The 56252-nt window shown below is 67.4% G+C and carries 51 protein-coding genes and 2 pseudogenes (1 of these 53 running past the window's edge); 31 read left to right on the top strand and 22 right to left on the bottom strand.

Annotated elements, in window-relative coordinates; translation table 11 throughout:
• Positions 1–498 carry the 3' portion of a purine-nucleoside phosphorylase gene (locus U4Z31_RS28980; RefSeq protein WP_124486156.1) on the top strand. The gene continues 582 nt to the left of window position 1, outside the view, so only the last 498 of its 1080 coding nucleotides appear in the window; its start codon lies off the left edge, out of view; it ends in the stop codon at positions 496–498.
• A gap of 111 nt (positions 499–609) precedes the next feature.
• Here U4Z31_RS28980 and U4Z31_RS28975 read toward each other — a convergent pair whose 3' ends face one another.
• Together U4Z31_RS28975 and U4Z31_RS28970 are read right to left on the bottom strand one after the other, a co-directional pair.
• On the bottom strand, positions 610–1368 hold the full coding sequence (locus tag U4Z31_RS28975) for a hypothetical protein (protein ID WP_321812120.1): 759 nt from the start codon (positions 1366–1368) through the stop codon (positions 610–612).
• A gap of 13 nt (positions 1369–1381) precedes the next feature.
• Entirely contained in the window at positions 1382–1993 is a 612-nt protein-coding gene (locus U4Z31_RS28970) for a M35 family metallo-endopeptidase (protein ID WP_321797718.1), read from the bottom strand.
• A 336-nt stretch (positions 1994–2329) separates the two neighbouring features.
• Here U4Z31_RS28970 and U4Z31_RS37220 point away from each other — a divergent pair, with 336 nt between their 5' ends.
• Positions 2330–2488 (top strand): hypothetical protein, encoded by a 159-nt coding sequence (locus tag U4Z31_RS37220; protein ID WP_415750309.1) that lies wholly within the window; start codon positions 2330–2332, stop codon positions 2486–2488.
• Between the two features lie 227 nt (positions 2489–2715).
• Here the strand turns inward: U4Z31_RS37220 and U4Z31_RS28965 are convergent, their stop codons facing one another.
• On the bottom strand, positions 2716–3012 hold the full coding sequence (locus U4Z31_RS28965; RefSeq protein ID WP_321812119.1) for a DUF4148 domain-containing protein: 297 nt from the start codon (positions 3010–3012) through the stop codon (positions 2716–2718).
• A gap of 418 nt (positions 3013–3430) precedes the next feature.
• Positions 3431–4435, bottom strand: a complete 1005-nt coding sequence (gene ceoR, locus U4Z31_RS28960; protein ID WP_044845764.1) for a putative multidrug efflux transcriptional regulator CeoR — start codon at positions 4433–4435, stop codon at positions 3431–3433.
• Positions 4436–4608: 173 nt separating this feature from the next.
• Here ceoR and U4Z31_RS28955 point away from each other — a divergent pair, with 173 nt between their 5' ends.
• Genes U4Z31_RS28955 through opcM form a run of 4 tightly spaced genes read left to right on the top strand, consistent with a single transcriptional unit; the run spans position 4609 to position 11512 of the window.
• Entirely contained in the window at positions 4609–5469 is an 861-nt protein-coding gene (locus tag U4Z31_RS28955) for an alpha/beta hydrolase (RefSeq protein WP_044845763.1), read from the top strand.
• A gap of 32 nt (positions 5470–5501) precedes the next feature.
• Entirely contained in the window at positions 5502–6719 is a 1218-nt protein-coding gene (gene ceoA / locus U4Z31_RS28950; RefSeq protein WP_044845762.1) for a multidrug efflux RND transporter periplasmic adaptor subunit CeoA, read from the top strand.
• Between the two features lie 46 nt (positions 6720–6765).
• Complete coding sequence (gene ceoB, locus U4Z31_RS28945; RefSeq protein ID WP_321812118.1) at positions 6766–9966, top strand: multidrug efflux RND transporter permease subunit CeoB; 3201 nt, start codon at positions 6766–6768, stop codon at positions 9964–9966.
• A gap of 10 nt (positions 9967–9976) precedes the next feature.
• Positions 9977–11512, top strand: a complete 1536-nt coding sequence (opcM, locus tag U4Z31_RS28940) for a multidrug efflux transporter outer membrane subunit OpcM (RefSeq protein ID WP_321797715.1) — start codon at positions 9977–9979, stop codon at positions 11510–11512.
• Positions 11513–11609: 97 nt separating this feature from the next.
• On the opposite strand, the gene U4Z31_RS28935 is transcribed toward opcM, so the two are convergent.
• The gene (locus U4Z31_RS28935) at positions 11610–12206 is read right to left on the bottom strand and encodes a TetR/AcrR family transcriptional regulator (RefSeq protein ID WP_321812117.1); all 597 of its coding nucleotides are present in this window, start codon (positions 12204–12206) and stop codon (positions 11610–11612) included.
• Between the two features lie 127 nt (positions 12207–12333).
• Here U4Z31_RS28935 and U4Z31_RS28930 point away from each other — a divergent pair, with 127 nt between their 5' ends.
• Positions 12334–12765, top strand: a complete 432-nt coding sequence (locus tag U4Z31_RS28930) for a hypothetical protein (RefSeq protein WP_044845758.1) — start codon at positions 12334–12336, stop codon at positions 12763–12765.
• Positions 12766–12828: 63 nt separating this feature from the next.
• On the opposite strand, the pseudogene U4Z31_RS28925 reads toward U4Z31_RS28930, so the two are convergent.
• The 6 genes and pseudogenes from U4Z31_RS28925 to U4Z31_RS28900 form a co-directional block, all read right to left on the bottom strand.
• A pseudogene (locus tag U4Z31_RS28925) lies at positions 12829–12975 on the bottom strand (LysR family transcriptional regulator); the annotation flags it as partial.
• Between the two features lie 204 nt (positions 12976–13179).
• Complete coding sequence (locus tag U4Z31_RS28920; RefSeq protein WP_321812116.1) at positions 13180–14031, bottom strand: alpha/beta hydrolase; 852 nt, start codon at positions 14029–14031, stop codon at positions 13180–13182.
• Between the two features lie 259 nt (positions 14032–14290).
• The gene (locus U4Z31_RS28915) at positions 14291–14620 is read right to left on the bottom strand and encodes a DUF3579 domain-containing protein (RefSeq protein ID WP_321812115.1); all 330 of its coding nucleotides are present in this window, start codon (positions 14618–14620) and stop codon (positions 14291–14293) included.
• A 25-nt stretch (positions 14621–14645) separates the two neighbouring features.
• The gene (locus U4Z31_RS28910) at positions 14646–16007 is read right to left on the bottom strand and encodes a sigma-54-dependent transcriptional regulator (protein ID WP_257772660.1); all 1362 of its coding nucleotides are present in this window, start codon (positions 16005–16007) and stop codon (positions 14646–14648) included.
• The gene (locus tag U4Z31_RS28905; protein WP_321812114.1) at positions 15997–17883 is read right to left on the bottom strand and encodes a sensor histidine kinase; all 1887 of its coding nucleotides are present in this window, start codon (positions 17881–17883) and stop codon (positions 15997–15999) included. Before U4Z31_RS28905 ends, U4Z31_RS28910 begins: the two co-directional genes overlap by 11 nt.
• Before the next feature lie 188 nt (positions 17884–18071).
• Complete coding sequence (locus tag U4Z31_RS28900; protein ID WP_124523783.1) at positions 18072–19436, bottom strand: 2-hydroxycarboxylate transporter family protein; 1365 nt, start codon at positions 19434–19436, stop codon at positions 18072–18074.
• Positions 19437–19870: 434 nt separating this feature from the next.
• Here U4Z31_RS28900 and U4Z31_RS28895 point away from each other — a divergent pair, with 434 nt between their 5' ends.
• The 6 genes from U4Z31_RS28895 to U4Z31_RS28870 are packed head-to-tail and all read left to right on the top strand — an operon-like array spanning position 19871 to position 26102.
• Complete coding sequence (locus U4Z31_RS28895) at positions 19871–20701, top strand: MetQ/NlpA family ABC transporter substrate-binding protein (protein ID WP_124489343.1); 831 nt, start codon at positions 19871–19873, stop codon at positions 20699–20701.
• A gap of 10 nt (positions 20702–20711) precedes the next feature.
• A complete protein-coding gene (locus U4Z31_RS28890; RefSeq protein ID WP_124530212.1) occupies positions 20712–22130 on the top strand; it encodes an LLM class flavin-dependent oxidoreductase in 1419 nt (472 codons plus the stop codon).
• Positions 22131–22148: 18 nt separating this feature from the next.
• Complete coding sequence (locus tag U4Z31_RS28885) at positions 22149–23348, top strand: methionine ABC transporter ATP-binding protein (RefSeq protein ID WP_321797696.1); 1200 nt, start codon at positions 22149–22151, stop codon at positions 23346–23348.
• On the top strand, positions 23341–23997 hold the full coding sequence (locus tag U4Z31_RS28880) for a methionine ABC transporter permease (RefSeq protein ID WP_044845749.1): 657 nt from the start codon (positions 23341–23343) through the stop codon (positions 23995–23997). Before U4Z31_RS28885 ends, U4Z31_RS28880 begins: the two co-directional genes overlap by 8 nt.
• A gap of 54 nt (positions 23998–24051) precedes the next feature.
• Entirely contained in the window at positions 24052–24894 is an 843-nt protein-coding gene (locus U4Z31_RS28875; protein ID WP_321812113.1) for a hypothetical protein, read from the top strand.
• A complete protein-coding gene (locus U4Z31_RS28870) occupies positions 24891–26102 on the top strand; it encodes an acyl-CoA dehydrogenase family protein (protein ID WP_321812112.1) in 1212 nt (403 codons plus the stop codon). The genes U4Z31_RS28875 and U4Z31_RS28870 overlap by 4 nt, the downstream gene beginning before the upstream one ends.
• A gap of 166 nt (positions 26103–26268) precedes the next feature.
• Here the strand turns inward: U4Z31_RS28870 and U4Z31_RS28865 are convergent, their stop codons facing one another.
• Complete coding sequence (locus U4Z31_RS28865) at positions 26269–27297, bottom strand: hypothetical protein (RefSeq protein WP_321812111.1); 1029 nt, start codon at positions 27295–27297, stop codon at positions 26269–26271.
• Between the two features lie 206 nt (positions 27298–27503).
• Complete coding sequence (locus U4Z31_RS28860; RefSeq protein WP_044845745.1) at positions 27504–27968, bottom strand: Lrp/AsnC family transcriptional regulator; 465 nt, start codon at positions 27966–27968, stop codon at positions 27504–27506.
• Between the two features lie 174 nt (positions 27969–28142).
• On the opposite strand from U4Z31_RS28860, the gene U4Z31_RS28855 reads away from it, so the two are divergent.
• Positions 28143–28769 (top strand): LysE family translocator, encoded by a 627-nt coding sequence (locus tag U4Z31_RS28855; protein ID WP_059528415.1) that lies wholly within the window; start codon positions 28143–28145, stop codon positions 28767–28769.
• 6 nt (positions 28770–28775) lie between these two features.
• On the opposite strand, the gene U4Z31_RS28850 is transcribed toward U4Z31_RS28855, so the two are convergent.
• Both U4Z31_RS28850 and U4Z31_RS28845 read right to left on the bottom strand, forming a co-directional pair.
• Complete coding sequence (locus tag U4Z31_RS28850; RefSeq protein WP_321812110.1) at positions 28776–29624, bottom strand: helix-turn-helix transcriptional regulator; 849 nt, start codon at positions 29622–29624, stop codon at positions 28776–28778.
• A 132-nt stretch (positions 29625–29756) separates the two neighbouring features.
• Positions 29757–29969: pseudogene (locus U4Z31_RS28845) on the bottom strand (MFS transporter); the annotation flags it as partial.
• Positions 29970–30247: 278 nt separating this feature from the next.
• On the opposite strand from U4Z31_RS28845, the gene U4Z31_RS28840 reads away from it, so the two are divergent.
• Positions 30248–31825 (top strand): aldehyde dehydrogenase (NADP(+)), encoded by a 1578-nt coding sequence (locus U4Z31_RS28840; protein ID WP_321812109.1) that lies wholly within the window; start codon positions 30248–30250, stop codon positions 31823–31825.
• Positions 31826–32114: 289 nt separating this feature from the next.
• The gene (locus U4Z31_RS28835; RefSeq protein WP_044845741.1) at positions 32115–32669 is read left to right on the top strand and encodes a hypothetical protein; all 555 of its coding nucleotides are present in this window, start codon (positions 32115–32117) and stop codon (positions 32667–32669) included.
• Positions 32670–32788: 119 nt separating this feature from the next.
• Here the strand turns inward: U4Z31_RS28835 and kdgD are convergent, their stop codons facing one another.
• Positions 32789–33703: a 5-dehydro-4-deoxyglucarate dehydratase gene (gene kdgD / locus U4Z31_RS28830; protein WP_321812108.1), complete on the bottom strand. Its 915-nt coding sequence runs from the start codon at positions 33701–33703 to the stop codon at positions 32789–32791.
• 233 nt (positions 33704–33936) lie between these two features.
• Between kdgD and garD the strand changes: the two genes are divergently transcribed.
• The 4 genes from garD to U4Z31_RS28810 all read left to right on the top strand — a co-directional run bounded on the left by garD (position 33937) and on the right by U4Z31_RS28810 (position 37299).
• Positions 33937–35490 (top strand): galactarate dehydratase, encoded by a 1554-nt coding sequence (garD, locus tag U4Z31_RS28825; RefSeq protein WP_044845739.1) that lies wholly within the window; start codon positions 33937–33939, stop codon positions 35488–35490.
• 219 nt (positions 35491–35709) lie between these two features.
• Positions 35710–36102 (top strand): nuclear transport factor 2 family protein, encoded by a 393-nt coding sequence (locus U4Z31_RS28820; RefSeq protein WP_321812107.1) that lies wholly within the window; start codon positions 35710–35712, stop codon positions 36100–36102.
• A 79-nt stretch (positions 36103–36181) separates the two neighbouring features.
• Positions 36182–36637: an RbsD/FucU family protein gene (locus tag U4Z31_RS28815; protein ID WP_321812106.1), complete on the top strand. Its 456-nt coding sequence runs from the start codon at positions 36182–36184 to the stop codon at positions 36635–36637.
• A 224-nt stretch (positions 36638–36861) separates the two neighbouring features.
• Positions 36862–37299 (top strand): DoxX family protein, encoded by a 438-nt coding sequence (locus U4Z31_RS28810; protein WP_124497162.1) that lies wholly within the window; start codon positions 36862–36864, stop codon positions 37297–37299.
• Between the two features lie 125 nt (positions 37300–37424).
• Here U4Z31_RS28810 and U4Z31_RS28805 read toward each other — a convergent pair whose 3' ends face one another.
• Together U4Z31_RS28805 and U4Z31_RS28800 are read right to left on the bottom strand one after the other, a co-directional pair.
• A complete protein-coding gene (locus U4Z31_RS28805; protein ID WP_321812105.1) occupies positions 37425–38735 on the bottom strand; it encodes an MFS transporter in 1311 nt (436 codons plus the stop codon).
• Between the two features lie 321 nt (positions 38736–39056).
• On the bottom strand, positions 39057–40193 hold the full coding sequence (locus U4Z31_RS28800) for a branched-chain amino acid ABC transporter substrate-binding protein (protein WP_044845855.1): 1137 nt from the start codon (positions 40191–40193) through the stop codon (positions 39057–39059).
• Positions 40194–40855: 662 nt separating this feature from the next.
• Here U4Z31_RS28800 and U4Z31_RS28795 point away from each other — a divergent pair.
• On the top strand, positions 40856–41650 hold the full coding sequence (locus U4Z31_RS28795) for an AraC family transcriptional regulator (RefSeq protein WP_044845733.1): 795 nt from the start codon (positions 40856–40858) through the stop codon (positions 41648–41650).
• 62 nt (positions 41651–41712) lie between these two features.
• On the opposite strand, the gene U4Z31_RS28790 is transcribed toward U4Z31_RS28795, so the two are convergent.
• Entirely contained in the window at positions 41713–41976 is a 264-nt protein-coding gene (locus tag U4Z31_RS28790; RefSeq protein WP_059528378.1) for a hypothetical protein, read from the bottom strand.
• 286 nt (positions 41977–42262) lie between these two features.
• Complete coding sequence (locus U4Z31_RS28785; protein ID WP_321812104.1) at positions 42263–44155, bottom strand: bifunctional sugar phosphate isomerase/epimerase/4-hydroxyphenylpyruvate dioxygenase family protein; 1893 nt, start codon at positions 44153–44155, stop codon at positions 42263–42265.
• A gap of 257 nt (positions 44156–44412) precedes the next feature.
• On the opposite strand from U4Z31_RS28785, the gene aroQ reads away from it, so the two are divergent.
• The 3 genes from aroQ to U4Z31_RS28770 are packed head-to-tail and all read left to right on the top strand — an operon-like array spanning position 44413 to position 47101.
• Positions 44413–44868 carry a type II 3-dehydroquinate dehydratase gene (gene aroQ, locus U4Z31_RS28780; protein WP_044845730.1) on the top strand — a complete coding sequence of 152 codons (456 nt, stop codon included), beginning with the start codon at positions 44413–44415 and terminating at the stop codon, positions 44866–44868.
• The gene (locus U4Z31_RS28775; protein WP_124530200.1) at positions 44865–45719 is read left to right on the top strand and encodes a shikimate dehydrogenase; all 855 of its coding nucleotides are present in this window, start codon (positions 44865–44867) and stop codon (positions 45717–45719) included. The genes aroQ and U4Z31_RS28775 overlap by 4 nt, the downstream gene beginning before the upstream one ends.
• A 41-nt stretch (positions 45720–45760) precedes the next feature.
• Positions 45761–47101 carry an MFS transporter gene (locus tag U4Z31_RS28770; protein ID WP_321812103.1) on the top strand — a complete coding sequence of 447 codons (1341 nt, stop codon included), beginning with the start codon at positions 45761–45763 and terminating at the stop codon, positions 47099–47101.
• Between the two features lie 104 nt (positions 47102–47205).
• Here the strand turns inward: U4Z31_RS28770 and U4Z31_RS28765 are convergent, their stop codons facing one another.
• Positions 47206–48315 carry a 2-aminoethylphosphonate--pyruvate transaminase gene (locus tag U4Z31_RS28765; protein WP_321812102.1) on the bottom strand — a complete coding sequence of 370 codons (1110 nt, stop codon included), beginning with the start codon at positions 48313–48315 and terminating at the stop codon, positions 47206–47208.
• Between the two features lie 255 nt (positions 48316–48570).
• Here U4Z31_RS28765 and phnS point away from each other — a divergent pair, with 255 nt between their 5' ends.
• The 7 genes from phnS to U4Z31_RS28730 are packed head-to-tail and all read left to right on the top strand — an operon-like array spanning position 48571 to position 55862.
• Positions 48571–49662 (top strand): 2-aminoethylphosphonate ABC transporter substrate-binding protein, encoded by a 1092-nt coding sequence (gene phnS, locus U4Z31_RS28760; protein WP_321812101.1) that lies wholly within the window; start codon positions 48571–48573, stop codon positions 49660–49662.
• 34 nt (positions 49663–49696) lie between these two features.
• On the top strand, positions 49697–50800 hold the full coding sequence (gene phnT, locus U4Z31_RS28755; RefSeq protein ID WP_044845725.1) for a 2-aminoethylphosphonate ABC transport system ATP-binding subunit PhnT: 1104 nt from the start codon (positions 49697–49699) through the stop codon (positions 50798–50800).
• On the top strand, positions 50778–51698 hold the full coding sequence (locus U4Z31_RS28750) for a 2-aminoethylphosphonate ABC transporter permease subunit (protein WP_124489363.1): 921 nt from the start codon (positions 50778–50780) through the stop codon (positions 51696–51698). Before phnT ends, U4Z31_RS28750 begins: the two co-directional genes overlap by 23 nt.
• Complete coding sequence (phnV, locus tag U4Z31_RS28745) at positions 51688–52548, top strand: 2-aminoethylphosphonate ABC transport system, membrane component PhnV (RefSeq protein ID WP_321812100.1); 861 nt, start codon at positions 51688–51690, stop codon at positions 52546–52548. Before U4Z31_RS28750 ends, phnV begins: the two co-directional genes overlap by 11 nt.
• Positions 52545–53855, top strand: a complete 1311-nt coding sequence (gene phnA, locus U4Z31_RS28740) for a phosphonoacetate hydrolase (protein ID WP_044845722.1) — start codon at positions 52545–52547, stop codon at positions 53853–53855. The genes phnV and phnA overlap by 4 nt, the downstream gene beginning before the upstream one ends.
• Positions 53852–55306, top strand: coding sequence for a phosphonoacetaldehyde dehydrogenase (gene phnY, locus U4Z31_RS28735; RefSeq protein WP_321812099.1), 1455 nt, complete (start codon positions 53852–53854; stop codon positions 55304–55306). The genes phnA and phnY overlap by 4 nt, the downstream gene beginning before the upstream one ends.
• Before the next feature lie 4 nt (positions 55307–55310).
• Positions 55311–55862, top strand: coding sequence for a phosphonate degradation HD-domain oxygenase (locus tag U4Z31_RS28730; protein WP_044845720.1), 552 nt, complete (start codon positions 55311–55313; stop codon positions 55860–55862).
• Between the two features lie 99 nt (positions 55863–55961).
• On the opposite strand, the gene U4Z31_RS28725 is transcribed toward U4Z31_RS28730, so the two are convergent.
• Entirely contained in the window at positions 55962–56120 is a 159-nt protein-coding gene (locus U4Z31_RS28725) for a hypothetical protein (protein ID WP_321812098.1), read from the bottom strand.
• Positions 56121–56252: the final 132 nt, after the last annotated feature.

Raw genomic sequence — 56252 nt, 5'->3', positions numbered from 1 at the left:
CAGCTGACCGATGCCGCGTATGCGCTGTCGCGCAACGTCGTGCTCGCCGACAGCGCGCAGGCCCAGGCCGCGCGCGCGAAGTTCACGTATGCGCCGGCGAATCGGCCGCCGACGGTGATCCAGTGCGACACGTCATCGGGCAATACGTGGTTCTCGGGCACGCTGATCGGCGAGCGCGCGCGCCAGTGGACCAAGATCCTCACCGACGGCAAGGGCACCTATTGCATGACCGCACAGGAAGACAACGCGACCTATGAAGCGCTCAAGCGCGCGGCGAGCGTGAAGCGGGTCGACCTGTCGCGCGTCGCGGTGCTGCGCACGGGTTCCGATTTCGACCGGCCGTATGCAGGGCAGACGAGCGCGGACAATCTGCTGAACTATGCGGACCAGGGTGGTTTCGCCCCGGCGACCGAAAACCTGTACCGCGCGGGCAATCCGCTCGTTCAGGACATCGTCACGCACTGGGGCGAATGGCGCGACGGCGTGCCGCGCCGGTAAGGGGGTAGCGCCGCGCTGGAGTCACTCGATCATTCACGCGTGGCCGGGCTCCGGGCGAGTCGATATCGCCTGGAGCGACCGGATTGGGGCAGCGGGACCGGCTGCGGAGGATCACGGGCCGGGGCGCGCGAGTTTGAGTTCGATGCGCGTATATTCCGGCCCCAATAGCTGCATGGGCGCAGTCTCACCGTGCTCGTCCGTCATGCCGATGTATTGCGTGGCACTGGTGCTGATCCGGTAGCAGGTATGCGTTAGCGGCCGGTGGTCTTGATTTCGCAAAAGCAAGGTCTGGTTGCGCGTGCGTGCGGTCCAGCGCTCCATTGTCACGAAACGTGCTGACGGGGGTTCCCGACTGTCGCCGCATGAAAAGCGGCTCGAGTCGGGCTCGGGCCCCGGCATTTCGGGTGTCGGTGCATGACTAGCGACACCGGGCGTACCTGCCGAGTTGCAAAGACTCTGACAGCCCGCAGGCGGGCATTTCGGGACGAACTGGACCCAAAGCTGCTTCCTGTCATCGGGATCGAGCTTGCCGTTCCTGCGCGACACGATTCGCTCGTCGATGTAAATGTCGTCGGGCGACATTCCGAGTTGCACGAGAAACGATTTCATCTGCGCACCGCGTTGCCGCGCGAGTTGATCAGGGCGGCTTTCCCAATCGTAGGCCGTCGCGTCGATCGAGACCGCCGCCCCTTCGCGCGTCCATTCCCTGGCGGTCAGGTAGTGTCTGACGACGGAGAGTCTGTCGCTGTTGGCGATCTCGGTCGAATTCAGCGGCAGTTCCATGCTGTCGGTCAACAGGACCTTGCACGCATTGGCCTGTATCGGGAGTGACAGGAGGGCGCCGAATATGACAGAGAGGGCACGTCGCATGAGTTGCTCCGATTCAACGTGCCAGAATGAACCACGCGATGTTGTCTGCATTACCGATCGCCATGCCCGGGTAGCGTTTCGCGAACTGGGCGCTGGCCCGTCGACCGTATGCCGCTGGATGGTCGCCCGCATCGAAAGTGTCTGCAAAATGCGCGCATTCGTGAACGATGGTCAATTGCTGCGAGGAGAGGTTCCCGGCTGATCGCTCGGGTAGCGAGCAGAACGGGAGATTGATGGCGATTGTATGAGTTGCGGTGTCGGGGCGACAGACATGCGCGACCTCGGCGTCGAGATGTTTCATGTTTGGAAGACATCCTGTTGCGCGGTCGGCATCGGAACCGATGCGGACGAAATTTTCTGGCCCGAGACTGGCCATCACCCTGGCGAGGGCGTCGAGCCCCGAAGTAAGTCTGCGTCTTGTATCGCTATTTGCCGAACCGAACCACTCGATCACTCGTGCTTCCGTGGCCGGATTCCAGAGCATCAGTTCCCTGCGCCGTCGCAGTGTGATCTCGACTGCTTCGTCCCGCAATTCGAGCATCCGTTTCCTGAACGCCGCGTCCGTCATGTTCGGACAGATTGGTGGTCCATCGAGAGATACACCAGGCAGTGGCGATGTCGTCATAGGCACTCTCCATATGGATATCATTTGGAGTGCTGATGCTAAGTGCCTGAAGTAGGACCGAAGGTGTACCAGATTTCGGTCGATGCAACGAATGAGTATTGGGAAGTGTGAATGGAAGGTGGGAAAGACGGCGGGTTCTTGCGGCGAACAAGCGACCTTTCGCTGGCTCAACCGGCGTGATGATCTGGATTGAGCCCGCTGGACATGCAATATGCAGCCGATCGACCATCGACTACGACGGCAAGCGCGACCGGCAGACTAATCAGCTCGTGTCAATCGCTGTATCGGGCATGGATGCGACTTGGTCGCTGGATTGACCTTGGATAACGTCACCAATTGTGTCGCTACACTGGTGCAGTGACTACGGCAAAAATATGCCGCAGTGGCCGACGCTTCGCCCCGGCGACCGAAAACCTGTACCGCGCGGGCAATCCGCTCGTTCAGGACATCGTCACGCACTGGGGCGAATGGCGCGACGGCGTGCCGCGCCGTTGAAGGCCAGCGTCTTCAGCGAGAGATCGACGCGAAGTTCAATGCGCGTGCGGCGCGGAACGGAACGGCGTCCAGACGGGCGTCGTGTCGTCCCAATGATCGAGCGGCGAAGGAAGTTGATCGTTCATCACAGGCTCCTGCAACTAACTGGCTAATCGGGTGTTCGATGGCGGTGTCTCGACGCCGCGCCGCGGATCATCCGCTGCGCGGCGTTGCGCGTTGACCGATGCTCAACGGCCTGCGCCGGCGAGCTGGTTGCCTTCCGGTGTCGGGCGATACGGGCCTTGCGCGAGTTCGAGCCCTTGCGGATACGAATTCGCCTTGCGCAGCCACGCCAGCGTGCCGTCGCGGCGGGCCTGCTCGACTTCCGCGCTGACTTCGGCACGCGTGCGCGGGCCGTTGCTGTGCTGCGTGTACCACGACGTGTTCGCGTAGTCGCCGGCGTGCGGGGTGGTCGTATCGGCGAAGGCCGGTGCGGACACGGCGAGTGCGAGCGCGACGGCGGAGAGAAGATGGCGGCGGTTCATGACGTAACTCCTGTGTTGGTCGGAGTTGGCGCGTCGGCGCTTGCTCCGGTCCCGTCAAGCGGGATCTGTTCGATGCGCAACGAGGTGCGCGACAGGGTTTACTCTAGGGGGACGTTCAGGCGCGATAAATGCGGCTGACGCGAATTGAATTGTCGTGATGGTGGAACAATCGCGATCCGTACTGTCGGCAGGGTTACTCGAAAATCGCGCACAGCCGCCTGCAGCGGGGCTCCCGGCGATGTCGCGCGGCGCGCGCCGTCACGCACGCGGCCGATTGCCGTGCACGGCGCAAAGGTGTGATGCGGATTCAGGAAAGGCGCTGTGCGGGGCGGGGAAGGCGGCACGAACGTGACGCCGCGGCGGCGCGAAGGCAGGACGGCGCGCGGGCCGCACAGCCCGCGCACCGCGGTTCAGACGATTACGCGACCCACTCGTTGATGACCGGCGTGTCGAGCGCCGGTGCGCGCTCGGCTTCCTCGAACGTGCGCTTGCTGCACGTCGCGTCGAGGCTGCCCTTGCCGCTCAGCAGCGGGCAGCGGTCGAACACTTCGGCGATCCAGTCGACGAACACGCGTACCTTCGGCGACAGGTGCCGGCTGTGCGGATACACGACCGAGATCGGCATCGGCAGCGGCTTGAGGCCGGGCAGCACTTCCTTGAGCCGGCCGTCGCGCAGGTGCGGCAGCACCATGAACAGCGGCGGCTGGATCAGGCCGAAGCCTTCGAGCCCGCACGTCACGTACGCATCGGCATCGTTGACCGATACGATCGCGTTCATCTTGACCTCGACTTCCTTGCCGTCGGTCAGGAACGTCCAGTCGATCGTACGGCCCGTGCGGCTCGAGAAGTAGTTGACGGCCTTGTGGTCGTTCAGATCCTCGATCGTTCGCGGCTCGCCGAACTTCTCGAGATACGCGGGCGCAGCGACCGACACGCACTCGAACAATCCGACCCGGCGCGCAACCAGCGACGAATCCTGCAGCGCACCGACGCGGATCACGCAGTCGACGCCTTCCTGCAGCAGGTCGACCGGCCGGTCGGACAGCCCGAGCTGAAGGTCGATGTCCGGATAGCGCGTGTGGAATTCGCACAGCGACGGAATCACGAGCAGCCGCCCGATCGAGCCCGGCATGTCGATACGCAACTTTCCGTGCGGTTTCCGGTTGTTGTTCTGGAAGCTTGCTTCGGTTTCCTCGACATCGGCGAGGATCCGCACGCAGCGTTCGTAGTACGCGGCGCCGTCCGGCGTGAGCGACAGCCGGCGCGTGGTCCGGTGCATCAGCCGCACGCCGAGGAAGGCTTCGAGATTCTGGATGATCGTCGTGACGGACGCCCGCGGCAGGCTGAGCGACTCTGCTGCCTTGGTGAAGCTGCTTGTATCGACGACGCGAGTAAACACCTGCATGGCCTGAAGCCGGTCCATCACAACCTCCGCAATCTAATTTGCCGCCCGAACGACAAGGCTGCGCTACCTCATGGGTAAGCGCAGCCTGGATTGTTCGGGGGCGTTGAATTGTGTTGCCGGATTATAGGCATTTATCCGGATGTCTGCCGGACCCAGAATTCGTTCCATCTCGAAATGGATGCTGCATCGTCATGGACGCTTCTGAATTCAGCAAATTCCTGAAAGCCGCGTTGCCCGCCGAAGCCAGAGCCGGCGCGGCACTGACGGTCGCGGAGGTGGAAATCCCCGGCTACGCGCAGGACATCGTGCTGCGCCTCTATCGGCGCGCGGACAAGACCGGATTGCCGGTAGTGCTTTACTTCCACGGCGGCGGTTTCGTGCGCGGCACGCTGGATGACGCCGATTTCGCCGCGCGCTTTTTAGCAGAACGCTTACCGGCTCTCGTAGTGTCGGTCGATTATTCGCTCGCGCCGGCCTTTCCTTTTCCGGCCGCGCCGGAGGATGCGTATCGCGCGGCCGTGTGGGCCGCGACGCGCGCCCGCGCGTTCGGCGGCAATCCGAAGAAGATCGGCGTCGCGGGGCACGATGCGGGCGGCCAGCTCGCGAACTGTCTCGCGTTCATCGCGCGCGATCGCGGCGAAGTGTCGATCGCCGCGCAGGCCCTGTTCGGGCCGATGCTCGACCCGAGCATGACGCGCATCGGCGACGCCGAACGCCTTGCGTCGGACATCACCGCGCGCGAATGCGCGGCCTGTTATCGCGCCTATCTGCCGCAGGCGGCGCAGCGCATGCACCCGTATGCGGCGCCGCTCGAATCGGTGCGCCTCGCGGGCCTGCCGCCGACGCTCGTCGTCACCGCGCAGAACGACGTGCTGCACGTCGAAGCGGAGAAATATGCGGGCTGCCTGATTTCATCGGGCGTGCTCACGCAGGTGATCCGCTACCCGGACGTCACGCACGCGGCGCTCGCGACGCACGAAGCCGCGCTCGAGGAGGCCGTGCGCTTCTTCCAGTGCCGCTTCCAGGCGCGCCAGCCGAACCGTTCCGAATAACCAGAACCAATCCACGCTTATTGGAGATCCACATGGCCATCCTACGCACCTCCCGCTCCCGAATCGCGACCGCGGCGATCGCGACGCTCGCCGTCGTCGGCCTCGGCACGTTCGGCGCGATGCGCGTGAACGCGAACGCGCCCGAAAAGGCGGCAGCGCCGCTGCCCGAAGTCGACGTCGCGACCGTCGTGCCGCAGACCGTCACCGACTGGCAAGGCTATTCGGGCCGCCTCGAAGCGGTCGAGAAAGTCGACGTGCGCCCGCAGGTGTCGGGCACGATCGTCGCGGTGAACTTCAAGGACGGCGCGCTCGTGAAGAAGGGCGACGTGCTGTTCGTGATCGATCCGCGCCCGTACCAGGCGGAAACCGACCGCGCGGCCGCGCAGCTCGCCGCCGCGCAGGCCCGCAACGGCTATGCGCAGAGCGACTGGCAGCGCGCGCAGCGCCTGATCGGCGACAACGCGATCGCGAAGCGCGACTACGACGAGAAGCAGAACGCGGCGCGCGAAGCGACGGCGAACCTGAAGGCCGCCGAAGCCGCGCTGGAAACGGCGCGCATCAACCTCGGCTATACGCGCATCACCGCACCCGTGTCGGGCCGCGTGTCGCGCGCGGAAATCACACTCGGCAACGTCGTGTCGGCCGGCGCGTCGGCCGCGCCGCTGACGACGCTGGTGTCGGTGTCGCCGATCTACGCATCGTTCGACGCGGACGAGCAGACCTACCTGCAGTACATCAACGGCGCGCGCAACGGCCGCAAGGTGCCGGTCGAGCTCGGCCTCGCGAACGAAACCGGCTACTCGCGCAGCGGCGAGATCGACTCGGTCGACAACCGGCTCGACACGTCGTCCGGCACGATCCGCGTGCGCGCGCGCTTCGACAACGCGGACGGTACGCTCGTCCCCGGGCTCTACGCGCGCGTGAAGGTGGGCGGCAGCGCACCGCACGAGGCGCTGCTCGTCGACGATGCGGCGATCAACACCGACCAGGACAAGAAGTTCGTGTTCGTCGTCGACCAGCAGGGCCGCGTGTCGTATCGCGAAGTGCAGCAGGGCATGCAGCACGGCAACCGGCGCGTGATCGTGAGTGGCCTCGCCGCCGGCGATCGCGTGATCGTGAACGGCACGCAGCGCGTGCGGCCGGGCGAGCAGGTGAAGCCGCACATGGTCCCGATGACGGGCGGCGATGCGCCGTCCGCGCCGCTCGCGGACAACGCGAAGCCGGCCGCACCGGCGAAGGCGGAATCGTAAGCGGCCCGCCGCTTCGATTTCCGCGTTCAACCAGACAGAGCAACCCATGAACATTTCCAAATTCTTTATCGACCGGCCGATCTTTGCAGGAGTCCTATCGGTGATCGTCCTGCTCGGCGGGGTGATCGCGATGTTCCTGCTGCCGATTTCGGAGTATCCGGAAGTCGTGCCGCCGTCCGTGATCGTGAAGGCGCAGTATCCGGGCGCGAACCCGAAAGTGATCGCCGAGACGGTCGCGTCGCCGCTGGAAGAGCAGATCAACGGCGTCGAGGACATGCTCTACATGCAGTCGCAGGCGAACAGCGACGGCAACATGACGATCACCGTCACGTTCAAGCTCGGCACCGATCCGGACAAGGCCACGCAGCTCGTGCAGAACCGCGTGAACCAGGCCTTGCCGCGCCTGCCGGAAGACGTGCAGCGGCTCGGCATCACCACGGTGAAGAGCTCGCCGACGCTGACGATGGTGGTCCACCTGATCTCGCCGGACAACCGCTACGACATGACCTACCTGCGCAACTACGCGCTGATCAACGTGAAGGATCGCCTGTCGCGGATCCAGGGCGTCGGCCAGGTGCAGCTGTGGGGTTCGGGCGACTACGCGATGCGCGTGTGGCTCGATCCGCAGAAGGTCGCGCAGCGCGGGCTGTCGGCCGAGGACGTCGTGCAGGCGATCCGCGAGCAGAACGTGCAGGTCGCGGCCGGCGTGATCGGCGCGTCGCCGTCGCTGCCCGGCACGCCGCTGCAGCTGTCGGTGAACGCGCGCGGCCGTCTGCAGACGGAAGACGAGTTCGGCGACATCGTCGTGAAGACGACGCCGGACGGCGGCGTCACGCATCTGCGCGACATCGCGCGCATCGAGCTGGACGCGTCCGAGTACGGGCTGCGCTCGCTGCTCGACAACAAGCCGGCCGTCGCGATGGCGATCAACCAGTCGCCGGGCGCGAACTCGCTGCAGATCTCCGACGAAGTGCGCAAGACGATGGCCGAGCTGAAGCAGGACATGCCGGCCGGCGTCGACTACAAGATCGTCTATGACCCGACGCAGTTCGTGCGCTCGTCGATCAAGGCCGTGGTGCACACGCTGCTCGAAGCGATCGCGCTGGTCGTGATCGTCGTGATCGTGTTCCTGCAGACCTGGCGCGCGTCGCTGATTCCGCTGATCGCGGTGCCGGTGTCGATCATCGGCACGTTCTCGCTGCTGCTGGCGTTCGGGTATTCGATCAACGCGCTGTCGCTGTTCGGGATGGTGCTCGCGATCGGGATCGTGGTCGACGATGCGATCGTGGTGGTCGAGAACGTCGAGCGGAACATCGAGAGCGGGATGAACGCGCGGGCGGCGACCTACAAGGCGATGCAGGAAGTGAGCGGGCCGATCATCGCGATCGCGCTGACGCTCGTCGCCGTGTTCGTGCCGCTCGCGTTCATGTCGGGCCTGACCGGCCAGTTCTACAAGCAGTTCGCGATGACGATCGCGATCTCGACGGTGATCTCGGCGTTCAACTCGCTGACGCTGTCGCCGGCGCTGTCCGCGATCCTGCTGAAGGGCCACGGCGACAAGGAAGACTGGCTCACGCGCGTGATGAACCGCGTGCTCGGCGGCTTCTTCCGCGGCTTCAACAAGGTGTTCCATCGCGGCGCGGAGAACTACGGCCGCGGCGTGCGCGGCGTGCTGTCGCGCAAGACGCTGATGCTCGGCGTGTACCTCGTGCTGGTGGGTGCGACCGTGCTCGTGTCGAAGGTCGTGCCGGGCGGCTTCGTGCCCGCGCAGGACAAGGAATACCTGATCGCGTTCGCGCAGCTGCCGAACGGCGCGTCGCTCGACCGCACCGAGAAGGTGATCCGCGACATGGGTTCGATCGCGCTGAAGCAGCCGGGCGTCGAGAGCGCGGTCGCGTTCCCGGGGCTGTCGGTGAACGGCTTCACCAACAGCTCGAGCGCGGGCATCGTGTTCGTCACGCTGAAGCCGTTCTCGGAGCGGCACGGCAAGGCGCTGTCGGCCGGTGCGATCGCCGGTGCGCTGAACCAGCAGTACGGTGCGATCAAGGATTCGTTCGTCGCGGTGTTCCCGCCGCCGCCGGTGCTCGGCCTCGGCACGCTCGGCGGGTTCAAGATGCAGATCGAGGATCGCGGCGCGGTCGGCTACGCGAAGCTGTCGGATGCGACCAACGACTTCATCAAGCGCGCGCAGCAGGCGCCTGAGCTGGGCCCGTTGTTTACGAGCTACCAGATCAACGTGCCGCAGCTCAACGTCGATCTCGACCGCGTGAAGGCGAAGCAGCTCGGCGTGCCGGTCACCGACGTGTTCAACACGATGCAGGTGTATCTCGGCTCGCTGTACGTGAACGACTTCAACCGCTTCGGACGCGTGTACCAGGTGCGCGTGCAGGCCGACGCGCCGTTCCGTCAGCGCGCGGACGACATCCTGCAGCTGAAGACGCGCAACGACCGTGGCGAAATGGTGCCGCTGTCGTCGCTCGTCACGGTGACGCCGACGTTCGGCCCGGAAATGGTCGTGCGCTACAACGGCTACACCGCAGCCGACATCAACGGCGGCCCGGCGCCGGGCTTCTCGTCGGGTCAGGCACAGGCGGCGATCGAGCGTATCGCGCATGAAACGCTGCCGCGCGGCGTGCGGTTCGAATGGACCGACCTCACGTACCAGCAGATCCTGGCAGGCGATTCGGCGATGTACGTGTTCCCGATCAGCGTGCTGCTCGTGTTCCTCGTGCTCGCCGCGCTGTATGAAAGCCTGACGCTGCCGCTCGCGGTGATCCTGATCGTGCCGATGAGCATTCTGTCGGCGCTGACGGGTGTGTGGCTCACGCAGGGCGACAACAACATCTTCACGCAGATCGGCTTGATGGTGCTGGTGGGGCTGTCCGCGAAGAACGCGATCCTGATCGTCGAATTCGCACGTGAACTGGAGCACGACGGCAGGACGCCGCTCGAGGCCGCGATCGAGGCGAGCCGGCTGCGGCTGCGCCCGATCCTGATGACGTCGATCGCATTCATCATGGGCGTCGTGCCGCTCGTCACGTCGACCGGTGCGGGTTCGGAAATGCGCCATGCGATGGGTGTCGCGGTGTTCTTCGGGATGCTCGGCGTGACGCTGTTCGGGCTGATGCTGACGCCGGTGTTCTACGTCGTGCTGCGCACGCTGGCGGGCGGCAAGATCCACGTCGCGGGCAAGGACTCGGCCGGCTATGGCGTGTCGCCGTCCGGTGCGTCGGCTTCGGATGCTTGAGGACAACAAGATGGACAACATGCACAACACGAATGGCCTGATGCGCTTCGCGAAGGTGGCGGCCGCGAGCACCCTGCTCGCGACGCTGCTCGCCGCGTGCGCGGTGGGGCCCGACTACAAGCGCCCGGACGTGTCGACGCCCGCGGCGTTCAAGGAAGCGCCGACGCTCGCGGCCGGCGAACAGGCCGGCACGTGGAAGACCGCCGAACCGGCGGACGGCGAGCATCGCGGCGAATGGTGGAAGGTGTTCGGCGATCCGGTGCTCGACTCGCTCGAGTCGCAGGCGCTCGCCGCGAACCAGAACCTGAAGGCCGCGGCGGCGCGCGTCGAGGAAGCGCGTGCGGCGACCCGCACCGCGCGCTCGCAGTGGTTCCCGCAAGTCGGCGCCGGGTTCGGGCCGACGCGCGAAGGGCTGTCGTCGGCGTCGCAGTTCCAGCCGCAGGGCACGGGCCCGACCACCGCGACGCTGTGGCGCGCGCAGGGCACGGTGTCGTACGAGGCCGACCTGTTCGGCCGCGTGAGCCGCAACGTCGAGGCGTCGCGTGCCGACCAGGCGCAGAGCGAGGCGCTGTTCCGCTCGGTGCAGCTCGCGCTGCAGGCGGACGTCGCGCAGAACTACTTCGAACTGCGCCAGCTCGACTCGGACCAGGACCTGTACCGCCGCACGGTCGAACTGCGTGACCAGGCGCTGAAGCTCGTGCAGCGCCGCTTCAACGAAGGCGACATCAGCGAGCTCGACGTGTCGCGCGCGAAGAACGAGCTGGCAACCGCGCAGGCCGATGCGGTCGGCGTCGCGCGCCGGCGCGCGGCGTCCGAGCATGCGCTCGCGATCCTGCTCGGCAAGGCGCCCGCGGACTTCGCGTTCAAGGAAACGCCGATCGTGCCGGTCGCGGTGAAGGTCCCGCCGGGTCTGCCGTCGGCATTGCTCGAACGCCGCCCGGACGTGTCGGCGGCCGAGCGCGCGATGGCGGCCGCGAACGCGCGGATCGGTCTCGCGAAGTCGGCGTACTTCCCGAAGCTCGATATCACGGGCGCGTTCGGCTATGAGGCGTCGACGCTCGGCAACCTGTTCATGTGGTCGAGCCGCACGTTCCTGCTCGGGCCGTTCGCCGGCACCGCGCTGACGCTGCCGCTGTTCGACGGCGGGCGGCGGGCGGCCGGCGTGCAGCAGGCGCGCGCGCAGTACGACGAGCAGGTCGCGAACTACCGGCAGCAGGTGCTCGTCGCGTTCCGCGAGGTCGAGGACAATCTCGCCGATCTGCGTCTGCTCGACGACCAGATTCGCGCGCAGGATGCGGCCGTCAACGCGTCGCGCCGTGCGGCGACGCTGTCGCGGACGCAGTATCAGGAAGGCGAAGTGGCCTATCTCGACGTGATCGACAGCGAACGGTCGGTGCTGCAGTCGCAGTTGCAGGCGAACCAGCTGACCGGGGCGCAGGCCGTGTCGACCGTGAACCTGATCCGTGCGCTGGGCGGCGGGTGGGGTGCGGTGCCGACGGCAGTCGGCGATGCGGCGTCCGCCAAGGCGGAAGTCGCCGCGCGTTGAAGCAGCGGCCCGCCAGGGGCCGTTCGAGCAGGTGGCTGATCGAAGAAGAACCCCGATTCCGTGGCAACGCGGATCGGGGTTTTTTATTGGCCGTGCGTTATGCCTGCTGTTCGGGCTTCACATCCGTGCGTTCGGCGATCACCACCGCGTAGCGGCCGACCGCATCGGCGATGCGCTGCGCCAGTTCGGGATCGCGCACTGCACGCGCGAGCGTGACGCCACCCGACAGCAGCGCGAGGAACGCGATCGCGCGATCGTCGTCGGGGGCGTCGCCGAGCCCGGACGACACTTCGTCGACGATCTGCCGCAACGCCTGTTCATAGGCGTCGCGCGTGTCGTCGTCGGCGCGCATCACTTCGGGCGACAGGCTCGGCAGCGCACAGCTTTCGCCGAGCGCGCAGGTGCGCCGCGGCCCGAGATAGAACGACACGAACGGACGCCGCCAGCGCGCGCCATGCTCGGCCTTGAAGATCGCGACGCCTTGCCGGAGTTGGTCGAGACCGGCGAGGACCACGCTGCGGAACGCTTCGCCTTTCGATTTGAAATGCCCGTAGAACGCGCCGTTGGTGACGCCCGCCGCCTTCGTCAGCGGACCGATGCCGGAGCCGCCATAGCCCTCCTGGCGGAACAGGCGGCTCGCCGCCTCGAGAATGCGCGCGCGGGTTTCGTGCTTGTGCTCGACGGAATAACGCATGACAGGCTCGCTTCAGAGCGATCGCTCTTTATCGCTTGCATAGAGAGCGATCAGTGTCTAATGTATAGAGAGTGACTGATATTTATATCACGTCACGATTCCGATGACCTGACCTGGAGAACGTGCGATGCCGATTACGCTGACAGTATCTGAAGGGGTTTTCTCGCAGGAAGACGAAGGGCCGGTATTTGCCGAACTGACCGATGCGCTGCTGGAGGTCGAAGGGCTGACCGGGAATGCGTTCCTGGCGCCGAACGTGATCGGCTCGCTCAACGTGCTGCCGCGTCACCGGACCTTCGTGCATGGTCGCGCGGAGCCCGCGGCATTCGTCGAGCTGAAGCTGCCGGCCGTGGCGCTCGCGGCGCCCGACAAGCAGCGGCAATTCGTCGAACGGGCGACCGCGATCGTGCTGCATCGCGCAGGCGGGCGGCTGACGCCGGCGCAGATCTGGGTGAATGTCGTGCATGCGGTCGACGGCGGATGGGGCATTGCCGGGCGACGGTACGACAACGCTGCGCTCGTCGATTCGATCCAGGGTGCGGCGGCTGGTTCGCATTAACCGCAACTAACGGTCAAACCATCCAGCATTGACCGACGGTGCGGCGATGATTCGCCGCACCGATCAGCCGTGACTGCCTTCAGCCCGCAGTGCCCGCATCAGTTCGCTGGCTGCCTTGCCGAGCCCCGTATGTTTCGGCCGCCGCAGATACACGGGCGGCGGCAGCCCGTTCCGGATGTTCGCGAACACGAGCGGCGCGAGTTCGCCGTCCGTGCTGATAGTGTTCTTCCCGATCTTCACGTTCGTATACAACTGGTCGTTCGACAGTGTGTTCGGGTTGCCGGATGCGGTGACGCGCAAGCCCGAACCGGTCATCTGACGCGGAGGCGGGCGAAGCGATGCGGGGAAGCCCGTATCGCTTCGTTCAGGAAAGGGGCGGGAAGTGACGGGCGGACCGAATGCCGCCCGCGAGCGTTACGCGGCGACGAACTCGTGCACGTAACGGTTGAACACCGCGGGGCTCGCGGCGTTCATCCCATGCGACGCACCGGCGACGGTCTGCCGTTGCGCATCGCCGATCCACTGCGACAGCGCGTCGACGTTGTTGCGGAACATCTTCGGGCTGCGCTGGCCGTCGATCAGCAGCGTGCGGCATGCGATATCGCCGGCCGTGTGCTGCGAATACGCGGGCAGCGGATCCTGCAGCTGCTTCGGCAGCGTGCTCGCATTGTCGATCGCCATCGTGCGAAAGCGCGACGTGCTCCTCTTCCATGCGCCGGGCAGGCTCACCGAGTCGACGAACATTTCGAGGCCGGCTTCCACTTCGCCTTGCCCGATCAGGTTCACGGCCTGCGTGCGCAGCGCGATCGCGGCGGCCGGCAGCGCGGCTTCGCGCACGCCCGGCTGTTGCAGCGGGCCGCCCGGATCGGCGAGCGTCAGCGTGTCGACGAGCTGCGGATGCTGGCGCGCGACGTTGAATGCGACGCTGCCGCCACGCGAGTGGCCGACGAGATGCACGGGGCCGAGATCGAGTGCGTCGATGAATTCGGCGAGCTCGTCGACGTGGTTCTGCCAGCTGAACTCGTCCTGGATGCCGGCCTCGACGGCCGGCCAGTAATGGCTCAGGCTCGGCGCGATGCAGCGGTAGTGGGCCGACAGCGACGCGAGTTGCGGATCCCAGTAACGGTAGTCGCACAACGATCCGTGCACGAACACCATCGGTGCGCCGCTGCCCCGCTCGACATACGGCAGGCTGATGCCTGACGAAAGCGTCGCAAATTGCAGGTCGGGGTTCGCGAGCACCGAAGGCTCGATTCGCATGTTCATGACTGAAAACTCAATGGGTGCGTCATCACGTCGCAACTATGCCTCACGGCAAGCTGCAAGGAAAACGCATAATTTTCATCGTGACGATCAATTTTATTGATGGCTCGGCTGAAAACCCTTGTCGCAGCGTGGGGAAGTGCCGAAGGCTCAAATCGTCTGATTATTTATTTGACGGCTGAAAGCACGTGTGAACGCCTGCGCAAGCGCGCATCGGGGCGGGCGAAAACGGGAGAAAGGGCCGCCGAACGCGACCCGCGCATCACCGCACCGCCAGCGCGGGCGCGGTCTGAAGCTCGACGGGAAGGTCGTTGTCGGCGGCGAACTGCATCGCGAAGTCGAACGCGTCGGCGCATACGTCGCGCAATTCGTCCGACACGAACAGGCATTTGGCGCCGCCGTCGACGACCGGCATCGCGAGCCGCGACAGTGCGCACGGATAGCCGGGCCGCCGCTCGCCGACGAACAGCGTGATGACACCCGCGAGGCGCTCGGGCCAGTCGCTCGGTCGGAAGGTTTTCTGCGCGCGCGTGACGCCGCGGATCAGGTGGCCGGTGATGCGGCCGCGTTCGGTGATGTCAATGCGATCCATGCTGTTCTGCGTATCCTCGTTCGCGTCATTCGCCACCGTCGGCCGCCGCGTCGCCGCGCGCGGGAATCCGCAGGTTGCGCAGCTTGTGATAAAGCGTCTTCTTCGGCATGCCGAGCGCGACGCTCGCGTCCGCCACGTTGCCGTTGTGACGCCGCAGCATGTCTTCGATCAGCATCCGCTCGAAATACGCCATCTGCTCGGCAAGCGTGCCGCCGGCCGCAGGCGCGCCGCCGGACGACAGCAGGCTGTCGCCGGTCAACCCGAGCACGAAGCGATCGGCCACGTTCTGCAATTCGCGCACGTTGCCGGGCCATGCATGCGTCATCAGTTCGGACACCTGCGCAGCCGTGACGACCGGCGCCGGTTGCCCGAAGCGCCGCGCGGCCGCGAGCACGAAATGCTCGAACAGCAGCGGCACGTCCTCGCGCCGCTCGCGCAGCGGCGGCAGCTCGATCTGCGCGACGTTGAGCCGATACAGCAAGTCCGCGCGGAAGCGTCCGTCGGCCGCGAGTTCGGCGAGATCGGCCTTCGATGCGGCCACCACGCGGCAGTCGACCGGAATCAGCTCGTTCGCGCCGAGCCGCTCGACCACGCGCTCCTGCAGCACGCGCAACATCTTGATCTGCAGCGGAATCGGCATCGTCTCGATCTCGTCGAGGAACAGCGTGCCGCCGTGCGCCCATTCGATCTTGCCGATGCGTTTCTTGATCGCGCCGGTGAATGCGCCGGCCTCATGGCCGAACAGCTCGCTCTCGAACACCTGCTCGGGCAGGCCGCCGCAATTCAGCGCGACGAAATGCGCGTCGCGCCGTCCGCCGAAGTCGTGCAGGCTGCGTGCGATCAGTTCCTTGCCGGTGCCCGTCTCGCCGGTGATCAGCACCGACACCGACGTATCGGCGAGGCGCAGGATCTTCTTGCGCACGTCGGCCATCGCGGGCGACTTGCCGAGCACGAACGCCTCAATGCCCTGCCAGTTGTTCAGCGCCGCGCGCAGCCCCTGCACCTCGAGCGTCAGGCGGCGCTTCTCGACCGCGCGCGCGACACGCCCCGCGATCACGTCCGACGAAAACGGCTTCTCGATGAAGTCGTACGCGCCGACCTGCATCGCGCCGACGGCCGTCGAAATGTCCGCATGGCCGCTGATCAGCACGACCGGAATCTGCGCATCGACGGCCATCACGCGTTCGAGCAGCTGCAGCCCGTCGATGCCGGGCATCCGCACGTCCGACACGATCACGACGGGGGCGCCGGGCGCGACGTGCGTGAGCGCGTCGGCGGCCGACGCGAATGCGTCGACCGGGAACCCGGCGAGCGCGACGGCCTGCTCGACGCCGATCCGGACGTTTTCATCGTCCTCGACGACCAGCACGCGAATCTCATCTTCCATGCTCTATCCTCTGTTGCGGCGTCGCCGCCGCGAATTCGATACTGAACTGCGCGCCGCCTTCGTCGCGGTTCGTCGCGGCGATCTTCGCGCCGAACGCCTCGACGATGCGCGACGTGATCGCGAGGCCGAGCCCGAGGCCCTGGCCGCGCGGCTTGGTCGTGACGAACGGCTCGAACAGGTGCGGCAGCACGTCGGGCGCGATGCCCGCGCCGCTGTCGGCCACCGAGAAGCGCACGCGGCCGGCGTCGTCCGGCCCGGCGGCTTCGATCACGATGCGCCGCACCGGCGCGTCGTGCACCGCGTCGAGCGCGTTGCCGAGCAGGTTCACGATCACCTGCTGCAACTGGCTCGATTCCGCGGACACCGTCGTGCCGGGCGCGATGTTCACGTCGAGCTGCACGCCTTCGTCGCGGATCCGCGCATCGTAGATCAGGCGCGCATGCGCGACGGCCTCGTTCAGCGACACCGCGACGCGCTCGACGTCGGGTTTGCGCGCGAAGGTCTTCAGCTCGCCGGTGAGCACGGCCATGCCGTCGACGAGCTTGCCGATCCGTTCGAGATTCGCATACGCCGGCGCCGGCTGGCCGCGCTCGAAGAACGTGCGCGCGTTGTCGCACAGCGTGCGGATCGCGACGAGCGGCTGGTTCAGCTCGTGCGTGAGGCCGGCGGCCATCTGCCCGAGCACCGCGAGCTTGCCCGCGTGCACGACTTCCTGTTGTGAATCGCGCAGCCGCTGCTCGGTGCGCTCGCGCTCGACGATCTCGCGCTGCATCCGCTCGTTCGCCGCCGTCAGCGCGGCCGTGCGTTGCGCGACGGTCAGCTCGAGCCGGTCGTTCGCGCGGCGCAGCGCATCCTGCGCGTTCAGCCGCGCGACGATCGCCCGGCGCCGCTGGATCGCGTAGCCGGCCAGCAGCGCGGCGATCAGGAACGCGCCGGTGACGAACGCGAACGCGGTCTGCTGCTGGCGCCGCGCGCCGGCGATGTCGAGCAGCACCATCAGCGAATCGCCGGCCTGCGGCGCGGGCCGCGACATCACGAGATAGCGCGTGCTGCGGCCGGCGTGACGCGGATCGGGGAACGTGCCGAACCATGCGGCGGCGCTGCGGTCGCCGAGGTGGCGGTAGGGCAGCATGTCGACCGTGCGGCCCGCGTATTGCCGCGACGCCTGGATGTCGCGCTGCTGCTGCGCGGTGATCGGGCGCAGCGCGGTGAACTTCCACGCCGGCTCGGTCGAGATCACGACCACGCCGTTGCCGTCGACCACCATCGCGGCGACGCCCGGCGCGCGCCACGCGGATTCGAGCGGGTCGACGCTGATCTTCACGGCCGCCGCGCCGATCGGCACGCCACCGTCGCGCACCGCGCTCGCGAAATAGACGCCCGGCACGCCGGTGTTGGTGCCGATCCCGAAGAAGCGGCCGCTGCCGTGCGCCAGGGCATCCTTGAAGTACGGCCGGTACGACACGTTGGTGCCGACGAAGCTGATCGTCTCGTTCCAGTTGCTGGCGGCGATCACTTCGCCCTGCAGGTCGATCACGTCGACGGCGCCGCTGCCCGCGTCGCGGTTCACGGCTTCGAGATACGTGTCCACCGTGTGCGCGAGCGCGGGCCGGTCTTGCGGCGCGGCCCGCAGCAGCGCGCGCACGCCGTCTTGCCGGGCGACCAGGCCGGGCAGGATCTCGAAGCGGCCGAGTTCGCTCTTGAGGCTCGACGCGTACAGGTCGAGCCGGTGCGCGCCGGTTTCCTCGAGCGCGTCGATCGCGCGTTCCCACGCGAAATCGACCGCCGCGCCCGCCACGCCGACATACAGCACGGCGGCCGACGCCCAGCCCCACCACGGGATTCCCTTGAAGCTCTTCTGCACGTTCGCCCTCATCGATGCCCGCAACCGGTCGTCCGCAACCGGTCGTCCGCAACCGGCCGTCCGAGACCGGCCGTCCGAGACCGGCCGTCCGCAACTCCGGCCGTCCCAAACGCCCCGCCACAACGACGCGCGCCGCGCGCCGGCAAGGCCGGCGGCGGCGCGTGCGAAGCAGCCTGCGCGACGGTGCGCGCAGCGGCGCGTCATCCGAAGTGCGCGACCAGGATCAGCGTCACGGTGACGACGATCGCGCCGCCGATGCGCGTGGCGATCTGCGCGAACGGCATCAGCTGCATCCGGTTCGCGGCGGTCAGGATCGCGACGTCGCCGGTGCCGCCTTGCCCGCTGTGGCAGGCGTTCACGATTGCGGTGTCGATAGGGTACATCTTCAGCAGGCGGCCGACCACGAAACCGGTGCCCATCAGCGTCGCGACGGTCGACACGATCGTGACGACGTTGACGATCGTGAAGGCGGCGGTCAGCTTGTCCCACGGCGTCATCGCGACGCCGATCGCGAACAGCAGCGGGTACGTGACGGCGGTCGAGAAGAACTTGTAGACGACGAACGCGCCTTCCTGCAGCGGCGGCGACACCGCGCGCGCGAGCTTCACCAGCACCGCGAGGAACAGCATCGCGACCGGTGCGGGCAGGCCGAACAGCTTGTGCGCCATCAGGCCGACGAGGTACAGCGTGATCGCCGTGATGCCGGCGCCCGCGATGTGCGTGACGTCGACGTGGCCGCGGATTTCCTCGCTTTCCGGCGTCATGTCGCCGCTTTCGCCGACCTGCAGGCGACCGTTGCCGGTCAGGTGCGGCAGGCGCTTGCCGAGCATGTCGAGCGCGCCCGACAGGATGATCGCGGTCAGGCTGCCGAGCATCACCGGCGGCAGCACCATCGCGAACATCTCGCCCTGCGGCAGGTGCATCAGTTCCGAATAGCCGATCGACAGCGGAATCGCACCTTCGCCGACGCCGCCCGCCATGATCGGCACGACGATGTACAGCAGCGTGTGGCGCGCGCCGAGGCCGAGCGCGGTGCCGACCGCCGTGCCGACGATCGCGGCCGCGACCGAACCGGCGGCGAGCGGAATGAAGATCTTCACGAAGCCCTGGATCAGCACGCGCCGGTCCATGCTCAGGATGCTGCCGACGATGATCGACGCGATGAACAGGTACAGGAAGTTGGTCGACTTCGTGAACTCGACGGTGAGGTTCAGCACCGGCTTCGGCAGCACGTGGTAGTAGGTGAGCGCCGACGGCACGAAGGTCGCGAAGATCGCGGCCGCGCCGATGTTGCGCAAGAGCGGCAGGCGCTTGCCGAGTTCCGCGCAGGTGAAGCCGAAGAACGCGAGCACGGCGATCGCCATCGAGATCTCGCCGGGCACCTTGCCCGTCACCGCGAAGCCGACGATCAGCCCGAACAGGATCACGTAGACCGGCAGCGGGATGATGCCGATGCGGATTTCCATCAGCTTCCACCAGCCTTCCGGCCAGAAGCGTGTGCGCGTGGCGGGACCGGCTTCGGCAAGTGCCTCCGGACGGGATTGGGTGGGGATTGAGGTCTGCAAGACGTGTCTCCTGATGTTTGGAATGCCCGCATTGCTACGCGGCATCGTGTGGCGTCTATTAATGCAACCCCCGTGCCAAGCATTCCGGCCTGCCGGAATATTTTTAGGGCATTGATTTATAAGGATTTTGTTTCGTCTGCGGAAAGGGTGGCAACACCCGGCTGGCCGAGATTTCGGAATTCGCCCGGCGGGCAGGCCGAGATTTCGGCCCGATGGCCGGCGGGGCGGCCGCCCGCGCATCGGACGCGCGCCCTGGCGCCATATCGCCGCACGCGATTTTCTTCGCACAATCGCTTCGTAGACCGCCTTCCTGCCACTCTCTATCATCGGCTGATCTTTTTCCGATGTGACGACGACTGTCCGGAGAACGCCCGCGCGTTCGCCGCGGCGCCGCTCATCCGTCGATACCGTCTTTGGACAGGAGAGTGGTTCCCATGCTGCATGCCGTTTTTTCCGCCCGCTTTTCCTCCGGCCGCGTGGCCCGCCTGCTGGCAGCCGCGCTGCTCGGCGTCCTGATGCTGAACGGCGCCCGTGCCGACACCGCGCCGCTGAAGGTCGGCATCTCGACGAGCCCGCAGATCGACGCGCTGAAGATTGCCGCGAAGGAGGCGAAGGAGCAGGGCCTCGACGTGAAGATCGTCGAGTTCACCGACTGGAATACGCCGAACGCGGCGCTCGCGAACAAGGACATCGACGTCAACTATTTCCAGCACATCCCGTTTCTCGAGAACGCGAAGAAGCAGGGCGGTTACAACTTCGTGTCGATCGCGCCGGGCACGATCATGAAGATCGGCCTCTACTCGAAGAAGGTGAAGCGCTTCGACGAGCTGAAGGACGGCGCGCGTGTCGCGATCGCGAACGATCCGGTGAACGGCGGGCGCGGGCTGCTGCTGCTGCAGCGCGCGGGCCTCATCACGCTGAAGCCGGGCGCCGACTACCGCGCGACGACGCACGACATCGTGTCCAACCCGAAGCACCTGAAGATCATCCCGCTCGAAGCGTCGCAGCTCGCGCGCTCGCTCGACGACGTCGACCTCGCGCAGGGCTATCCGAGCTTCATCAAGCTCGCCGGCACGACCGACCCGAACAGCGCGCTGCTGTTCGACGGCACCGAGAACAAGAACTTCGCGATCCAGTGGGTCGTGCGGCCCGAGAGCGTGAACGACGCGCGCATCCGCAAGTTCATCGCGATCTACCAGCATTCGCCGGCGGTGCGCCGTGCGCTCGACAACGCATTCGGCTCGCTGTACGCGATCGCGTGGTGACGGAGGCGACATGACGACGGCGAACCGCAAGAAGATCCTGCTCAACGCGTTCAACATGAACTGCGTCGGGCACATCAACCACGGGTTGTGGACGCATCCGCGCGACCGCTCCGCGCACTACACCGATCTGGACTACTGGGCCGATCTCGCGAGGACGCTCGAACGCGGCAAGTTCGACGGGATCTTTCTCGCGGACATCGTCGGCGTGTACGACGTGTTCGGCGGCGGCCCGGACGCCGCGCTGCGCGAATCGGTGCAGGTGCCCGTCAACGATCCGCTGCTGCTCGTGCCCGCGATGGCGCAGGTCACGCAACATCTCGGCTTCGGCGTGACCGCGAACCTGACCTACGAGCCGCCTTACCTGTTCGCGCGCCGCATGTCGACGCTCGATCACCTGACGAAGGGGCGCATCGGCTGGAACATCGTGACCGGCTATCTCGACAGCGCCGCGCGCGGGATGGGCCTCGCACAGCAGATCGGCCACGACGACCGCTACGAACGCGCGGACGACTACATGGACGTCGTCTACAAGCTGTGGGAACAGAGCTGGGACGACGACGCGGTGATCCGCGACGCGCAGGCGCGCGTGTTCGCGCAGCCGGGCAAGGTGCGGCGCGTGAAGCACGACGGGCCGTTCTATTCGGTCGACGCGATCCACCTGAGCGAGCCGTCGCTGCAGCGCACGCCGGTGCTGTACCAGGCCGGCTCGTCCGCGCGCGGCGTCGAGTTCGCGGGGCGGCATGCGGAGTGCGTGTTCGTGAACGGGCAGAGCAAGGCCGCGGCGCGCGCGGCGGCGCTCGACATCCGCGCGGCCGCCGCGCGGCAGGGGCGCGATCCCGCATCGATCAAGATTTTCGCGGGCGTGAGCGTCGTGACCGCCGAAACCGAGCGGCTCGCGCGCGAGAAGTTCGACGAATACCGGCGCTATGCGAGCCCGGAAGCCGGCCTCGCGCATTTCGCGAGCTCGACCGGCATCGATTTCGCGAAGTACGGCCTCGACGAGCCGATTTCGTACGTGAAGACCGACTCGATCCAGTCGGCCGTCGACGCGATCTCGCGCAAGAGCACGACCGGCACGTGGACCGTGCGCCGGATGCTCGAACAGATGTCGCTCGGCGGCCGCTATGCGCCGATCGTCGGCTCGCCGTCGCAGGTCGCTGACGAACTGCAGTCGTGGATCGACGAGACGGGCATCGACGGTTTCAACCTGACGCGCACCGTGATGCCCGAGTCGTTCGAGGATTTCGTCGACTGGGTCGTGCCCGAGCTGCAGAACCGCGGCATCTACAAGGAAGACTACGATCCCGCGCCGACGCTGCGCGAGAAGCTGTTCGGCGCCGGCGCGCGGCTGCCCGCGTGGCACACGGGCGCACAGCACCGGCCGGCCGCCGTGCCGGCGCCCGAACCCAAGCATCCCGCGCATGCGTGAACGTGACGGAGCGAAGCGATGACGCAATTGTTCGATACGCTGGGTTTCATCGAGGCATCGGCCGTGCGGGCCGGTGCGGGTGCGGACGTGCATGACGCGCATGATTCGCGTAACGCGGCGGCCGCGCGGGCCGACGGTGCCGCCGCCGTGTCGTTCGCACACGTCGGCAAGGTGTTCGCGACGCCGCGCGGCCAGGCCGCCGCGCTGCGCGACGTGACGCTCGACGTGCGGCGCGGCGAGGTGTTCGGCATCATCGGCCGCAGCGGTGCCGGCAAGTCGACGCTGCTGCGGCTCGTGAACGGCCTCGAACGTCCGAGTTCGGGCAGCGTGCGCGTGCAGGGCGTCGACGTCGGCGCGCTCGACGAGGACGGGCTCGTCGCGCTGCGGCGTCGCACCGGCATGGTGTTCCAGCATTTCAACCTGCTGTCGGCGAAGACGGTGTTCGAGAACGTCGCGCTGCCGCTGAAGATCGCCGGCGTGCCGAAGGCCGAGCGCACGCGCAAGGCCGAGGCGCTGCTCGATCTCGTCGGGCTGGCCGCGAAACGCGACGCGTATCCGGCGAGCCTGTCGGGCGGCCAGAAGCAGCGCGTCGGCATCGCGCGGGCGCTGGTGCACGACCCGGAGGTGCTGCTGTGCGACGAGGCGACGTCGGCGCTCGACCCCGAGACGACGCAATCGATCCTCGCGCTGCTCGCCGACATCAACCGCCGCCTCGGACTGACGATCGTGCTGATCACGCACGAGATGGAAGTGATCCGCGCGGTGTGCGACACGGTCGCGGTGATCGAACAGGGCGAGGTCGTCGAAACGGGCCCGGTGTGGCGCGTGTTCGGCGATCCGCGTCACGGCGCGACGCGCGCCCTGCTCAGCACGCTCGTGCACGACCTGCCGGCCGAACTGGCCGCGCGCGTGCAGCCGTTGCCCGAGCTGGCCGCGCTGCCCGACGGCGCGCAAGTCGTGCTGGACGTCCGTTATACGGGCGAAAGCGGCGGCGAGCCGGACGTCGGCGCGCTCGCGGCGGCGCTCGGCGGCTCGGTGCGCTTCCTGCACGGCGGGATCGAGCGCATTCAGGGGCATGCGCAAGGGCGCCTCGTGATCGCGGCGTCGCCGCGCGCGGACGACGCCGGCCACCCGCCGGCACGCGGCGGCGCGGTCGCCGCATTGCTCGAACGCGCGCGCCGCCACGCGAATCATGCGGAGGTGCTCGGCTATGTTTGAACTCTGGTGGCCCGAACTGCTCGACGCGATCCGCGACACGCTATCGATGGTCGCCGCGTCGGCCGCGATCGCCGCGCTGATCGGCATCCCGCTCGCGGTGATCCTGGTGACGACCGCGCCCGGCGGCATTTACGCGCGGCGTGGCCTGAACGCGGTGCTCGGCGCGCTCGTCAACGTGTTCCGCTCGACACCGTTCATCATCCTGCTCGTCGCGCTGCTGCCGTTCACGCGCGTGCTGATCGGCACGACGATCGGCGTGTGGGCGGCCGTCGTGCCGCTGTCGATCGCGGCGATTCCATTCTTCGCGCGGATTGCGGAAGTGAGCCTGCGCGAAGTCGATCGCGGGCTGATCGAGGCCGCGCTCGCGATGGGCGCAAAACGCCGCCACATCGTGTGGCACGTGCTGTTGCCGGAGGCGTTGCCCGGCATGCTCGGTGGTTTCACGATCACCGTCGTCGCGCTGATCGGCTCGACCGCGATGGCGGGCGCAGTCGGCGCGGGCGGGCTCGGCGATCTCGCGATCCGTTATGGCTATCAGCGTTTCGACACCACCGTCATGGTGACCGTGATCGTGATCCTGATCGCACTCGTTTCGGCCGTGCAAATCACGGGCGACCGCCTGGTCCGACGCGTGACCCGGCGTACCTGAGCGGCGCCACGAGCGCCGGCTCTTTTCATTGAAGACCCTGAGAGAACGATACCCATGACCTTGCCCATCGGCGCGCCGCGCGAATGGAACGGACAATTCGAGGAAGCCCTGTTTCTGGACGTCGCACGACGCCATCGCCCCGGCTTCCCTGACAAACTGGCGACGCCGCCGCGCGAGCCGCACGGCGCGGACGAGCTCGCCGCCGTCGCCGACTACTACACGAAGATGGCGTCGCACGACCTGTTCATCGTGCAGGTCGTCGCGAAGGCGATCGACACGCTGTTTCGCGATGACCCGCATTTCCAGCTGATCCTGTCGCGCCAGCTCGGCGACGACGGCGCGCACGCGGTGATCGGGCGCGAGCGCGTGACCGAACTGACGGGCCGCGATCCGCTGCCGGAGGTCGAGCGGCTCGTCGCCGCGCACTGGGAACGCATCGGCGACATCGCGGTGCGCGACGTCGCGGGCTTTCTCGCGTTCGAATGGCATTACGAGCTGCACATCCTCGCGAAGCTGTGGATCCAGCGCAAGACCGGCCGCATCGCCGACGGCGCGATGCGCGAGCACGGCGAGAACCGGATCCGTCCGGACGAGGAGTGGCATCGCGTGCAGATCGTCCAGTGGTGGTTCGACACGTTGAACGCGCTGCCGCCCGCCGAGCGCGACGCGCTGGTCGACCGCGTGATCGCGGCCGACGAGGAAACCCAGGCGCGGCTCGATGGTTATCTGCATGACGAATACGCGCACACCGCGCACGTGTTCGGTGCGGATATCGCCGAATACCGCGCGATCTACGACGACTGGCGGCGCGAGATCCTGTCGCGGCTGACCGGTCGCCGGCTCGGCGCGCTGGTGCCGTTGTCGGGCGAAATCGTTGCACAGGAAGCCGTCGCATGAACGATCCCCGCGGCCCGGCGACGCTGGCGCCGGAAACCGACGCACGCGCGCTCGACGCCGATGCGCTGGCGCGTGCGATCGACGCGCTGCGTGCGACGGCTGCCGAGCGCGACCGCGCGGGCGGTCACGCGGCCGACGAAAAGCAGCGGCTCGCCGACGCGGGCCTGCTGACGCTCGCGGTGCCGCGCGAATTCGGCGGACAGGAAGCCGAGTGGCCGGCGATCTACGACACGATCCGGCGGATCGCGCGCGTCGACAGCGCGCTCGCGCATCTGGTCGGGTTCCAGATCCTGCAGGTGGTGAGCGTCGACGTGTGGGGCAGCGCGGCGCAGCGCGAACGCTATCTGCGCGGCACGGTCGAGCATCGCTGGTGGTGGGGCAATGCGGTCAACCCGCTCGACACGCGGCTCGCGGCGACCGCGACGCCGGACGGCGGCTACCGGCTCGACGGCGTGAAGGGCTTCTGTTCGGGCACGCGCGGCTCGCAGCGGATGACCGTGTCCGCGCACGATCCGGAAACGGGCCGCGCCGTGTTCGGCGTGGTGCCGACCGATCGTGACGGGATCACGGTCAACGAGGACTGGGATCCGATCGGCCAGCGCCAGACCGACAGCGGCAGCGTGCGCTTCGACGGCGTGACGCTCGCGCCGGACGAGGTGCTGCACCGCTCCGAGACACCGCCGACGCCGCGCGCGACGCTGCGCACGCTGGTGTCGCAGCTCGTGCTGACGAACCTGTTCGTCGGGCTCGCGGAAGGCGCGCTGGCCGAGGCGCGCGACTACGTGCTGAAGCACGGCCGGCCGTGGATCAATGCGGGCGTCGCGCAGGCGAGCGACGATCCCTATACGCTGCAGCGCTTCGGCGACATGCGCGTGCAGGCGGTCGCGGCGGCGGCGCTCGCCGACCGCGCGGCCGTCGCGTTGCAGCGCGCATGGTCGCGGCATGACGCGCTGACGGCCGACGAACGGGCCGAGGTGGCACTCGCCGTGTCGGACGCGAAGATCGTCGCGCAGCGCGCGGCGCTCGAGAACGGCGAGGCGCTGTTCGACACGTGCGGCGCACGTGCGACGGCCGCATCGCTCGGCCTCGACCGCTTCTGGCGCAACGCGCGTACGCATACGCTGCACGATCCGCTCGACTATCGGCTGCGCGACGTCGGCCGGTTCGCGCTGACGGGGGAATTGCCGCAGGCGTCGCTTTATACGTAGCGTCGGCAAACCGTCCGGCGTCGCCATGCCGCTCGGTGTGGCTTGCCGGCGATAGCCGACGCCCGCGCCCGCGTCCTTGCGGGACTTCGGCATTTCTGCGCGAACCGTGCAATCACCATTCCGCTGCGCTCGCACCCGGCCGCCAGCCGGTGATGGCGCAGCGCATTCAGTCGGTACGACCCGGGAAGATCGCGTAAACCTTCCCCGAAGGCGCCTGTACGACCGACGCACCATCGGCGATCGGTCCCGTGTTTTTGTCGACCGCGTGCTGGCGCCCGGGTGTCCTGAAGCGCCACGCACCGGGGTAGTCTTCGCGCAGCCCGCGCACGCCGAACGCGACTTCGGTGCCGGCCGGATAGGTGAGGTTACCGACGCTCGCCGCACGCGCCAGCGTCGCGTAGTCGAACGCGAGAACGTTGCGTTCCCGATCGAGTCGCAGTTCGGGGTGACGCAGCGGTAGCGATGACAATTCGAACACGTCGTCTTCCGCGACCCTGATCTCCCAATAGTCGTTGTCGCGCATGCCGTCCCCATAGGTGGTGGTGCTTCTCATGACGCGCGACCCGGCGGGTACGACACCGCCGGCCACGCGATTGCCGTCGGCCAGGTGGCATGACCAGAGCGTCCTGTTCCGCGCATCGTTGCGCAGCACGATCTTCAGCGGCGCTTTCGAACCGCAGGTCCAACCATCGATCGTCCGGGGCCCGGTGGTGGTGAGCGTCAGTGCGGTGAGGGTGGCGAGGTCCCGGTCGTTGCGCGGCGCTTCATCGTCGAATTCCGTCCCGACCGTCAGCGCGACGGCCGCAATGCCGTAGACATCGACCGCGTGCGGAAACTCGGCTTTCTCGATCGAGTTCATGTCGCCGGCAGTCGAGAGCGACAGCCGCGTGCCGGGCGGCATGTCGATGCCCAGCAGACGCTCGCTCTTCACGAGCGCGGGATGCTTCGCGGCCTCTTCCTTTCTGATGTTCGCCTCGGCCTGCAGCCCGATCGCCACCATCGCGACGACGAAGCTGCTCGTCACGCACAGGGCGGCGAAGATGGCGGTGGAGCGTCGCCGATATGCACGAAACGATCGCCGTACAGGCGGAAACAGCACCAGCGCAACGATCCAGAGCACGACTGAGACGGCCGCCAGAAACGAAATGCCGAGAACGATGAAGAAGGTGCCGGAGAAAATCGGAGCGGGAATCATGAGACAGGCGAACGACCGAGCGGAATCATTGTTGGAATGGCCGCGGTAGACCGGGGCGTGCCGGCATCGTCAAGTGAAGGGTGCCGCCGCCGGCGTGGCCCGGGTGGCGAACGACATTTCAGGATCTTGTACGAACGGACGTCATTGTAGTGTTCTGGCGCCTGATCCGAAGACAGCGGTGCGCACACCGTTGTCTTTTCGCCTGCCTAGATCGGCAGACGCACCGTCTGCTTGATGCGCTTCAGCGGAATCTCGGTTTCGACGTTGCGTACGCCTTCGATCTGCGTGAGCGTCTCCATCTGAAAGCGCTGATAGTCGTCGAGATCCTTCGCGATGACGCGCAGCAGATAGTCGTAGCTGCCGGCCATCAGATGGCATTCGAGCACTTCCGGCGCCTGCTCCATCTCGCGCGCGAAGCGCTCGACGGTCGTCTTGTCCTGGCGTTCCAGCGTGACGCGCACGAAGGCCGTGAACCGCAGCTCGACGGCCGCCGGGTTCAGCAGGGCGACGTACGCGTCGATCACGCCCTGTTCCTCCAGCAGGTGAACGCGGCGCAGGCAGGGCGTGGGCGAGAGGCCGGCCTGCTGCGCGAGTTCGGCGTTCGTCTGGTTCGAGTTCCGTTGCAGCGCACGCAGAATGCGCCGATCGATGGCATCCAGCTTGATTGGCATTTTTGACTACCGATGAAGTCGATATTGGAGAATAACGCCAAATCGTGCCTCGAAAGTAGCCGACTTCGCAGCCATTCTCCACGGCAAGTTGCCGATAATCCGATGACTGCCCGGCTCATCGGACGCGCGCGATTCCCGCCCGTCCCGCCTGGCGCCGCTTTCAGGAGAGTTCCGATGCCGCACGTAGCCTGGTTGCCGTTCATGGCCACTTCCCTTCTGATCATTCTGACGCCGGGCCAGGACATGGTGCTCGTGATGTCGCGCACGTTATCCGGCGGCACGCGGGCGGGCCTCGTGACCGCGGCGGGCGTCAGCGTCGGGCTGCTCGTGCATACGATGCTCGCGACGCTCGGGCTGGGTGCGCTTCTTCAGGCATCCGAATGGCTGTTCACTGCATTGAAGATGATCGGCGCGCTGTATCTGCTGTACCTCGGCATCACGCTGCTGCGGTCGTCGGGCGAGCTGACGCTCGCGAGCGGTCGCGACGCGCCGGCGTCCGGGTTGCGCACGTTCGCGCAAGGCGCGCTGTCCAACGTGTCGAATCCGAAGGTCGCGCTGTTTTATCTCGCGTTCCTGCCGCAGTTCGTCCCCGCGGGCGCCGCGCATCCGATGCTGTCGCTGTTCGTGCTCGGCACGACGTTTGCCGGCCTGACGTTTCTCGTCAAGGGGCCGGTCGCGCTGTTCGCCGGCCTGCTGTCGACGTCGATCCGGCGCAATCCGCGCATCCTGACCCGCATGCACCGGGTGAGCGGCGCGGTCCTGCTCGGGTTGGGCGTGAAGCTGGCGTTCGAGCGTCGTTGACGATGCTCACTGCGCCGGCAACGCGTCCGCCAGCGCGCGCATCGCGTCCGCAGTCTCTGGATTCGCAGGGAAAAACGCCTCGATCGCGAGCTCCGACAGCGTGACGTCGACCGGCGTGCCGAACACCGTCGTCGTGCTGAAGAACGTCAGTTCGCCGGCTGCCGTGCGCAGCCGCAGCGGCACCGCGATGTCCGCGTAGTCGGCGCGTGCCTGCGTGTCGGCGGGCTGGCCGGCCGGTGCCGGATAGGTCGCGAGTTCGTCGCGCAGCGCATGCAGCGTGCGGTCGCCGCTCGCGTCGATCTGCCGTTGCAGCCGGTGCAGGATATGCGCGCGCCACTCGTGCCAGTTGACGATCCGCGGCGCGAGGCCGTCAGGATGCAGGCTCAGCCGCAGCACGTTGACGGGCGGCCGCAGGAGCGCCGGATCGGCCTGCGCGACCAGCGCGCCGAGCATCCGGTTCGCGGCGAGCAGCGTCCAGTGGCGATCCACGGCGAGCGCGGGGTAGGGCTCGTGGCCGCGCAGCACGGCTTCGACCGCCTGGCGCGCCGCATCGAGCTGCGGATCGGAGAACGGCCGCTCGCGAAACAGCGGCGCATAGCCGGCCGCGACGAGCAGCGCATTGCGCTCGCGCAGCGGCACGTCGAGGCGCTCGGCGAGATGCAGCACCATCTCCCGGCTCGGCTGCGCACGCCCCGATTCGACGAAGCTCAGGTGCCGCGCGGACACCTCGGCCTCCAGCGCGAGCGCCATCTGGCTCAGGCGGCGGCGTTGACGCCAGGTGCGCAGCAGCGAGCCGATGCCGGATGCGCGGCCGGCGGACGGGGGCAGCGATTGGAGGGTGGCGGTCGAGTTCATGACGAAGATGATAGGCAATCCCGCGCGCGCCGGGCATTACCTGCGAGGTAAGCATTCCGGATCGGTGTGCAGCGCCGATGCTGCCCGCTGCCTGCGCCCGATGGGCAACTCGATCGACGAATCGGGGAACCGGCCGCTCGGCCGTTGCGCGAGCACGTACGCCCGGCTGAGCGCTGGGAAGATCCGGCCCGTCGTCACCGGATCATGCCGAACACCTTGCGGATCGGCATGCCGGTGACCGACGGCGTCGCGTGGTCCGCATCGTTGAGCGTCGTGACGACGGACAGCGGCGCCCGGATCCAGTAGCGCACGGCGGTGCGGCGCGCGCGCTGCGGCGAGTTTGATCGGAAGATCTCTAGAGGTGCGCCGATTGCGTGCTTAATATATGTCGTCGTATGACATGGGCCAAAAATTACCTGCAACGAGGGCGCGCGGACACCTCGGGTTTTCCCTTCGGACGGCCGAGGGAGAGGCAAGAATTTCCTGCTTGTGCCGCATGGATAAGGGTTTGCGGCCTGCGGTCGAGTAACTGTGGAGCGACAGGAATATCGCCATGTCATCAGCAGACATCATATCTGTTGGGCTACAATGAGCGAACCATTCCCGAACCACGGAGCACACCCATGCAACTGACTGGAGAGATGCTGATCGGCGCCGACGCGGTGGCCGGCTCGGCCGGTACCCTGCGCGCGTTCGACCCGACGAAGGGCGCGCCGATCGATGCGCCGGCCTTCGGCGTCGCGACGCAGGCCGATGTCGAGCGCGCGTGCGAACTCGCGCGCGACGCCTTCGACGCGTATCGCACGCAGCCGCTCGCGGCCCGCGCGGCGTTTCTCGAGGCGATCGCCGACGAAATCGTCGCGCTCGGCGACGCGCTGATCGAACGCGCGCACGCCGAAACGGGCCTGCCCGTCGCGCGGCTGCAGGGCGAGCGCGGCCGCACCGTCGGCCAGCTCCGGCTGTTCGCGCGCGTCGTGCGCGACGGGCGCTTCCTCGCCGCGTCGATCGACCCCGCGCAGCCCGCGCGCACGCCGCTGCCGCGCTCGGACCTGCGGCTGCAGAAGGTCGGGCTCGGGCCCGTCGCCGTGTTCGGCGCGAGCAACTTCCCGCTCGCGTTCTCGGTGGCCGGCGGCGATACCGCGTCGGCACTCGCGGCCGGCTGCCCGGTGATCGTGAAGGCCCATGAGGCGCACCTCGGCACGTCCGAGCTGGTCGGCCGCGCGATCCGCGCGGCGGTGGCGAAATGCGGGATGCCGGCCGGCGTGTTCTCGCTGCTGATCGGCCCCGGCCGCGTGATCGGCGCGGCGCTCGTCAGCCATCCGGCGATCCAGGCCGTCGGCTTCACCGGGTCGCGGCAGGGCGGCATGGCGCTCGTGCAGCTCGCGAACGCGCGCCCGCAACCGATTCCCGTCTATGCGGAAATGAGCAGCATCAACCCGGTCGTGCTGTTTCCGGCCGCGCTGGCCGCGCGCGGCGACGCGATCGCGACCGGCTTCGTCGATTCGCTGACGCTCGGCACCGGCCAGTTCTGCACGAACCCGGGTCTCGTGCTGGCGGTCGACGGCCCCGATCTCGATCGCTTCGAGTCCGTCGCCGCACAGGCGCTCGCGAAGAAGCCGGCCGGCGTGATGCTGACGCGCGGCATCGCGGACGCGTATCGCAACGGCCGCGGCAAGCTGGCCGAACTGCCGGGCGTGCGCGAAATCGGCGCGGGCGAGGCGGCGCAGACCGAATGCCAGGCAGGCGGCGCGCTGTACGAAGTCGCCGCGCAGGCGTTCCTGGCCGAACCGGCGTTCGGCCACGAGGTGTTCGGGCCGGCGTCGCTGATCGTGCGCTGCCGCGATCTCGACGAAGTCGCGCGCGTGCTCGACGCACTCGAGGGCCAGCTGACGGCCACGCTGCAACTGGACGCCGACGACAAGCCGCTCGCGCGCCGCCTGCTGCCGATCCTCGAACGCAAGGCCGGGCGCCTGCTCGTCAACGGCTACCCGACCGGCGTCGAGGTGTGCGATGCGATGGTCCACGGCGGGCCGTTCCCGGCGACGTCGAACCCGGCCGTCACGTCGGTCGGCACGACCGCGATCGACCGTTTCCTGCGGCCCGTGTGCTATCAGGACTTCCCGGACGACCTGCTGCCCGAAGGGCTGCAGGAACGCAATCCGCTCGACATTCCGCGGCTGCGGGACGGGAAGGCGGAGTGATGGCGCAGGACGACTGAAGGCCGCGTCCCGGGAGGGGCGCGTTCCGGCAAGGTTGAAACAAGGCGGCGCACGGTGCCCACGGGTACCCCGCCGCCTTCTTGATGGAGGGCCGGTTTTGCTCGATTAGAGAGCGGGGGGCATCGAATGATGCTTCTCATGATGCGCCGCCTTGACGAGATGGATGGCGGCTTCCACGCCGCCGGAATTTCTCCTACATTAGCGAGGCCTCGGACCCGCCGGTCCGCAGGCGAGCCTGAGAGACCGACAAAAACCAACAAGGAGCCCTCCGATGAATATCAGCAAGCGTGGCGACCACCTGTTCGCGGCCGGATTGTGGAAAGCGATCGGCGACGTCGCGAAATCGGTGCGCACCCAGATCGGCGAGACCAGCGAAGGGCGCGTACTGGCCAATGCGCTGTTCGAATTGCAGCGCGACCTGGGCGGCAGTGAATTCGACGTGACGATCAATCAGGGGCGGCCCGTCACCGGCGCCGATCCGCATTCGCTCGGGTTCGGCCAGGCCGTCAAGCGGTTCCGGCTGGACATGGAGGCGCTGGTGTTTGCGCTGAAGCATCGCCGCAGCATCGACGAGCGCGATCCGGGCCTGCGCACCGAGGCGCTGATGCAGGCCAACAGCCAGCTCGCGACCGCGAAACAGTATGCGACGCTCACGCTCGGCCGATTTTTCGATGCGGTCGTGGATCCCGACGTGCTGGATCAGATTCTTGCCGACGATCCGAACACGCGCTTCCGGCGATCGGCGGCCGGCACCGATATCGCCGCGACCCGTCTCAGGCTCGGCAGCCTGCGCTACCGGATCGTCGGGACCATCGCACAGATGTAATGAAAACGGCCGGCCCGCGAAGCACGGGGCGGCCGTCGAAAGGGGGAGCGCCGGGCGGAACCGCCGGTCCCGCGCGGGCCGGCACGCACTGGATCGCGTGCCGTTGGTCAGCCCGCCGCTTACTGCGGGCCCATCTTCTTGATCAGCACGTCGAGTTCGGCCATTTCGGCGTCGGTGAGGTCGACGAGCGGCGCGCGCACCGGGCCGGCGTCGTGGCCGACGAGCTTCGCGCCCGCCTTCACGATGCTGACCGCGTAGCCCGCGCGACGGTTGCGGATCTTCAGGTACGGCAGGAAGAACTCGTCGAGCAGGCGGCCGACCGTTGCGTGGTCGTCCTTCGCGATCGCTTCGTAGAATGCCATCGCCGTCTTCGGGATGAAGTTGAACACGGCCGACGAGTACACCGGCACGCCGAGCGCCTTGTACGCGGCCGCGTAGACTTCGGCCGTCGGCAGGCCGCCGAGGTACGCGAAGCGGTCGCCGAGGCGGCGGCGGATCGTGACCATGCTCTCGATTTCGCCGACGCCGTCCTTGAAGCCGATCAGGTTCGGGCAACGATCGGCGAGGCGCTCGAGCATGTCGGCATTCAGCTTCGAATTCGCGCGGTTGTACACCACGACGCCGATCTTCAGCGCGCGGCACACCTGCTCGACGTGCTCGGCGATGCCTTCCTGGCTGGCTTCGGTCAGGTAGTGCGGCATCAGCAGCACGCCGCTCGCGCCGAGGCGCTCGGCTTCCTGCGCGTATTCGATCGCGACGCGCGTCGCGCCGCCGGCGCCGGCCAGGATCGGCACCTTGCCCTTGCAGGTTTCCGTCGCGACGCGGATCACGTCCGAATACTCGTGCTGCGTGAGCGAGAAGAATTCACCGGTGCCGCCGGCCGCGAACAGCGCGGTCGCGCCATACGGCGCCAGCCATTCCAGACGCTCGGCATAGGTGGCCGGGCGGAAGCTGCCGTCCGCGTCGAAATCCGTCAGCGGAAACGACAGCAGGCCGTGGGAAATGATCTGTTTGAGTTCTTGCGGTGAAGTCATGGTTGGGTCGTCCGTCCAGCGCGAGTGCTGATGGGTTCGTCGGGTACGGCATCCGGGCCATATTGGCGATGTCGTTGTATGTCATCGTACAACGCAAGGAGGGGCGGCGCAAGCGGTTTGCTGGCTGGCGGAAGGTAGGGTCTTTCCGGATAAGGGTTTACGCAGCATCGCGGCTTGGTGTTGAATGTCATATGATGACTAACGATTTGACCGGTAGCCTCCCAGGAATTCCGATGACTGCTTCCCCGCTTTATATCCGCGTGCATCCGGACGACAACGTCGCGATCGTCGTCAACGACGGCGGCCTGCCCGAGGGCGCGACGTTCGCCGACGGCCTGACGCTGCGCGAAGGCGTGCCGCAAGGGCACAAGGTCGCGCTGGTCGACCTCGCGGCCGGCGATCCGATCGTCCGCTACAACGTCGTGATCGGCTACGCGCTCGCCGAGCTGCGCCGCGGCAGTTGGGTCAACGAGCGCACGATGCGCATGCCCGAGCCGCCGGGGCTCGACGACCTGCCGCTCGCCACGCGTGCCGCGCCGCCGCTGGCGCCGCTCGAGGGCTATACGTTCGAGGGCTTCCGCAATGCCGACGGCTCGGTCGGCACGCGCAACATCCTCGCGATCACGACGACCGTGCAATGCGTGTCGGGCGTCGTCGAGCATGCGGTGAAGCGGATCAAGGACGAACTGCTGCCGCGTTACCCGAACGTCGACGACGTGGTCGGGCTCGAGCACACATACGGCTGCGGCGTCGCGATCGATGCGCCCGATGCCGACATTCCGATCCGCACGCTGCGCAACATCAGCCTGAATCCGAACTTCGGCGGCGAGGTGATGACGGTGAGCCTCGGCTGCGAGAAGCTGCAGCCCGAGCGCCTGCTGCCGCCGGGCTCGATTCCGGTGGCGGCCGACGGCGCGCCGGACAACGGCGGCGTCGTGTGCCTGCAGGACGCCGCGCACGTCGGCTTCAACTCGATGATCGACTCGATCATGAAGATGGCCGAATCGCATCTCGAGCGGCTGAACCGCCGCCGTCGAGAAACCTGCCCGGCGTCGGATCTCGTCGTCGGCGTGCAGTGCGGCGGCAGCGACGCGTTCTCGGGGCTCACCGCGAACCCGGCGGTCGGTTTCGCGGCCGACCTGCTCGTGCGGGCGGGCGCCACGATCATGTTCTCGGAGGTGACCGAAGTGCGCGACGGCGTCGCGCAGCTCACGTCGCGCGCGGCGAACGAGGACGTCGCCCGCGAGATCATCCGCGAGATGGACTGGTACGACCGCTACCTGCAGCGCGGCCGCGTCGACCGCAGTGCGAACACGACGCCCGGCAACAAGAAGGGCGGCCTGTCGAACATCGTCGAGAAGGCGATGGGCTCGATCGTGAAGTCGGGCAGCGCGCCGATCGCCGGCGTCGTGCGTCCCGGCGACCGGGCGCGGCAGAAGGGGCTGCTGTACGCGGCGACGCCCGCGAGCGACTTCATCTGCGGCACGCTGCAGCTCGCGGCGGGGATGAACCTGCACGTTTTCACGACGGGGCGCGGCACGCCGTACGGCCTCGCGCAGGTGCCGGTGATCAAGGTCGCGACGCGCAGCGATCTCGCGCGCCGCTGGCACGACCTGATGGATCTCGACGCGGGGCAGATCGCGACCGGCGCGGCGTCGATCGAGGACGTGGGCTGGGAACTGTTCCGGCTGATGCTCGACGTCGCGAGCGGCAAGCGTCGCACGTGGGCCGAGCAATGGAAGCTCGCGAATGCGCTGACGCTGTTCAATCCGGCACCGGTGACCTGACGCGCGCGGTTGCAACGGCAGACGATGCGGGCGCCTTCGGGCGCCCGTTTTTGATGGCGGCGGCGGGTTCGCGGTTCGGCGCATGCATGCTTTCCGCGGCCGGCACGAATTCCTTACCTCGCACGTAATCGACCGTCCACGCGAGGCCGGCGACGATGGCGGCACGCGAACACGAAACGTTTGCGACATCGTCCCCCCATCGACACAAGGAGCCTCGCCATGAACACCGCCCAATCCGCCCAGTCGGCTCACGCCGACCTGATCGACCGCTATTTCGATGCCTGGAACGAGCCCGACGTCGCACGCCGGCGCGCGCTGATCGATGCGACCTACGCGAGCGATGCGGCCTATCGCGATCCGCTGATGGCCGGCGACGGCCATGCGGGCATCGATACGATGATCGCCGCGGTGCAGGAGCGCTTCCCCGCGTATCGCTTTCGCCGCACGACCGACGTCGACGGGTTCGGCGAGCACCTGCGCTTCTCGTGGGCGCTCGTGTCGCCCGACGGCGCGGCGGTCGTGAAGGGTTCGGACTTCGGCACCGTCGATGCGTCGGGCCGCCTGAAGTCGGTCACGGGTTTCATCGACGAAATGCCGGCCGCGGCGTCGTGATGCGAGCGACGCATGCCCGGTGCCGGCCGGGATCGGGTAACGTTATGCGATTCGTTCCCGATCCCGGAGCCTTTCCCACATGTTGAAGAATCTCGATCCGCTGTTGCACGCCGACATCCTGCACGCGCTGCGCGCGATGGGCCACGGCGATGAACTGGTGATCTGCGATGCGAATTTTCCGGCGGAATCCGTCGCCGGGCACACGGTGGTCGGCCGCGCGCTGCGCATCGACGGCGCCGACTCGGCGCGCGTCGCGCGCGCGGTGCTGTCGGTGCTGCCGCTCGACACGTTCGTCGACACACCCGCGTGGCGGATGGAAGTCGTCGGCGATCCGGCCGCGGTGCCGCCCGTGCAGCGCGAAGTGCAGGCCGAGGTCGATCGCGCGGAAGGGCGCGCGCTGCCGCTCACGGGCGTCGACCGTTTCGCGTTCTACGAGCGCGCCCAGCAGGCGTATGCGGTGATCGTCACCGGCGAGTCGCGCGGCTACGGCTGTTTCATCTTCAAGAAAGGCGTGCTGTTGAGCGACGCCGGTTAGGGCCTGTTCCGTTATTTATCCGCCAAGGCCGAACGCCGTGTTTCGCGGTGCCGCGCGCCTGCATGACCGCCGCGGTGTAAAGATTTGCTACAACCTTTTTCTTGGACGCCGCGGAAAGACCCTCTATGCTGGCCCATTTGCCGCCGGCCCGGCAGGGCCGCGCGACCCCGAACCGCACGGGCACGCCCCGTGCGGACGGCCGAATTGCATACGAGGAGAGAGGCATGACGCGTTCCGTCGATTCCGGCGTCATTTTTTTCGCGCGCCTGGCGCTGGCGGCGTTGTTCTTGTGGGGCGGCGTGATGAAGCTGCTCGGCTACAGCGATTTCATCGGCTATCTGCATGGGCTGAACGTGCCCTATCCGCAGGTGATGGGGCCGGTCGTCGTCACGATCGAAGCGCTCGGCGGCCTGCTGCTGATCGTCGGCTACAAGGTGAAGCCGCTCGCGTTGCTGATGGCGTTCTATACGATCGCGACCGCGATGGTCGGACACAATTTCTGGGACGCGACGGACGCCGCGGTCCAGCACGACATGGTGATCCACTTCTGGAAGAACGTCGCGATCGCCGGCGGTTTCCTGCTGCTCTTCGTGACCGGCGCCGGCGGCGCAAGCATCGACGCGTTGCGCCGGCCGAGTTCGTCGTACGGCGCGCTGCGCTGAATTGAACCCGGTTGAACGGCGCGACGCGCGCACGTCGCCGCGTTGAAGCCAAACAAAAGGGCCGAATCCCGCACGCCGCGGGATTCGGCCCTTTGTTCATCCGGCCGGCGCGTACGCGCCGACGTTCAGCGCGTGTCCTTCGGGTCCTTCGCATCCTTCGAGAACTGCACGGCGATCGCGCCGAGCACGCAGATCGCCGCGACGTACACGACCGGCGCGAGCGGATTCGACTTCATCATCAGCGACACGATCACCGGCGTGAGGCCGCCGAAGATCGCATACGCGACGTTGTACGAGAACGAGATGCCCGAGAAGCGCACGACGGGCGGGAAGCTCTTGACCATCACGAACGGCACCGCGCCGATCGTGCCGACCATGAAGCCGGCGATCCCGTAGTACAGCGGCAGCGTCGACGCGTCGGCCGCGACCTGCGCGAACAGCAGGTAATAGCACGCGGCCAGCACGAGGCCGCCGATGCCGAGCACGCGCTTCGCGCCGATCCAGCCCGCGAGCGAGCCGGCGGTGATGCAGCCGGCGGTAAGGCACAGCGTCGCGACGCTGTTCGCGAACAGCGTGGTCGCGGGCGTCAGGTGAAACTGCTTCTGCAGCAGCACGGGCGTCATCAGGATCACGACGACGATCGCCGCCGACAGCATCCACGTGAGCAGCATCGACACGATCACCGCGCGGCCGTGGTCGCGCAGCACGGCCTTCAGTGGAATCTCGGCCGCGAGCGCCTTCTTCGCCTTCATCTCGGCGAACACCGGCGTCTCGTGCAGCCAGCGGCGCAGGTACACGGAGAACAGGCCGAACACACCGCCGAGCAGGAACGGAATGCGCCACGCGAACGCGGTGACTTCGGCGCCCGAGTAACGGCTGTTGATGCCCGCGGCGACCAGCGAGCCGAGCAGGATGCCGGCCGTGAGGCCCGCGGTCAGCGTGCCGCACGCATAGCCGATGTGGCGCGACGGCACGTGTTCCGACACGAACACCCATGCGCCCGGCACTTCGCCGCCGACCGCCGCGCCCTGCAGCACGCGGAACAGCAGCAGCAACACCGGCGCGAGGATGCCGATCGAGTCGTAGGTCGGCAGCAGGCCCATCAGCAGCGTCGGCACCGACATCATCAGCACGCTCAGCGTAAACATCCGCTTGCGGCCGAACAGGTCGCCGAAGTGCGCCATGATCACGCCGCCGAGCGGGCGCGCGAGATAGCCGGCCGCGAAGATGCCGAACGTCTGCAACTGGCGCAGCCAGTCGGGAATGTCGTGCGGGAAGAACAGCTGCCCGATCGCGGGTGCGAAGAACACGAAGATGATGAAGTCGTAGAACTCGAGGGCGCCGCCGAGTGCGGCAAGGCCAAGGGTCTTGTAGTCGCTGCGCGTGAGCGCGCGTTCGGCGGCGCGAGGCACGCCGCTCAATTCGGAAGCTTGCATGGTCAGGACGATCGGTTTTCGAATGTAGTTGTCGGTGCTGCGTCTCCAGAACCCGCTATCGGCATGGACTGGCAAGGCGCGGCCTGCGTCGTCGAGCGTGCGTCGAGTGCCGGATGGGGCATGTGACACGCACCGTCGCACCGGGATGGGGCACGACGCAGACGAAGCGTCAAAGCGGGTGGGGGGATTCTACAGGAGCGCGAAATGCGCGCGCGCGGGGCCGCGCCGAGGCATGCTTCGAACTTCGTCGAGCCCGAAACGCACGCGGCGCGGCAGGCGGGAGAACCGCTTGCCGCGCCGCGCGTGACAGGGTCTGCGCGATCAGTTGCCGGCGATCGTGTCGACCGGCTTGAACGCGCCGTGCTCGACCTTGTAGATCGTCACCGGCGCATCCTTCAGGTCACCCTTCGCGTCGTACGCGATGCTCGGGGCCGACACGCCCTTGATCGACACCTTGCCGAGATACGGCGTATAGACCTTCGGGTCGGTCGAGTTCGCGTCCTTCATCGCGGTGAGCAGCGCGATCGTGCCGTCGTACGAGTAGGGCGAATAGGTGATCACGTCTTCGTTGAAGCGTGCCTTGTAGCGCGATGCGTAGCCGGCGAAGCCCGGCATCTTTTCCTTCGGCAGCCCGCCCATGTAGACGATCGCGCCTTCGGCCGCGTCGCCGCCGACCTTCAGGAACGTCGGCGAGCGCGACATCTCGCCGGTCACGAAGGCGGACTTCATCCCGAGCTGGCGCATCTTGCGGATCATCGGCGACGACTGCGCATCGCCGCCGCCGTAGAAGATCGCGTCCGGGTTGATGCCCTTCAGGTTGGTCAGGATCGCGGAGAAGTCGAGCGCCTTGTCGTTCGTGAAGTCGCGCTTGACGATCGTGCCGCCCGCGGCCTGCACGGCCTTCGCGAATTCGTCGGCGATGCCCTGGCCGTAGGCCGTGCGGTCGTCGATGATCGCGATGCGCTTGAAGTGCAGCGTCTTCACCGCATACGTGCCGACGATGCGGCCGGCCTGCGCGTCGCTCGTCAGCAGCCGGTAGGTCGTCTTGTAGCCGCGCGCCGTGTATTGCGGCGACGTCGCCATCGAGATCTGCGGCAGCCCCGCGCGATCGTACAGGTCGGACGCCGGAATGCTCGTGCCCGAGTTGAAGTGGCCGATGACCCCGCGGACGTTGTCGTCGATCAGCCGCTGCGCGACCGTCGTGCCGGTGCGCGGGTCGGCCTGGTCGTCCTGCGAGTCGAGCTGGAACGTGACCGGCTTGCCGCCGATCGTCGGATTCGTCGCGTTGAAATCGGCGATCGCGAGTTGCACGCCCTTCTGCATGTCCGAGCCGTAGTTCGACTGCGGCCCCGTCAGCGGTGCGGCGAAACCGATCTTGACGACGTCGGCGGCGATGGCGTGTGCGCCCGACAGTGCGCAGGCAGCAGCCAGCGCGACGTGCGATACCTTCAGCTTCACTTTCACTTCCCCTTGATGGCATGGTTGGGCCGCCGCCGGCCAGCCGGCCGGCGCGGTAAACTGGGCGAGACGTATCGGGTTGCAGGCCTTTCCGAAAGCCGTGCGGGGTGTGCCATGCGCTGCGCGGGTTGTGCCGGAATCGGCGTGCGCGGCGGCGGCGGGATGTCGTCTCGTAACCGTTGATCGAAGTCTAGATAGCGAAAATGCGCGCGTCTTGCGCGTTCGGAGCGCAGCCGGCGACGATTTCGGCATATCGTCGATAACCCTGATATATGCTGAAATCGTCATGACGAGTGCGCAAACGCGCCAAGACGCGACACGCCGGCATTTTTAGGATGGCGGGTTCGGGCGCGCGGAGTCTCGGTGCGGGCGGGGTGAGCCGATCGCGTCGGCAGCGCTGGCCGTGCGCGACGCCAGGCAACGTGCCGATCCGGAATCGTGCCGGCCGGACATGCGTGCGGCGCAGTGGTTGCGCGCACAACCGCATGGCGCGTGACGTGCTTGCCGGCCCACGCGGTCGCCCGATCAGTGCCGATCGGCGGCGCGTTGCGCTTGCCGCCATTCGCCGGGCCGCCCGATCGCTGGCCCGCGATCGCCGCGACGCGTTCGAGACGGCGCTCCTATAATCGACGCCATCAGCCACCCCCTTCGCAGATGCCGGGATGACGACCTTGCTTGCCGCACCACCCATGAGCCTGTCCGATACGTTGCGCTACCAGCCCGACAACGCCGATCTCGGCGCGATGCTCGCGCACTTCCGCCTGCTCGAGCCGGTGTTCGATGCGCTGCCCGACGTCGCGTTCTTCGTGAAGGACGCGAACGGCCGCTACGCGCTCGTCAACCGCACGCTGGCGATGCGTTGCGGCTACAAGGACAAGCGCGACCTGCTCGGCAAGACGACCGACGAAGTGTTTCCGCGCCGCTTCGGCAAGACCTATTTCGAGCAGGACATGGCGACGATCACCGCGGGCCAGCAGCTGATGGACCAGCTCGAGCTGCATCTGTATCCGGGCCGCCAGCCGGGCTGGTGCCTGACCTGCAAGGAGCCGCTGCGCGACGCGGCCGGCAAGGTGGTCGGCCTCGCGGGCATCTCGCGCGACCTGAAGGCGCACGAGGGCTCGCATCCGGCCTACAGCAAGCTCGCCGACGTGGTGCAGCACATCCAGGATCACTACGTGCAGCCGCTGAACCTGAAGCAGCTCGCGCAGATGGCGGGGATGTCGGTCGCGCAGCTGGAGCGCTACTTCCACAAGGTGTTCCACCTGACGCCGCGCCAGGTGCTGCTGAAGACGCGGCTCGATGCGGCCACGGCGCTGCTGGTCACGCACGACAAGGTGACCGACGTCGCGGCGCTATGCGGATATACGGATCACAGCGCGTTCACGCGCCAGTTCAAGGCGACGGTCGGCGTGACGCCGACGGAATACCGGCTGATGCTGCAGGACCGGGCAGGGTGAAGTGACGCGCCGGCCGGGCCGGCGGATCTGAAGGGGCGAGACGGGATTCGGCGTGCGGCGGCTCAGCGGTAGCCGAGCCCTTTCAGGACGGCCGTGCCGTCTTCGGTCAGCCGGAAGCTCGGCGCCGTGTCGGCGTCGAGCTTGATCATCTCGACGAGGCCGGCTTCCTGCAGCGCGGGCAATTCGGGTTTGGCGTTCGCGCCGATCGGTGCGTGCAGCAGCACGAGCAGCGTCGCGATTTCATGATGGCTGAGCAAACGGCGCAGCATCGTCTTTTTCACTGGGGGGGCGGCCGGGCGGCCCGCGGGTGCATCTACGGCGCTCATCGCTGTCCTCCTTTTCGGGGTATCCATCGGGTACTGGTTGCGGATGGTGCCGTCGGAGACTTAAGCGATTCTTAAAACGGCCGCGGCCGCGCGAATGCTGCGGTGCGGTGTGCGTTACTGGATGTAACGCCCGCCGGGCGGCCGTTTCCGGCCGCCGGCGGCCGGCCTTGCCGGACGGGGCGCCGCGGCGGGATTCACCACGATGGTGCGGTCGCGCGGCGCGCGTCGCAGGGTCGTCGTGTTTTTCTCCTTCGATTCGACCCCTGAACGAAATTCCGTTGCTCCCTTATTTCCTGCGCTGGGCCTGCGCGGCGAGCCGCACGGCGGCGTTGGCCGCGCCGTAGCCGTCGTAGCCGCCGCGCCGCTCGACGATTTCGAGCGAGAAGCGGTTGTCGACCAGCTCGGTATACGCGTGCAGGAATTCACTGCCGTTTTCGTCGCGGTCGTACAGCAGGTGGTGGGCGCTCAGCGTGTCGATCAGCTCGTCCGGCAACGCGTAGCGCGCGGCCAGATCGTCGTAGTAGTTCGGCGGGATCCGCAGGAACGGCACGCCGTCGGCCGCGAACGCGGCGACCGTCTTCACGATGTCGTCGGTCCGGAACGCGACGTGGTTCAGCCCCGTGCCGTGATAGCGGTCGAGCGATTCGGCGACGGCCGTATGACGGTCGACCGACGCATTCAGCGCGATCCGCACCGAACCGTCCGTGCTGCGCACCGCGCGGCTGCGCATCAGGCCGTACGGATCGGGCACGAGCCAGCTGCGCTCGGCCTCGAAGCCGAAGGCGGTCTTGAAGAACAGGATCCACGTGTCGAGTGCGTCGGCCGGCAGCGCGAGGCAGACGTGGTCGATGCCCGTCAGCGGGCCGACCTCGCTCGGGCCGTCGATGTCGGTCAGCACGAAATCCGATTCATACAGCGTCGGCGCGTTCGGCGTCTCGTCGACGAAGTATTCGAGGCTGCCGTCCGGCGCCTGCACGCCCGGCAGCACGCGCTCGTTCGGGCCGACGCGCCCGGAAAACGGCGCGTAGCCGAAGCCGGCCGCGCGCTCGAATGCCACTTTCGCATCGTCGACGCGGAACGCCGACGCACACAGCGACAACCCGTGCTGCTGGAAGAACGCGTCGGCGAACGAGTCGCGCTCGGCGTTCAGCACGATCGACGCGGCGCCGTGCTGGAACAGCGTCACGTCCTTCGACCGATGGCGGCCTGCGAGCCGGAATCGCATCCGGCCGAGCCATTCGCCGACGGTGGCCGCCGCCTGCGCATCGACCGCGAATTCGATGAACTGGAACCCGACGTGCGCGGGCGGCGCAGGCGGCGCGAACAGCGGTTGGTCGGCGGCCGGCGCGCGGCCGTCCTGCGCGAGTCGCGCGCGCGTCAGTTCTTCCAGATAGAGCAGCGAGCGGTGGCCGTCGGCGGCCGTGATCGCGGTCGGCGCGGCGCGGAAGCCGTCGTTGAAAATCTCGAGCGACAGCGGCCCCTTGTAACCGGACTCGATCACGCGGGCGGTGAAGCGCGCGAGGTCGAAGTCGCCCTGGCCGGGGAACGAGCGGTAGTGGCGGCTCCATTCGAGCACGTCCATCGCGAGCTTCGGCGCATCGGCGATCTGCACGAACGCGATCCGGTCGCCCGGGATGTCGGCGATCGCGTCCGGCGAATCGTCGAGCGACAGCGTATGGAAGCTGTCGAGCGCGAGGCCGAGGTGCGGGCTGTTCACCGCGTTCACGAGCCGCCACGCATGGCCGTACCGGTTCACGACGCGGCCCCACGCGAGCGCCTCGTACGCGGCGACCACGCCCGCCTGCCGCGCGGCTTCGGCGAGCGCGCCGAGCTGGTCGACCAGCAGCGCGTCGTCCGCGATCGTGTCGGGCGACACGCTGCTGCACACCAGGATGCGGTCGGTGCCGAGCGCGTGCATCACGTCGAACTTGCGGCGGATGCGGTCGAGATTGCGGGCGAGCTGGGCCGGGCTCACGCCCTCGAAGTCGCGAAACGGCTGGAACAGCACGATGTCGAGGCCGAGATCGGCGGCCATGCGCCGCACGTCGGCGGGCGATCCGTCGAAGTAGACGAGGTCGTTCTCGAAGATTTCGACACCGTCGAAGCCGGCGGCCTGGATGGCGGCGAGCTTCTCGGCGAGCGTGCCGGACAGTGACACGGTGGCGATCGAGCGCTGCATGGGCGAATCCTGCGGATGAGCGGGGTGTGGCGTCGGCCGGATCGGGCCGGAATGAACCAGTCGTTGAATTACCGGTGAGCGCCATATCCCGAATTTACTAGGGGAGTGAGTGAAATTATACAAACTAACTAGGTGGTACAAATTAGCGAAAACCCGAAAAGACATTGCGCTTGCGCAAGCGCACACTAGCGCCAAATCTTGACGTCAGAGGGCGAAGTCGACTAGCGATTCGCCCCTGTTTTAGGAGCAGAAACACCATGAGCAAGCACAAGGTGCTGGTGCTGAACGGCCCGAACCTGAATCTGCTGGGGACCCGCGAGCCCCATATCTACGGCGCGGAAACCCTCGCCGACCTCGAGCAGCGTTGCCGCACGGCGGCCGACGGGCTCGGGCTGGAGATCGACTTCCGCCAGTCGAACGCCGAGCACCAGCTGATCGACTGGCTGCATGCCGCGCGTCACGACACGCACGGCATCGTGATCAATCCGGCCGCCTACACGCACACGTCGGTCGCGCTGGCCGACGCGCTGTCCGCGATCGCGAAACCCGTGATCGAGGTGCACATCTCCAACGTGCATCGCCGCGAGGCATTCCGTCACCACTCTTATGTGTCGGCGGTGGCCGAAGCCGTGATCTGCGGCTGCGGCACCGAAGGCTACGTATTCGCGCTACAGCGCCTGTCGACCATTTTTGCCCAAGGAGCCGCACGATGAGCCGCCCGTCTTTTCTGATCGGCCTGATCGGCCAGGGCATCGGCGGTTCGCTGTCGCCCGCGATGCATGAGGAAGAAGGCTTCCGCCAGGGATTCGGCTACGTGTACCGCCGCATCGATCTGGACGTGCTCGGCGTGACCGCCGACGCGCTGCCGGAACTGCTCGATGCCGCGCAGCGGATGGGCTACAACGGGCTCAACATCACGCATCCTTGCAAGCAGCGCGTGATCGAGCACCTCGACGCACTGTCTGACGACGCGCGCGCACTCGGCGCGGTCAACACCGTGCTGTTCAAGGATGGCAAGCGGATCGGCCACAACACCGACTGGTCGGGTTTCGCGAAGTCGTTCCGCCGCGGCCTGCCCGATGCGTCGCTCGAACGTGTCGTGCAGCTCGGCGCGGGCGGCGCGGGTGCGGCCGTCGCGCATGCGGCGCTGCAGATGGGTGCCGCCGACCTGACGATCTTCGACGTCGACGGCACGCGCGCCACCGCGCTCGCGGGTGAACTGCAGCAGCGCTTCCCGGCCGCCCGGGTCACGCCGGGCAGCGATCTCGCGGCCGCGATGCAGGCCGCGACCGGCCTGATCCATTGCACGCCGACCGGCATGGCCAAGCATCCGGGCCTGCCGCTGCCGGCCGAGCTGCTCCGCGCGGGCATGTGGGTCGCCGACATCGTGTATTTCCCGCTCGAAACCGAACTGATCCGCGCCGCGCGCGCGGCCGGCTGCGCGACGCTGCCGGGCGGCGGGATGGCCGTGTACCAGGCCGTCGATGCGTTCGAGATCTTCACCGGACGAACGCCGGACGACGAACGGATGTTCGAACACTTTCAGTCGCTCGTCGCACGCTGACCCTTCTAGCGACCAGCTGAAAAATAGACCAGGAGACAACCATGCAGCACACCACCCACACGAACGCCGCGCCCGCGGCGGCCGGTACGGTCCGGCGGACCTCGGCGCGCTACAAGATCCTCGCGCTGCTCGCGATCGGCACGATGATCAACTATCTCGACCGTACCGTGCTGGGGGTGGCTGCGCCGCAGCTCACCAAGGAGCTCGGCATCAACGCGGCCGTGATGGGCATCATGTTCTCCGCGTTCTCGTGGACGTACGTCGCGATGCAGGTGCCCGGCGGCCTGTTCCTCGACCGCTTCGGCAGCAAGATCACCTATTACTGGTCGATGACGCTGTGGTCGCTGTGCACGCTCCTGCAGGGCTTCGTGCCCGGCGTCGGGACGCTGCTCGCATGCCGGCTCGGCCTCGGCGTGACGGAAGCGCCGTGTTTCCCGACCAATAGCCGCGTCGTCGCGACGTGGTTCCCGCAGAATGAACGCGCGATGGCGACCGGCACCTACACCGTCGGCGAGTACATCGGTCTCGCGTTCTTCAGCCCCGTGCTGTTCGCGCTGATGGGGGCGTTCGGCTGGCGTTCGCTGTTCTGGGTCGTCGGCGGGGTCGGCATCGTGTTCGGCCTGGTCTGGTGGAAGTTCTATCACGAGCCGCGCAACCATCCGGCCGCGAATTCGGAAGAACTCGCGTACATCGAAGCGGGCGGCGGTCTCGTGCACGGCGTGCGCAAGGACGGCGACAAGGGCGGCAAGCCCGCCCAGGCCAAGTTCAGCTGGGCGATGGCCGGCCGGCTGCTGAAGAAGCGCCAGCTCGCGGGGATCTGCCTCGGCCAGTTCGCCGGCAACTCGACGCTCGTGTTCTTCCTGACCTGGTTCCCGACCTATCTCGCGACCGAGCGCCACATGGGCTGGCTGAAGATCGGCTTCTTCGCGATCATGCCGTTCATTGCCGCGTCGGTCGGCGTGATGTTCGGCGGGATCTTCTCCGACTGGTTGCTGCGCCGCGGCAAGTCCGCGAACCTCGCACGCAAGCTGCCGATCATCGCCGGCCTGCTGCTCGCGTCGACGATCATTCTCGCGAACTACGTGCAAAGCAACGAAGCCGTGATCGCGATCATGTCGGTCGCGTTCTTCGCGCAGGGGATGGCTGCGCTCGGCTGGACGCTCGTGTCCGACATCGCGCCGGACGGCCTGCTCGGCGTGACCGGCGGCATCTTCAACTTCGCGGCGAACCTGGCCGGCATCATCACGCCGCTCGTCGTCGGCTTCATCGTCGCGTCGACCGGCTCGTTCGTCGGTGCGCTGGTGTTCATCGGCGTGATCGCGTTGATCGGTGCGCTGTCGTACATCTTCGTCGTCGGCGACATCAAGCGGATCGAACTGTAAGCACCGGCTCCACGCACTCTCGGTGCGTTCGCCCGGCGACCTGTGGGTCGCCGGGCTTTTTTGTATCCGCTCGCGACTGCGAAGCGGTTCAGGCCGCCGCGCGCTCACGCGTGCCGCATCGTGATCCCGAGCGATTCGACCGCCTGTGCGATCGCCGCGACCGCCCGCCGGATGTCGCCGGCATCGATCGCGCCGATGCAGCCGACGCGGAACGTCTCGAGTTGCGTCAGCTTGCCCGGATACAGGATGAAGCCCGCGTCGCGCACCGCGTCGTAGAAGCGGCGGAAATCGTAGGCCGGATGGTCGGGCGCATGGAACGTGACGATCACGGGCGCCTGCACGCCGGCGTCGAGGAACGGCGTGAAGCCGAGCGCGCGCATTGATTCGACCAGCGTCCGGCAGTTTTCCGCATAGCGCGCACCGCGCGCGGGCTGGCCGCCTTCGGCCAGGTACTGGTCGAGCGCGGCGCGCAGCGCGGCGATCACGTGGGTCGGTGGTGTGAAACGCCACTGGCCCGTCTTGCGCAGGTACGCGTACTGATCGTGGAGGTCGAGCGCGAGCGACCGCGAGTTGCCTTCGCACGCGTCGAGCGCAGCACGCCGCACAATCGCGAACCCCATCCCCGGCACGCCTTCCAGGCATTTGCCGCTCGCCGAGATCAGCGCGTCGATCCCGCTGTCCGCCAGCGTGATCGGCAGCGCGCCGAACGAACTCATCGCATCGACGATCAGCCGCTTGCCGTGCCGCCGGCACACGGCCGCGATCGCGTCGAGCGGATTCAGGATGCCGGCACTTGTTTCCAGGTGCACCAGCGCGACGTGCGTGATGCGCGGCTCGCGCGCGAACGCGGCTTCGACCGCGCCGGGGTCGACCGCCGCGTTCTCGCCGAACGGCAGCGCGATCGACTCGATGCCGAGCCGGCCGAGGATCTTCAGGATGCGCGCGCAATACGCGCCGTTGTCCGGCACCAGCACGACGCCGTCGCGCGGCACCAGCGTGCCGAGCGCGGCTTCGACGGAAAACGTGCCGCTGCCTTGCATCGGCACGCACACGTATGCGTCGCCGCCGCGCGCGATCGCGACGAGATCCGTGCAGACGCTCGCCGTCAGTTGATTGAAAGCGGCGTCCCATGAGCCCCAGTCGTGTTGCATTGCGTGGCGTGTTGTGGCGGACGTGGTGAGCGGGCCGGGCGTGAGCAGAATCGGGTCCGACATGATTTTTCTCCAGCAAAGATCGGATGAAACGCCAGGGCGGCATTTCTGAATGACTTGCATGATATTGGCAAAATGTGTCATTTTTTGGAAATTGTGGCACACGTCACGGCGTTGTCATCGAACGCTGTGATCCTTCGGTTGCCGCGCGAAACCACCTGCAGCGCGGCAGCGAGACGGGCCGGTTGTCGGTCTGTCCGACTGAAAGGAGCCGGATCGTGCCCCGGCCGTTTGGTGTTCCGCCTACGGAGAAGTGAGATGACACTGCAGAATTCCTCGCGCGCCGCTGCCGGCGCGTTCCGCAAGCTCGCGCTGGCCGCCTGCGCCGCCGGTCTGCTGCAAGGCGTGGCGATGCCCGCGCACGCGGCGAACGCGGTCGTGCTGTATACGGCGGACGGTCTCGAGAACCTCTATCGCGATGTGCTGCCGGCGTTCGAGAAGAAGGAAGGCGTCAAGGTCAACATCGTGACGGCGGGCAGCGGCGAGGTCGTCAACCGCGCGAACATCGAAAAGAATTCGCCGAAGGCGGACGTGATCGTCACGCTGCCGCCGTTCATCCAGCAAGCCGGCCAGATGGGCCTGCTGCAGCCATACCAGAGCGTGAACTACAAGAACGTGCCGGCGATCGCGAAGGCGGAAGACGGCACCTGGGCGACGTTCGTGAACAACTACTTCTCGTTCGCGATCAACCCGGACGTCGTGAAAAGCCAGCCGAAGACGTTCGCCGACCTGCTGTCGCCGGCCTACGCGGGCAAGGTCGCGTACTCGAACCCGGCGACCGCCGGCGACGGGATGGCCGTGCTGATCCTGACGACGTCGCTGATGGGCGAGGACAAGGCGTTCGACTACCTCGCGAAGCTGTCGCAGAGCGTGAAGTTCCACACGAAGGGCACCGGCTACCTGAACGTGCTGCTGTCGCGTAACGAGATCAGCGTCGCGAACGGCGACCTGCAGATGGATCTCGACGACGCCGAGCACGGCGCGCTGTCCGTCAAGCCGATCTTCCTGGCAGCGAAGGACGGCGACCAGCCGACCACGTTCCAGCTGCCGTACGGCATCGGCCTGATCAAGAGTGGCCCGAACCAGGAGGCCGGCAAGAAGCTGATCGACTACCTGATGTCGACCGACGTGCAGTCGAAGGTGCCGGACATGTACGGCATCCCGGGCCGCACGGACGTGCCGCTGGCCGGCAAGAACGGCGAAGCGGTCAAGAAGGCGATCGCGGGCGTGAAGCTGATCCCGGTCGACTGGACCCAGGTGATGGCGAAGAAGCCGGTGTGGATCGAGCGCTGGAAGAAGGACGTGATCGGCAGCTCGGGCAAGCAGCTCGACGTCGTCAAGCCGAAGTGATCGGCGCACGCTGCCTGTATTAGTGAGCAAGAGGATGAACCCGGTGGAAACCACCCTGACCCATCCCGGCGCTTTCGGCGCCGCCGAACCGCAAGCAACGCTGCGGTCCGGCGCGCCGGGCGGCGTGCAGATCGAGCACCTGAGCGTGCGCTACGGCGCACGCACGGTGCTGGAAGATCTGTCGCTGTCGATCGGCGCCGGTGAATTTCTGACCGTGCTCGGCAAGAGCGGCTGCGGCAAGACCACGCTGCTGCGCTTCATCGCCGGGTTCGTGAAGGCCGACGGCCTGACCGGCACGCTGACCGTGGCCGGACGCGACCTGACCCATGCGCCGCCGCACAAGCGCAACCTCGGTCTGCTGTTCCAGAATTACGCGCTGTTCCCGCACCTGTCGGTGTTCGAGAACGTCGCCTTCGGGCTGCGCGCACGCGGCATGGCGTCGCCGGAGGTGACGCGCCGCGTCGCCGACGCGCTGAAGCTCGTGCAACTCGGCGACGCGGGCCACCATCTGCCCGCGCAACTGTCCGGCGGGATGCAGCAGCGCGTCGCGCTGGCGCGCGCGCTCGTGATCGAGCCGGACGTGCTGCTGCTCGACGAGCCGCTGTCGGCGCTCGACGCCAATCTGCGCGCATCGGTGCGCAGCGAACTGAAGGCGCTGCACGAGCGCCTGCCGAACCTGACCGTCGTCTGCGTGACGCACGACCGCGACGACGCGCTCGTGCTGTCCGACCGCGCGCTGCTGATGCGCGACGGCCGCATCGCGCAGCTCGGCACGCCGCAGCAGCTGTACGACGCGCCGCGGGACGGCTACGTCGCGCGCTATCTCGGCCCGGCCAACCTGCTGCCGCCGCACGTGATCTTCCCGCTCGGCGATCCGCGTCACGACGTGCGCGGCAAGGTCGCGTGCGTGCGCCCCGAGCGGCTGACCGTGATGCCGCTGGCGGCGGGCGGCCTGCACGGCACGGTGTCGTCGGTCGAATGGCAGGGCGCGGACCTGTCGATCGCGGTCATGATCGACGCGGCGCCCGACGAACCCGTGCGCGTGACGATGCAACGCGGCCGCGGCGCGGCTCCCGAGCGCGGTGCGCGCGTGTCCCTGCATTGCGAGGCAGACGATGTCGTCCTTATCGAGCCCTGAAGCCGGCCTGCCGCCGCACGTGCTCGCGTCGGCCGCCGCGCATGCCGCCGCCGCGCGGCGCCGCAAGCGCATGGGCGACCTGCACCTCGCCGCGCTCGCGATCGTCGTGCTCGGCCCGCTCGTCGTCTATCCGCTGGTGCGGCTCGTGCTGCTGAGCGTGTCCGGCGATCATGGGCTGAGCTTTGCCGCATACCGGACCTTCTTCGGCAACCCCGATACGCGCAACGTGCTGCTGACGACGGTCGGCGTGCTGTTCGCGAGCGCCGGCACCGCATCGGTGCTCGGCGTGCTGCTGGCCGCGCTGCTGTTCTTCAAGCCGTTCCCGGGCGCGTCGCTCGTCACGCGCTTCCTGGAACTGTACGTCGCGTTCCCGTCGTTCCTCGTCGCGTTCACCTTGATCTTCCTGTACGGCTCGCAAGGCTCGATCAGCATCGCGCTGCAGCACCTGTTCCATCTCGAGAACCCGCCGCTCGACTTCCTGTTCGGCATCGGCGGCGTGATCCTCGCGCAGACCGTGTTCTATACACCGTTCGTCGTGCGGCCGACGCTCGCGTCGTTCGCGACGCTCGACCTGCGCCTGATCGAAGCGGCGCGCAGCCTCGGCGCGTCCGGCTGGATGCTCGCGCGCCGCGTCGTGCTGCCGATCGCGTGGCCGGGCATCGCCGCCGGCACGGTGCTGTGTTTCCTGCTGACGCTGAACGAGTTCGGGATCCTGCTCGTGCTCGGCAGCGCGCGGCTCGTCACGCTGCCGGTCGCGATCTACAGCAGCGCGACCGTCGACCTCGACCTGCCGACCGCGTCGGCCGGCGCGGTCGTGATGCTCGCGCTGTCGCTGGCGCTCTATACGGTTTATCGCCGGGTGAACCGGCGTGCGACGGGAGGGAACGATGTCCGCTGAATTCCATATCGGGCAAGCCGTGCCGCGTCATCGGATCGGCTGGAGCGACACGCTGCTCAAGCATGCGTCGCGCGCCGCGCTCGCGCTGGCCGCGTTCGCCTGCTTCTGGCTGTTCGTGCTGCCGGTCATCGTCGTTGCGCTGTCGAGCGTGTCGACGCAGTGGTCGGGCACGATCCTGCCGGCCGGCTACAGCCTGCGCTGGTTCGAGCGGCTCGGGTCGCCGGAATACGACGCGCTGCTGACGAGCCTCGAAATCGGCTTCGGCGTGTCGGCGATCGGCACGATCCTCGGGCTGTGGCTTGCGCTTGCACTCGAGGGGCGCGACCGGCGCGGTCTCGGCGCGGTCGTCGACGCGCTCGTGATGGTGCCGAACGGCGTGCCGAGCGTCGTGCTCGGGCTCGCGGTGCTGATCGCGTATCACCAGAAGCCGCTCGACTTGTCGAGCTCCGCGGCGATCGTCGTGCTCGTGCAGCTCGCGCTGATCCTGCCGTTCTGCTATCGCTGCGCGGCCGCCGCGCAGCGCCCGGAGCTGACCGTGCTGCGCGAAGCGGCGGCGAGCCTCGGTGCACCGCCCGCGATGGTGCTGCGCCGCGTGCTGCTGCCGCAGCTCGTGCCGGCGCTGCGCGCGAGCCTCGCGCTCGGCTTCGCGCTGTCGCTCGGCGAACTCGGCGCGACGCTGACCGTCTATCCGCCGGGTTTCGCGACCGTGCCGATCGTCGTGATCGGCCAGGTTGAGCGCGGCTATTACCTGCCCGCCTCGGCGTTGTCGCTGCTGATGCTCGGCGCGTCGCTCGCGGCGCTGCTGCTGATCGCCGCGCGCGTGCCGCGCGGCAAGCGGGCGGCATCATGAACGCCGCGTTCGCATTGCGACAGCCCGGCGAGCAATCGGCCGCGGGCAAGGGTTCCGCGGATCTCGCGGGACGTTCCGTCGACGTCAACGGCCGACGCTACCGGCTACCGGTCGAACCGACCGTCGTCATCTGCGTCGACGGCTGCGAGTACGACTATCTCGAGCGTGCGGTGGAAGCGGGCGTCGCGCCGTTCATCGGCCGGATGATCGCGCAAGGCACCGCGTGGCGCGCCGACTGCGTCGTGCCGACCTTCACCAACCCGAACAACCTGTCGATCGTCTGCGGCGTGCCGCCGTCGGTTCATGGGATCTGCGGCAACTACTTCTGGGATCCGGCCGCCGACGGCGGTCGCGGCGCCGAAGTGATGATGAACGACCCGGCCTACCTGCGGGCCGGCACGCTGCTCGCGGCGGCGTCCGATGCCGGCGCGCGGGTGGCCGTCGTCACGGCGAAGGACAAGCTGCGCCGGCTGCTCGGCTGGCAGATGAACGGCATCTGTTTTTCCGCCGAGAAGGCCGCGCAGGCGAATCTCGCGGAAAACGGGATCGTCGACGTGCTCGACTGGGTCGGCCTGCCGTCGCCGGACGTGTACAGCGCGGCATTGTCCGAATTCGTGTTCGCGGCCGGCGTGCGGCTCGCGCAGACGCGCCAGGTCGACCTGATGTACCTGTCGACCACCGACTACGTGCAGCACAAGTGCGAGCCGGGCAGTGCCGGCGCGAACGCGTTCTACGCAATGATGGACGGCTATCTCGCGCAGCTCGATGCGCTCGGCTGGGCGATCGGGCTCACGGCTGACCACGGGATGAACGCGAAGCACGATCCGGCCACGGGCCGCCCGAACGTGATCTATCTTCAGGATGCGTTTGACGGCTGGTTCGGTGCGCGGGCCGCACGCGTGATCCTGCCGATCACCGATCCATACGTCGTGCACCACGGCGCGCTCGGCTCGTTCGCGACCGTCTACCTGGCGCCCGGCGTCGACCGGATCGAAGCGATGTGGCGCGTCGGCGGGCTCGATGGTGTCGAACTCGTACTCGACAACGCGGAAGCGGCCGCGCGCTTCGAACTGCCGGCCGACCGGATCGGGGATCTCGTCGTGATCGGTCGGCGCGACATGACGCTCGGCACGCGCGAGCGCGAACACGACCTGTCCGGCCTGACCGTGCCGCTGCGTTCGCACGGCGGCGTGTCCGAGCAGGAGGTGCCGTTGCTGTTCAACCGTCGGATCGAGCGGGACGACCCTGCACGTCGTCCGCGCAACTTCGACGTCTTCGATTTCGTGCTGAATCGGGTCGCGACATGATGGCTCACCCTCGACAGGATCACCCCGCGTTTCGCGCCGAGGCGCTGCGCTGGTGCGGCACGCGCGCGACGCGCGACCGTGTGCTCGACGTCGTCGATCCGTACACCGGCACGCGCGTCGGTACGGCGCCGCTGGCGAGCGTCGACGATGTGCGCGCCGCGTTCGACTACGCGATGGCGTACCGGCCCGCGCTCACGCGCTACGAGCGTTCGCAGATCCTCGAGCGCGCGGCCGCGCTGCTGCGCGAGCGTGCCGAGGAGGCATCCGACCTGATCACGCTCGAGTCGGGATTGTCGAAACAGGATTCGCGCTACGAGATCGGTCGCGTTGCCGACGTGCTGAAGTTTGCGTCGGTCGAAGCGCTGCGCGACGACGCGCAGAGCTTCTCGTGCGACCTGACGCCCCACGGCAAGGCGCGCCGCGTGTTCTCGCAGCGCCAGCCGCTCGATGGCGTGATCGTCGCGATCACGCCGTTCAATCACCCGATGAACCAGGTCGCGCACAAGATCGCGCCGGCGATTGCGACCAACAACCGCGTGATCGTGAAGCCGTCGGAGAAGGTGCCGCTGTCGGCGTTTTATCTGGCGGACCTGCTGTATGAAGCCGGTTTGCCGGAGCCGATGCTGCAGGTGCTGACCGGCGACCCGCGCGAAATCGCGGACGAACTCGTCACGCATCCGCATGCATCGCTGATCACCTTTACGGGCGGCGTGTCGATCGGCAAGGCGATCGCCGCGCGGGCCGGCTACCGGCGCATCGTGCTGGAGCTGGGCGGCAACGATCCGCTGATCGTCCTCGGCGATGCCGATCTGGAACGTGCGGCATCGCTGGCCGTGCTCGGTTCGTACCGCAATTCGGGGCAGCGCTGCACGGCCGTCAAGCGGATCCTGGTACAGCGCTCGGTCGCGCCGGCGTTTACCGAGCTGCTCGTCGAGAAGACGCGCGCCTGGAAGTACGGCGATCCGTTCGATCCCGCAAACGAAATGGGCACGGTGATCGACGACGTCGCGGCGCGGCTGTTCGAGGCCCGGGTCGGCGAGGCGGTCGCGCAGGGGGCGCGCCTGCTGACCGGCAACGTGCGGCGCGGTGCGCTCTATTCGCCGACCGTGCTCGACAACGTTGATCCGTCGATGACGCTCGTGTGCGAGGAGACCTTCGGCCCCGTTTCACCCGTCATCGCGTTCGACACGATCGACGACGCGATCCGGATCAGCAACGGCACGGCGTTCGGGCTGTCGTCGGGCATCTGTACGGACAGTACGGCCGCGGTCGTGCGGTTCGTGAACGAGCTGAACGTCGGGACGGTGAATGTCTGGGAGGTGCCCGGTTACCGGATCGAGCTGTCGCCGTTCGGCGGGATCAAGGATTCGGGGCTCGGCTATAAGGAAGGCGTTCAGGAAGCGATGAAGAGCTTCACGAATCTGAAGACGTTTTCGCTGCCTTGGGAGTGAGCGGATGGCATTGACGGTAGACGAGATTCACGGGCTGTATCGCGAGCACGGCCACGTTGCCTATAGCGGCGAACCCGTCACGCAGCTGGAGCATGCGTTGCAGAGCGGCTTGCTGGCGGAGGAGGCGGGCGCCGACGAGGCGCTGGTCGCGGCGGCGTTCCTGCATGATCTGGGGCATTTGCTGAATCGGCAGGGCGAGACGCCGAGCGCGCGCGGGATCGACGACCTGCATCAGTATTACGTGCTGCCGTTCCTGCGGCCGCTGTTTTCGGACGCGGTTCTGGAGCCGATCCGGCTGCACGTCGACGCGAAGCGTTGCCTGTGCCGCACGGACGCCGGCTACTTCGAGAGCCTGTCGCCGGATTCGGTGCGCAGCCTCGCGCTGCAGGGCGGCATCTTCAGTGAAGCGGAGACGGCGGCATTCCTGCAGCGCCCGTTCGCGGAAGACGCGCTGCGCCTGCGCCGCTGGGACGATACGGCCAAGGAAGAGGGCAAGGCGACGCCGGACCTCGATCACTATATGGAGATCGTGGCGCGCCAGGTGCGTGTGAGCTGACGATTCGGCTGCATCCATATAAGCCCCCGCACGCGGCAGCGTGCGGGGGCTTATATTTTTCGCGAAACCCCTTGCGCGATTGCCGGCAGGTGCTTAGAATCACGCCTCTTTCGCGCTAACGGAAACGCAGCGCGGAGGAAGAAGGGAAGCGGTGCTGTCGGGCGGGTCGTAGCGGCCTCGGCGGCGCAGGAAGTTGAACCCCAGTCGTCGCAACGAAGCAGTTAAAAAGTTGTTGACGAACTGAAAAAGACGGTTCATAATTTCACTTCTCTGCTGCTGAAAACGCAGCGCTGCTGAGAAACACGAAGTTTCTCGCAGAAATGCTCTTTAAAAATTAACAGCCGATAAGTGTGGGCGCTTGATGGCCGCGAGCTGATCTTCGGATCAGAT

This window comes from Burkholderia sp. BCC1985 (assembly GCF_905339915.1).
Classification (GTDB): Bacteria; Pseudomonadota; Gammaproteobacteria; order Burkholderiales; family Burkholderiaceae; genus Burkholderia.
This window is presented reverse-complemented; position numbering and strand designations above follow the sequence as displayed.

Bases quoted from the DNA above. Each gene is read 5' to 3' on its own strand.
- U4Z31_RS28975 (WP_321812120.1), bottom strand. From the start codon at position 1,368: ATGCGACGTGCCCTCTCTGTCATATTCGGCGCCCTCCTGTCACTCCCG.
- U4Z31_RS28970 (WP_321797718.1), bottom strand. From the start codon at position 1,993: ATGACGACATCGCCACTGCCTGGTGTATCTCTCGATGGACCACCAATC.
- U4Z31_RS28965 (WP_321812119.1), bottom strand. From the start codon at position 3,012: ATGAACCGCCGCCATCTTCTCTCCGCCGTCGCGCTCGCACTCGCCGTG.
- ceoR (WP_044845764.1), bottom strand. From the start codon at position 4,435: ATGGACCGGCTTCAGGCCATGCAGGTGTTTACTCGCGTCGTCGATACA.
- U4Z31_RS28955 (WP_044845763.1), top strand. From the start codon at position 4,609: ATGGACGCTTCTGAATTCAGCAAATTCCTGAAAGCCGCGTTGCCCGCC.
- ceoA (WP_044845762.1), top strand. From the start codon at position 5,502: ATGGCCATCCTACGCACCTCCCGCTCCCGAATCGCGACCGCGGCGATC.
- ceoB (WP_321812118.1), top strand. From the start codon at position 6,766: ATGAACATTTCCAAATTCTTTATCGACCGGCCGATCTTTGCAGGAGTC.
- opcM (WP_321797715.1), top strand. From the start codon at position 9,977: ATGGACAACATGCACAACACGAATGGCCTGATGCGCTTCGCGAAGGTG.
- U4Z31_RS28935 (WP_321812117.1), bottom strand. From the start codon at position 12,206: ATGCGTTATTCCGTCGAGCACAAGCACGAAACCCGCGCGCGCATTCTC.
- U4Z31_RS28930 (WP_044845758.1), top strand. From the start codon at position 12,334: ATGCCGATTACGCTGACAGTATCTGAAGGGGTTTTCTCGCAGGAAGAC.
- U4Z31_RS28920 (WP_321812116.1), bottom strand. From the start codon at position 14,031: ATGAACATGCGAATCGAGCCTTCGGTGCTCGCGAACCCCGACCTGCAA.
- U4Z31_RS28915 (WP_321812115.1), bottom strand. From the start codon at position 14,620: ATGGATCGCATTGACATCACCGAACGCGGCCGCATCACCGGCCACCTG.
- U4Z31_RS28910 (WP_257772660.1), bottom strand. From the start codon at position 16,007: ATGGAAGATGAGATTCGCGTGCTGGTCGTCGAGGACGATGAAAACGTC.
- U4Z31_RS28905 (WP_321812114.1), bottom strand. From the start codon at position 17,883: ATGAGGGCGAACGTGCAGAAGAGCTTCAAGGGAATCCCGTGGTGGGGC.
- U4Z31_RS28895 (WP_124489343.1), top strand. From the start codon at position 19,871: ATGCTGCATGCCGTTTTTTCCGCCCGCTTTTCCTCCGGCCGCGTGGCC.
- U4Z31_RS28890 (WP_124530212.1), top strand. From the start codon at position 20,712: ATGACGACGGCGAACCGCAAGAAGATCCTGCTCAACGCGTTCAACATG.
- U4Z31_RS28885 (WP_321797696.1), top strand. From the start codon at position 22,149: ATGACGCAATTGTTCGATACGCTGGGTTTCATCGAGGCATCGGCCGTG.
- U4Z31_RS28880 (WP_044845749.1), top strand. From the start codon at position 23,341: ATGTTTGAACTCTGGTGGCCCGAACTGCTCGACGCGATCCGCGACACG.
- U4Z31_RS28875 (WP_321812113.1), top strand. From the start codon at position 24,052: ATGACCTTGCCCATCGGCGCGCCGCGCGAATGGAACGGACAATTCGAG.
- U4Z31_RS28870 (WP_321812112.1), top strand. From the start codon at position 24,891: ATGAACGATCCCCGCGGCCCGGCGACGCTGGCGCCGGAAACCGACGCA.
- U4Z31_RS28865 (WP_321812111.1), bottom strand. From the start codon at position 27,297: ATGATTCCCGCTCCGATTTTCTCCGGCACCTTCTTCATCGTTCTCGGC.
- U4Z31_RS28860 (WP_044845745.1), bottom strand. From the start codon at position 27,968: ATGCCAATCAAGCTGGATGCCATCGATCGGCGCATTCTGCGTGCGCTG.
- U4Z31_RS28855 (WP_059528415.1), top strand. From the start codon at position 28,143: ATGCCGCACGTAGCCTGGTTGCCGTTCATGGCCACTTCCCTTCTGATC.
- U4Z31_RS28850 (WP_321812110.1), bottom strand. From the start codon at position 29,624: ATGAACTCGACCGCCACCCTCCAATCGCTGCCCCCGTCCGCCGGCCGC.
- U4Z31_RS28840 (WP_321812109.1), top strand. From the start codon at position 30,248: ATGCAACTGACTGGAGAGATGCTGATCGGCGCCGACGCGGTGGCCGGC.
- U4Z31_RS28835 (WP_044845741.1), top strand. From the start codon at position 32,115: ATGAATATCAGCAAGCGTGGCGACCACCTGTTCGCGGCCGGATTGTGG.
- kdgD (WP_321812108.1), bottom strand. From the start codon at position 33,703: ATGACTTCACCGCAAGAACTCAAACAGATCATTTCCCACGGCCTGCTG.
- garD (WP_044845739.1), top strand. From the start codon at position 33,937: ATGACTGCTTCCCCGCTTTATATCCGCGTGCATCCGGACGACAACGTC.
- U4Z31_RS28820 (WP_321812107.1), top strand. From the start codon at position 35,710: ATGAACACCGCCCAATCCGCCCAGTCGGCTCACGCCGACCTGATCGAC.
- U4Z31_RS28815 (WP_321812106.1), top strand. From the start codon at position 36,182: ATGTTGAAGAATCTCGATCCGCTGTTGCACGCCGACATCCTGCACGCG.
- U4Z31_RS28810 (WP_124497162.1), top strand. From the start codon at position 36,862: ATGACGCGTTCCGTCGATTCCGGCGTCATTTTTTTCGCGCGCCTGGCG.
- U4Z31_RS28805 (WP_321812105.1), bottom strand. From the start codon at position 38,735: ATGCAAGCTTCCGAATTGAGCGGCGTGCCTCGCGCCGCCGAACGCGCG.
- U4Z31_RS28795 (WP_044845733.1), top strand. From the start codon at position 40,856: ATGACGACCTTGCTTGCCGCACCACCCATGAGCCTGTCCGATACGTTG.
- U4Z31_RS28790 (WP_059528378.1), bottom strand. From the start codon at position 41,976: ATGAGCGCCGTAGATGCACCCGCGGGCCGCCCGGCCGCCCCCCCAGTG.
- U4Z31_RS28785 (WP_321812104.1), bottom strand. From the start codon at position 44,155: ATGCAGCGCTCGATCGCCACCGTGTCACTGTCCGGCACGCTCGCCGAG.
- aroQ (WP_044845730.1), top strand. From the start codon at position 44,413: ATGAGCAAGCACAAGGTGCTGGTGCTGAACGGCCCGAACCTGAATCTG.
- U4Z31_RS28775 (WP_124530200.1), top strand. From the start codon at position 44,865: ATGAGCCGCCCGTCTTTTCTGATCGGCCTGATCGGCCAGGGCATCGGC.
- U4Z31_RS28770 (WP_321812103.1), top strand. From the start codon at position 45,761: ATGCAGCACACCACCCACACGAACGCCGCGCCCGCGGCGGCCGGTACG.
- U4Z31_RS28765 (WP_321812102.1), bottom strand. From the start codon at position 48,315: ATGTCGGACCCGATTCTGCTCACGCCCGGCCCGCTCACCACGTCCGCC.
- phnS (WP_321812101.1), top strand. From the start codon at position 48,571: ATGACACTGCAGAATTCCTCGCGCGCCGCTGCCGGCGCGTTCCGCAAG.
- phnT (WP_044845725.1), top strand. From the start codon at position 49,697: ATGAACCCGGTGGAAACCACCCTGACCCATCCCGGCGCTTTCGGCGCC.
- U4Z31_RS28750 (WP_124489363.1), top strand. From the start codon at position 50,778: ATGTCGTCCTTATCGAGCCCTGAAGCCGGCCTGCCGCCGCACGTGCTC.
- phnV (WP_321812100.1), top strand. From the start codon at position 51,688: ATGTCCGCTGAATTCCATATCGGGCAAGCCGTGCCGCGTCATCGGATC.
- phnA (WP_044845722.1), top strand. From the start codon at position 52,545: ATGAACGCCGCGTTCGCATTGCGACAGCCCGGCGAGCAATCGGCCGCG.
- phnY (WP_321812099.1), top strand. From the start codon at position 53,852: ATGATGGCTCACCCTCGACAGGATCACCCCGCGTTTCGCGCCGAGGCG.
- U4Z31_RS28730 (WP_044845720.1), top strand. From the start codon at position 55,311: ATGGCATTGACGGTAGACGAGATTCACGGGCTGTATCGCGAGCACGGC.
- U4Z31_RS28725 (WP_321812098.1), bottom strand. From the start codon at position 56,120: ATGAACCGTCTTTTTCAGTTCGTCAACAACTTTTTAACTGCTTCGTTG.